At 55.3% G+C, this 57,671-nt stretch carries 45 protein-coding genes and 1 tRNA gene (1 of these 46 running past the window's edge); 22 read left to right on the top strand and 24 right to left on the bottom strand.

The annotated features are described in order from the left end of the window. A protein-coding gene (locus H6F46_RS17340; RefSeq protein ID WP_242028020.1) for a pitrilysin family protein crosses the window boundary here: on the top strand, nt 1-1,180 show its 3' portion. 140 nt of this gene lie to the left of the window's left edge; the window shows 1,180 of its 1,320 coding nt (coding positions 141-1,320); the start codon falls outside the window, past its left edge; its stop codon occupies nt 1,178-1,180. Nucleotides 1,181-1,264: 84 nt separating this feature from the next. On the opposite strand, the gene hisA is transcribed toward H6F46_RS17340, so the two are convergent. Together hisA and H6F46_RS17330 are read right to left on the bottom strand one after the other, a co-directional pair. Beyond that, nucleotides 1,265-2,047: a 1-(5-phosphoribosyl)-5-[(5-phosphoribosylamino)methylideneamino]imidazole-4-carboxamide isomerase gene (hisA, locus tag H6F46_RS17335; RefSeq protein WP_099532160.1), complete on the bottom strand. Its 783-nt coding sequence runs from the start codon at nt 2,045-2,047 to the stop codon at nt 1,265-1,267. A gap of 443 nt (nt 2,048-2,490) precedes the next feature. Next, the gene (locus H6F46_RS17330; protein WP_190356020.1) at nt 2,491-3,513 is read right to left on the bottom strand and encodes a ribose-phosphate pyrophosphokinase; all 1,023 of its coding nucleotides are present in this window, start codon (nt 3,511-3,513) and stop codon (nt 2,491-2,493) included. Between the two features lie 912 nt (nt 3,514-4,425). On the opposite strand from H6F46_RS17330, the gene H6F46_RS17325 reads away from it, so the two are divergent. Together H6F46_RS17325 and bioD are read left to right on the top strand one after the other, a co-directional pair. Further along, a complete protein-coding gene (locus H6F46_RS17325; protein WP_190356019.1) occupies nt 4,426-6,357 on the top strand; it encodes a serine/threonine-protein kinase in 1,932 nt (643 codons plus the stop codon). 98 nt (nt 6,358-6,455) lie between these two features. Then, nucleotides 6,456-7,163, top strand: coding sequence for a dethiobiotin synthase (gene bioD / locus H6F46_RS17320; protein WP_190356018.1), 708 nt, complete (start codon nt 6,456-6,458; stop codon nt 7,161-7,163). A gap of 13 nt (nt 7,164-7,176) precedes the next feature. Here the strand turns inward: bioD and H6F46_RS17315 are convergent, their stop codons facing one another. Continuing rightward, nucleotides 7,177-9,399, bottom strand: a complete 2,223-nt coding sequence (locus H6F46_RS17315) for a sensor histidine kinase (RefSeq protein ID WP_190356017.1) — start codon at nt 9,397-9,399, stop codon at nt 7,177-7,179. A 464-nt stretch (nt 9,400-9,863) separates the two neighbouring features. On the opposite strand from H6F46_RS17315, the gene H6F46_RS17310 reads away from it, so the two are divergent. Further along, nucleotides 9,864-10,553: a metal-binding protein gene (locus H6F46_RS17310; protein ID WP_190356016.1), complete on the top strand. Its 690-nt coding sequence runs from the start codon at nt 9,864-9,866 to the stop codon at nt 10,551-10,553. On the opposite strand, the gene H6F46_RS17305 is transcribed toward H6F46_RS17310, so the two are convergent. After that, complete coding sequence (locus tag H6F46_RS17305; RefSeq protein WP_190356015.1) at nt 10,548-11,795, bottom strand: competence/damage-inducible protein A; 1,248 nt, start codon at nt 11,793-11,795, stop codon at nt 10,548-10,550. The genes H6F46_RS17310 and H6F46_RS17305 overlap by 6 nt on opposite strands. Before the next feature lie 647 nt (nt 11,796-12,442). Between H6F46_RS17305 and trxA the strand changes: the two genes are divergently transcribed. From trxA to H6F46_RS17260, 9 genes are all read left to right on the top strand, one after another. Then, the gene (gene trxA / locus H6F46_RS17300) at nt 12,443-12,760 is read left to right on the top strand and encodes a thioredoxin (RefSeq protein ID WP_099532169.1); all 318 of its coding nucleotides are present in this window, start codon (nt 12,443-12,445) and stop codon (nt 12,758-12,760) included. Nucleotides 12,761-12,855: 95 nt separating this feature from the next. Next, nucleotides 12,856-15,666 carry a CBS domain-containing protein gene (locus tag H6F46_RS17295; protein WP_190356014.1) on the top strand — a complete coding sequence of 937 codons (2,811 nt, stop codon included), beginning with the start codon at nt 12,856-12,858 and terminating at the stop codon, nt 15,664-15,666. Between the two features lie 129 nt (nt 15,667-15,795). After that, complete coding sequence (locus tag H6F46_RS17290; RefSeq protein WP_190356013.1) at nt 15,796-16,641, top strand: hypothetical protein; 846 nt, start codon at nt 15,796-15,798, stop codon at nt 16,639-16,641. Nucleotides 16,642-16,925: 284 nt separating this feature from the next. Further along, the gene (locus H6F46_RS17285) at nt 16,926-17,249 is read left to right on the top strand and encodes a DUF6825 family protein (protein ID WP_099532172.1); all 324 of its coding nucleotides are present in this window, start codon (nt 16,926-16,928) and stop codon (nt 17,247-17,249) included. A gap of 28 nt (nt 17,250-17,277) precedes the next feature. Then, on the top strand, nt 17,278-18,960 hold the full coding sequence (locus H6F46_RS17280; RefSeq protein WP_347278355.1) for an AarF/ABC1/UbiB kinase family protein: 1,683 nt from the start codon (nt 17,278-17,280) through the stop codon (nt 18,958-18,960). A gap of 152 nt (nt 18,961-19,112) precedes the next feature. Beyond that, a complete protein-coding gene (locus H6F46_RS17275; protein ID WP_099532174.1) occupies nt 19,113-19,979 on the top strand; it encodes a PP2C family serine/threonine-protein phosphatase in 867 nt (288 codons plus the stop codon). 505 nt (nt 19,980-20,484) lie between these two features. Continuing rightward, on the top strand, nt 20,485-21,087 hold the full coding sequence (locus tag H6F46_RS17270; RefSeq protein WP_242028019.1) for a pentapeptide repeat-containing protein: 603 nt from the start codon (nt 20,485-20,487) through the stop codon (nt 21,085-21,087). Nucleotides 21,088-21,196: 109 nt separating this feature from the next. Then, nucleotides 21,197-21,436 (top strand): Nif11-like leader peptide family natural product precursor, encoded by a 240-nt coding sequence (locus H6F46_RS17265; protein ID WP_099532175.1) that lies wholly within the window; start codon nt 21,197-21,199, stop codon nt 21,434-21,436. 123 nt (nt 21,437-21,559) lie between these two features. Beyond that, complete coding sequence (locus H6F46_RS17260; protein WP_190356011.1) at nt 21,560-22,654, top strand: DUF1611 domain-containing protein; 1,095 nt, start codon at nt 21,560-21,562, stop codon at nt 22,652-22,654. Between the two features lie 54 nt (nt 22,655-22,708). Here the strand turns inward: H6F46_RS17260 and hpsU are convergent, their stop codons facing one another. The 13 genes from hpsU to H6F46_RS17205 all read right to left on the bottom strand — a co-directional run bounded on the left by hpsU (nt 22,709) and on the right by H6F46_RS17205 (nt 37,795). Further along, nucleotides 22,709-23,374: a hormogonium polysaccharide biosynthesis acetyltransferase HpsU gene (gene hpsU / locus H6F46_RS17255; RefSeq protein WP_099532177.1), complete on the bottom strand. Its 666-nt coding sequence runs from the start codon at nt 23,372-23,374 to the stop codon at nt 22,709-22,711. Nucleotides 23,375-23,384: 10 nt separating this feature from the next. Next, nucleotides 23,385-24,350, bottom strand: a complete 966-nt coding sequence (locus H6F46_RS17250) for a glycosyltransferase family 2 protein (protein ID WP_190356010.1) — start codon at nt 24,348-24,350, stop codon at nt 23,385-23,387. Nucleotides 24,351-24,477: 127 nt separating this feature from the next. Next, complete coding sequence (locus H6F46_RS17245) at nt 24,478-25,575, bottom strand: glycosyltransferase family 2 protein (RefSeq protein ID WP_190356009.1); 1,098 nt, start codon at nt 25,573-25,575, stop codon at nt 24,478-24,480. Nucleotides 25,576-25,782: 207 nt separating this feature from the next. Next, complete coding sequence (locus H6F46_RS17240) at nt 25,783-26,988, bottom strand: glycosyltransferase (protein WP_099532180.1); 1,206 nt, start codon at nt 26,986-26,988, stop codon at nt 25,783-25,785. A 22-nt stretch (nt 26,989-27,010) separates the two neighbouring features. Then, nucleotides 27,011-27,145 (bottom strand): hypothetical protein, encoded by a 135-nt coding sequence (locus tag H6F46_RS19635; RefSeq protein ID WP_255509021.1) that lies wholly within the window; start codon nt 27,143-27,145, stop codon nt 27,011-27,013. A gap of 420 nt (nt 27,146-27,565) precedes the next feature. Further along, nucleotides 27,566-29,254 carry an iron uptake porin gene (locus H6F46_RS17235; RefSeq protein ID WP_190356008.1) on the bottom strand — a complete coding sequence of 563 codons (1,689 nt, stop codon included), beginning with the start codon at nt 29,252-29,254 and terminating at the stop codon, nt 27,566-27,568. A gap of 317 nt (nt 29,255-29,571) precedes the next feature. Next, nucleotides 29,572-30,660: a serine protease gene (locus H6F46_RS17230; RefSeq protein WP_199291642.1), complete on the bottom strand. Its 1,089-nt coding sequence runs from the start codon at nt 30,658-30,660 to the stop codon at nt 29,572-29,574. Between the two features lie 208 nt (nt 30,661-30,868). Beyond that, nucleotides 30,869-32,383 (bottom strand): circadian clock protein KaiC, encoded by a 1,515-nt coding sequence (gene kaiC / locus H6F46_RS17225; protein WP_099532182.1) that lies wholly within the window; start codon nt 32,381-32,383, stop codon nt 30,869-30,871. Nucleotides 32,384-32,823: 440 nt separating this feature from the next. Then, the gene (gene kaiB / locus H6F46_RS17220; RefSeq protein WP_099532183.1) at nt 32,824-33,138 is read right to left on the bottom strand and encodes a circadian clock protein KaiB; all 315 of its coding nucleotides are present in this window, start codon (nt 33,136-33,138) and stop codon (nt 32,824-32,826) included. An 819-nt stretch (nt 33,139-33,957) separates the two neighbouring features. After that, nucleotides 33,958-34,809 carry a circadian clock protein KaiA gene (locus H6F46_RS17215; protein WP_190356007.1) on the bottom strand — a complete coding sequence of 284 codons (852 nt, stop codon included), beginning with the start codon at nt 34,807-34,809 and terminating at the stop codon, nt 33,958-33,960. Between the two features lie 345 nt (nt 34,810-35,154). After that, the gene (locus H6F46_RS19160) at nt 35,155-35,298 is read right to left on the bottom strand and encodes a hypothetical protein (RefSeq protein ID WP_190356006.1); all 144 of its coding nucleotides are present in this window, start codon (nt 35,296-35,298) and stop codon (nt 35,155-35,157) included. Between the two features lie 174 nt (nt 35,299-35,472). Continuing rightward, nucleotides 35,473-35,546, bottom strand: a tRNA-Pro gene (locus H6F46_RS17210). Nucleotides 35,547-35,764: 218 nt separating this feature from the next. Then, nucleotides 35,765-37,795 (bottom strand): ribonuclease catalytic domain-containing protein, encoded by a 2,031-nt coding sequence (locus tag H6F46_RS17205; protein WP_099532185.1) that lies wholly within the window; start codon nt 37,793-37,795, stop codon nt 35,765-35,767. 254 nt (nt 37,796-38,049) lie between these two features. Here H6F46_RS17205 and H6F46_RS17200 point away from each other — a divergent pair, with 254 nt between their 5' ends. The 5 genes from H6F46_RS17200 to H6F46_RS17180 all read left to right on the top strand — a co-directional run bounded on the left by H6F46_RS17200 (nt 38,050) and on the right by H6F46_RS17180 (nt 46,727). Further along, on the top strand, nt 38,050-38,883 hold the full coding sequence (locus H6F46_RS17200; RefSeq protein WP_190356005.1) for a class I SAM-dependent methyltransferase: 834 nt from the start codon (nt 38,050-38,052) through the stop codon (nt 38,881-38,883). A 233-nt stretch (nt 38,884-39,116) separates the two neighbouring features. Beyond that, nucleotides 39,117-39,998 carry a shikimate dehydrogenase gene (locus H6F46_RS17195; RefSeq protein ID WP_190356026.1) on the top strand — a complete coding sequence of 294 codons (882 nt, stop codon included), beginning with the start codon at nt 39,117-39,119 and terminating at the stop codon, nt 39,996-39,998. Between the two features lie 271 nt (nt 39,999-40,269). Further along, nucleotides 40,270-42,177, top strand: coding sequence for an ATP-binding protein (locus H6F46_RS17190; RefSeq protein ID WP_190356004.1), 1,908 nt, complete (start codon nt 40,270-40,272; stop codon nt 42,175-42,177). Between the two features lie 490 nt (nt 42,178-42,667). Beyond that, nucleotides 42,668-44,920: a GAF domain-containing protein gene (locus H6F46_RS17185; RefSeq protein ID WP_190356003.1), complete on the top strand. Its 2,253-nt coding sequence runs from the start codon at nt 42,668-42,670 to the stop codon at nt 44,918-44,920. Between the two features lie 286 nt (nt 44,921-45,206). Then, complete coding sequence (locus tag H6F46_RS17180) at nt 45,207-46,727, top strand: methyltransferase regulatory domain-containing protein (protein WP_190356002.1); 1,521 nt, start codon at nt 45,207-45,209, stop codon at nt 46,725-46,727. Nucleotides 46,728-46,895: 168 nt separating this feature from the next. Here H6F46_RS17180 and H6F46_RS17175 read toward each other — a convergent pair whose 3' ends face one another. After that, nucleotides 46,896-47,771: a DUF4230 domain-containing protein gene (locus tag H6F46_RS17175; protein WP_190356001.1), complete on the bottom strand. Its 876-nt coding sequence runs from the start codon at nt 47,769-47,771 to the stop codon at nt 46,896-46,898. A gap of 132 nt (nt 47,772-47,903) precedes the next feature. Beyond that, entirely contained in the window at nt 47,904-49,994 is a 2,091-nt protein-coding gene (gene ligA, locus H6F46_RS17170) for an NAD-dependent DNA ligase LigA (RefSeq protein WP_190356000.1), read from the bottom strand. Nucleotides 49,995-50,303: 309 nt separating this feature from the next. Between ligA and H6F46_RS17165 the strand changes: the two genes are divergently transcribed. Continuing rightward, entirely contained in the window at nt 50,304-50,525 is a 222-nt protein-coding gene (locus H6F46_RS17165) for a hypothetical protein (RefSeq protein ID WP_242028018.1), read from the top strand. 194 nt (nt 50,526-50,719) lie between these two features. Here the strand turns inward: H6F46_RS17165 and H6F46_RS17160 are convergent, their stop codons facing one another. Together H6F46_RS17160 and H6F46_RS17155 are read right to left on the bottom strand one after the other, a co-directional pair. After that, the gene (locus tag H6F46_RS17160) at nt 50,720-51,841 is read right to left on the bottom strand and encodes a restriction endonuclease, SacI family (protein WP_190355998.1); all 1,122 of its coding nucleotides are present in this window, start codon (nt 51,839-51,841) and stop codon (nt 50,720-50,722) included. After that, nucleotides 51,841-52,746, bottom strand: a complete 906-nt coding sequence (locus H6F46_RS17155) for a DNA adenine methylase (protein ID WP_347278354.1) — start codon at nt 52,744-52,746, stop codon at nt 51,841-51,843. Before H6F46_RS17155 ends, H6F46_RS17160 begins: the two co-directional genes overlap by 1 nt. A gap of 10 nt (nt 52,747-52,756) precedes the next feature. Here H6F46_RS17155 and H6F46_RS17150 point away from each other — a divergent pair, with 10 nt between their 5' ends. Together H6F46_RS17150 and H6F46_RS17145 are read left to right on the top strand one after the other, a co-directional pair. Further along, nucleotides 52,757-53,038 carry a DUF29 family protein gene (locus H6F46_RS17150; RefSeq protein WP_190355997.1) on the top strand — a complete coding sequence of 94 codons (282 nt, stop codon included), beginning with the start codon at nt 52,757-52,759 and terminating at the stop codon, nt 53,036-53,038. Between the two features lie 27 nt (nt 53,039-53,065). After that, nucleotides 53,066-53,827 (top strand): hypothetical protein, encoded by a 762-nt coding sequence (locus H6F46_RS17145; RefSeq protein WP_190355996.1) that lies wholly within the window; start codon nt 53,066-53,068, stop codon nt 53,825-53,827. Between the two features lie 59 nt (nt 53,828-53,886). On the opposite strand, the gene H6F46_RS19630 is transcribed toward H6F46_RS17145, so the two are convergent. Both H6F46_RS19630 and rsmG read right to left on the bottom strand, forming a co-directional pair. Next, nucleotides 53,887-54,012: a hypothetical protein gene (locus H6F46_RS19630; protein ID WP_255509019.1), complete on the bottom strand. Its 126-nt coding sequence runs from the start codon at nt 54,010-54,012 to the stop codon at nt 53,887-53,889. Continuing rightward, the gene (gene rsmG, locus H6F46_RS17140) at nt 54,005-54,709 is read right to left on the bottom strand and encodes a 16S rRNA (guanine(527)-N(7))-methyltransferase RsmG (protein ID WP_190355995.1); all 705 of its coding nucleotides are present in this window, start codon (nt 54,707-54,709) and stop codon (nt 54,005-54,007) included. Before rsmG ends, H6F46_RS19630 begins: the two co-directional genes overlap by 8 nt. A gap of 77 nt (nt 54,710-54,786) precedes the next feature. Between rsmG and H6F46_RS17135 the strand changes: the two genes are divergently transcribed. After that, a complete protein-coding gene (locus H6F46_RS17135) occupies nt 54,787-56,169 on the top strand; it encodes a cobyrinate a,c-diamide synthase (protein WP_190355994.1) in 1,383 nt (460 codons plus the stop codon). 67 nt (nt 56,170-56,236) lie between these two features. Here the strand turns inward: H6F46_RS17135 and H6F46_RS17130 are convergent, their stop codons facing one another. Beyond that, a complete protein-coding gene (locus H6F46_RS17130) occupies nt 56,237-57,373 on the bottom strand; it encodes a hypothetical protein (RefSeq protein WP_190355993.1) in 1,137 nt (378 codons plus the stop codon). Nucleotides 57,374-57,671: the final 298 nt, after the last annotated feature.

The raw sequence follows: 57,671 nt of genomic DNA, 5'->3' as shown, positions 1-57,671 counted from the left end.
GGTCAATGCTGGTTCAGCGATCGAACCTGAACCCATTAATGGCATGGCCCACTTTTTGGAGCACATGGTGTTTAAAGGGAGCGATCGGCTCGCCCTCGGGGAATTTGAGCAGCGGATTGAAGCTTGCGGAGCGGTCACCAACGCCGCCACCAGCCAAGACTACACCCAGTTTTATTTGACCGCCGCTCCCCAGGATTTTGCGGCCCTGGCTCCTTTGCAATTTGACGTGGCATTGCGGCCCCAGTTGCCGGCCGCGGAATTTGACCGGGAGCGCCATGTGGTGCTCGAAGAAATTCGCCGCAGCCAAGATAATCCTCGCCGTCGCACCTTCCAAGCGGTGATGAACCTGGCCTTTGAGACCTTGCCCTATAACCGGCCGGTGTTGGGCCCCACGGAAGTGATTGCCCACTTGGATGTGCAGCAGATGCGGGACTTCCATGATCGCCATTATCGCCCGCAGTCGGTGACGGCCGTGGCGGTGGGTAATTTGCCGCCGGAGCAGTTATTCGAGATTTTGGAAACCGGCTTCAACGAGGCCTGGCGCGATCGGGATTGGTCGGGCTTGCCGGTGGCCACGCCATCGTTAATTCCAGAGTTGCCGTTCGATCGCGTTGAACGCCGGGAAATCATTGACCCATCGTTGCAACAGGCCCGCCTGATCATGCTCTGGCGCGTTCCGGGGCTACAGGACTTGCGGGAAACCTATCCGCTGGATGTGTTGGCGGCGGTGTTGGGCCATGGCCGCACCTCGCGCCTGGTGCGGGACTTGCGGGAAGAGCGGCGATTGGTGTCCAAGGTTTCGGCCACCAATTTGACCTACCGCGCCCAAGGAACGTTTTATTTGGCCGCCCATTGTGAGCCGGAGCATTTGCCAGAGCTGGAAGCCCGCTTGCAGGATCATATGGCGCGTATTGGCTCGGAACCGGTGAGCATGGCGGAGGTCGATCGGGTGCGGGCGCGGGTGGCTAATGGGTTTGTGTTTGGCAATGAAACCCCCGCGAATCGATCGAACCTCTATGGCTACTACCAAACCTTGGTGGGCAATGTGGATGCGGCTCTGCGATATCCCGATGCTGTCCGTTGCCTGACCCCAGAAGATTTGCAGCGGGCCGCCCAGCAATATTTGAATCCCCAGGCCTATGGGTTAGTGATTCTGCGCCCCGCTGCTGCTCAGGGTTAGGGCTAAGGATCAACAATGGTTGGGCGATCGCTGCGGATGGGCCCCTCAATCGCCTTGGATTCCGGGGCTGCCTCAGCGGCTGAGTTACCCGATCGCCTCCTGACCAAAATTCAGGGGGAGATCTTGAATTCGACCCGGGCCCACCGCCTGGATGGCCTCCTTGAGATCCACGTTGCCGGTGTAGAGGGCGCGACCGACAATCGCCCCCGTGACTCCCACCGGCTCCAGGGCCAGCAGCCCCAATAAATCGGTGACGGAACTGATGCCCCCGGAGGCAATCACGGGAATGGAAATCCCTTCCGCCAGCTCGCGCAGGGCTTCCTTGTTGGGGCCTGCCAAAGTGCCATCCCGGTGAATATCCGTGTAAACAATGGCCGCCGCGCCCCAGTCCTGAACGCGCTGGGCCAATTCCACCGCCCGCACTTCGGAGGTTTCCAGCCAACCCCGGGTTGCAACCCAGCCATTGCGGGCATCAATGCCAATTACGATCCGCCCGGGAAATTCCGCGCACCAGGCGGCCACTTCGTCCGGCTGCTCCACGGCTACGGTTCCCACAATTGCTCTGGTGATCCCTAGCTCAAATAGGCGGGCCGCGCGATCGCGGGTTCGGATGCCGCCTCCCACTTGAATCTGGATTGGGCGATCGCCCAGTTGTTGGGTAATGGCCGCGATCGCCTGGAGATTCACGGGTTCTCCCGTTTTGGCCCCATCCAAGTCAACCAGGTGCAACCAACTGGCCCCCGCCGTCATCCACCGCTGGGCAACCATCACCGGATCATCACCAAAGGTTTCTGCGCGATCGTAGTCACCTTGAAAGAGCCGGACACAACGTCCACCCAACAGATCGATCGCCGGAAAAATATCCATGGCTAATCCTCATCCTTCAGAAAATACAAAATCGAAAATCCCAATCAATCTACCTGAAGGCTGTAATTCGCAACATAGGGCATTAGCCAGGTTTTGGATGGCCCCCTGCATTGAGATGGGTTAATCAACAGGTTCAGGTCGTCTTCAGGTCGTCGAAATCCCACCCAATTACGCTTAATCGCGCTCGATCACCCCCAATGGCAATTCCGAATGGTAATTCCGAAAAGCCAGCGAAGACAAACGATCGACCGTGAACGCCCCCGTTGGGTTTCTCGGTCGATCGTCCGTCACCCTTGAGTTTTAGGACAATGTTGAGGAATTTTGTCCTTGTAGGAGCAATGGCCAGAAGCCACCTTCCGAACGAACTCGCTCCCTCCACCATCCATCAGTGAATCTCAGCCCCAGTCAGCTAGCTCCGCAAGCGCATCCTTGAATCATGGATATTAGTCATTGATAAACATGCTGCTAACTGACGTGTCTTCGTGGATGCGCCAAATGGTTTCGCCCAGCACATTCGCCACCGACAAAACCGTGAGCTGGTCAAAATGGTGGTGATCCATCATGGGAATCGTGTTGGTGACAATCACCTCTTCAAATAACCCACTGGACAAGCGCTCGATCGCCGGAGGAGACAACACCGCATGGGTGGCACAGGCATAAACCTGGCGTGCCCCTTCCCGACGCAGCATTCGGGCCCCTTCCGTGAGCGTGCCGCCTGTGTCGATGATGTCATCCACCAAAACGGCCGTTTTGCCCTTCACATCACCAATGACGTTCAGCACTTCCGCCACATTGTGCATTTGGCGGCGCTTGTCAATGATCGCCAGGGGCGCATCGTTCAGGCGCTTAGCAAAGGCCCGGGCCCGCGCCACCCCGCCCACATCGGGCGACACCACGACAATATCCGACAGGTTCTTGCTTTCGAGGTAGTCGATCAGGACTGGCGCACCAAAAACATGATCGAGCGGAATATCGAAATAGCCTTGGATTTGCGCTGAATGCAAGTCCATGGCCAACACCCGATCGGCTCCGGATTTCACAACCAGGTTCGCCACCAGTTTGGCCGTAATCGATTCCCGGCCGGCCGTCTTGCGATCGGCCCTGGCATAGCCGTAGTAGGGAATCACAGCGGTGACTTGGCGCGCCGAAGCCCGGCGGCAAGCATCCACCATGATCAACAATTCCATTAGATGGTCATTCACAGGGCGACAAACCGGTTGGATCAGATAAACATCACAACCCCGGATTGACTCCTGAATTTGAACATAAAGCTCACCGTCGGCGAACCGTTTGCGAACCATTGGTCCCAACGGTAACCCCAGGTATGCAGCAACTTCTTCGGCCAAGGCGACATTTGCCGATCCTGAGAAGATGCGAAGTCGGCTCTTTTCCGTCACTTCGCGATGCGAAGTCGGCAGCGGAGAAGTCGCAGAGCAAATCACGGCAGACCCTCGAAGCGCATTCATGGCAATCTTAGCATTTCCTTCCAATTTTCTTTGGGTTTGCGTTCCCGCATTCAATGACATGGGTGGTTGTGAGCCGATCGCCAAGGGTAGTCGTCAAGGCTTGACCAGACGGCTGATTGACCAGACGGCTGATCAGGCTCCGTGACGACGGGAATCAGATAACATCCGTGAGCAATTGCTGCTGCAGGAATCTGGTCAGGAACAGTCAGAAACCTTTGCACGATCGGGCGGCAATTGTGACAGAAAACGGGGGCAGTTTAACGAGTTCAATGGGGCGATCGACCATCCCCTAGCCCGATCGGCTAGGATGAGTCCCGAGGGTTGCCCAAACGGGCAATTCAACACCCAGCCCAACCCCAGACAGGGGCAAAACCCTAACTGGTGGTGCGGGCCACCGCGAGTTCTGGCCAGTTCCCGAGTCGATCGCAACGGGACAAGCCCAGGCTGCATCTGGCGGCAGATGCGCCTCAACTTGCTACCCCCAAGGAAGCGGCTAGGGACTCAACGGCATCGCTAGCCAATGGAGATCCAACCCAATGGATCTTCAACCAACAACCGCCGCCCAGTTTCTTGGGCGGTTGTGCCGGGCGATTGATTGATCGCAGACCTGGGATAATCAGGGGAAATGGGGGTTGGGTGACAACAATGCCGCTAATCGCCCCAAGTCTGATCGGTTCATTCAGCCCTATAAATTGGTTTTAGCGCCGGTTGCGTCTGAACAATCAAAATCACCCGACTCCTTTAATGGTTCGATCAAACAATTGATCAGTCCAACGGGGCGATGCAAGTCACGGAATAAATTGTTTTTTTCTGAATTTCGTCTGAGTTTCGCCTGAGTTTTTGCTCGATCATCGCCTGACTATTGCCTGACTGAATTGCCATTTCAACTGTTCTTCGATCGCCCCGAGTCCCATGCAACCGTCCCTGCCCCCCGGAACTGTTCTCCAAAATCGCTATCGCCTTGTGGAAGTGTTGGGACAGGGTGGCTTTGGGCGCACCTACCTGGCGGAGGATTTGGGGCGATTTGGCGAGCGCTGTGCCCTCAAGGAATTCACGCCGCCCGTGGGCGATGCCTACGCCCTCGAAAAATCCAATGAACTGTTCCGGCGCGAGGCAGCGGTTCTTTACCAAATCAATCACCCACAAATTCCCAAGTTTCAAGCCACCTTTGAGGCGGAGGGTCGCCTATTTTTGGTGCAAGACTACGTGCAGGGCAATACCTATCGATCGCTCCTCGATAGCCGCCTGCACCATGGTCAGCTCTTTGCGGAAGGGGAAGTGTTCTACCTCTTGCAACAGTTGCTCCCCGTGTTGAGCTACCTGCACAATTTGGGGATCATTCACCGGGATATCTCGCCGGAAAACATTATTCTGCGGGAGCATGATCGACTGCCCGTGTTGATTGACTTTGGGGCCATCAAAGAAATGGCCACCCGCTTCCAACAACCGGGAGCCACGGCCGTGCAGGCCACCACCGTTGGTAAAAGCGGCTATGCCCCCAGCGAACAAATTCAAACCGGCCGCGCTTACCCTAGCAGCGATCTCTATGCCTTGGCCGCCACGGTGTTGGTGTTGCTGACGGGGCGAGAACCCCAGGATTTGCTAGACGATCGCACCCTTACCTGGCATTGGGATCAGTATGTGCCCCTCACGCCGGCCTTGGGAGATCTGCTGCGACGGATGTTGGCCTATCAACCGACGGAGCGCTATCCCTCTGCCTCCTTGGTGCTTCAGGCGTTGCAGGAGGTGACGTTGGATGCGACGGCCCGCCCCGTGGCCCAGCCGCCCTCCACTTCACCCCCAACTCCGGCAGTGCCGGCCCCAGCCGCTAATCCCACGGGAACTGTCCCTTCAACCATGGCGACGGTGGTGGTGGGTCGGGCTGCGCCGCCTCCGATCGCCCCTCGATCGCCTGCACCGGCCCCGGCTCCCGGCCCCGATTGGAGCGTGGAACCCCGAGGATCATTGATGGATAACCCTTGGGCGGTGACGGTGTTAGGCGTGTTGTTGGTGGTGGGGACGGGAGTAGGTTCCTGGTCGCTGGTGAATCAATTCCTGAGTCGATCGCCCAACAACAGCAACCCCACACCAACCGCGACGGTTTCCGAAAGTCCGCCGCTGCCTAGCCCTTCCCCCACGCCCTCTCCCACCCCGTCCCCTAGCCCGATCGCCTCGCCTGTGGTCTCTACCCAGCGGTTGAACCTTCAGCCCGCCGGGGATTTTGAAGATTCCCGCACCCTGGGCGAAAACGAAACCCTGATCTATCGTTTCCAGGCCGGTGCTGAGCAACCCCTCAGCATTTCCGTGGCAGGCAATAACGTGATTGCTAGTCTCCTGGCTCCCGATGGTGACCCGGCGGATCGATCGAGCCGGGATCTGCGCCAATGGGATGGCGTGATTGCCGTGGCTGGTGAATATGCCCTGCAAGTGCGCGTGGCCCCCGGTGCGCCCAGGGGAGACTACCGCCTGCGCTTACGGCTAGCGGCGGCTCCCGCTTCCCCCAGTCCGGAGCCAAGCCCCACGCCAACGCCCACCCCGACTCCGGAGCCAGCTCCCAGCCCCAGCCCAGAACCAACCCGCCAACCCACTTCGCGCAACTTCCGAGGTGTGACTCAGCCCCAGGTTCCCCAAACCTTTGGTTTTGAAGCCCAGGCGGGTCAGCAAATTTCAATTAGTATTCCTTCCGGTTTGCGAGCCACGGTGTTTGGCCCCAATGGCCCGATTCCGGACATGGAAGGACTGGAAGGATCCGTCAGCTTGGAAGCGCCCGTGGGCGGCAACTACGGCATTGAAGTGTCCTCGGATTTGGAAATGCCCTTTGAGATTGCCGTGCGGGTTCGGTAGCAACCGTGATCAAACCCTTGGAGCAAGAAGCGGCAGGGCGATCGGCCTGAGTAGTGCTGAAGCCGATGGAAGCACGCTAAACCAACAGGAGAATGGGGATGAGTGAAAGACGACCGCAGCAACTGGCGATCGCGGGGAGCGATACGGAAGTGGGCAAAACGGTCTTTGTGCTGGCATTGGCGGCCTATTGGCAGCAGCATTGTCAGAAACAAGGGGCCTTGGGCCTGCTGAAACCGGTACAGTCCGGGGAGGGCGATCGGGAAATTTATGGGGAATTGTTTGCGGATTTGAATCAAAGCCCCGAATCCTTTAATCCCATTCGGCTGCAGGCTCCCTTGGCTCCCCCGATCGCGGCGGAACGGGAAGGCAAAACGATCGACCTGGCCTTGGCCTGGCAAGCTCTGCAAACCCTCCAGAGCGATCGCTCCTTCATTTTGATTGAAGGGGCCGGAGGCTTGGGGTCGCCGGTCACTTGGGAGTTGACCTTTGCGGATGTGGTGGCCGCTTGGCGGTTGCCGTTGGTGTTGGTGGTGCCGGTCAAGTTGGGGGCGATCGCCCAAACGGTGGCGAATGTGGCCCTGGCTCGTCAATTCCAAATTCCGCTGCGGGGCATTGTCCTGAATGAAGTGACGGCCGTGAGCGCGGCCGATCGAGAAGCTTTGGCCCCCATCGGCCTGATTGAAAGCCTGACCCATGTGCCGGTGCTGGGCTATTTGCCCCACGTGGACAATTGGCGCGATCGCGCGGCCCTGGCCGCAGCGGCGGCACACCTGAACCTGGAGCCATTGGGCATCAGCCCCTATTGAAGTGGCTGATCAATCAGGCAGAAGTGGCGGCGCTAGCGATGTCTCTGGTGATCGGCAGTTTAATTTCAAAGGTTGTGCCGTGGTGGGGAATCGATCGACAGTCGATCGAGCCGTAGTGACGCTCCACAATAATTTGATAGGCGATCGCCATGCCCAATCCTGTGCCTTTGCCAACGGGCTTGGTGGTATAGAACGGGTCAAATAATTTGGCGCGGGTCACCTCATTCATACCAATACCGTTGTCGGTAATTTCAATTTTGATCCAAGACAAATTGAGGGTTTGGGTCGTGATCGTCAGGGTGGGTAATTCTTGGGCCGGGGGAGCCGTTTGCCAGCGTTCTTCGATCGCATCAATGGCATTGACCAACAGATTAATTAGAACCTGATCAATTTGCCCGATCGTGCAGTCAATGGCAGGTAAGGAGCCATTTTGACGAATGATATTGAGATCGGGTTTTAGCTCCTGAATCCGATGGCTCAAGATCATCAAAACCCGATCGATGGACTCGTGGAGGCTGGCCGGTTCCTTGGCTTCGGTGGTGACGTGAGAATAGATTCTGAGGGATTTCACAATTTCCCGAATTCGATTGGTTCCCACGCGCATGGAGGTAAGCAGCTTGGGAAAATCATCGGCAATGTAATCTAAATCAAGGGTCTCGGGATGGGCGATCGGGACGAAATGAGGGGTTTTGGAATATTGCTGGTTGTGGCGATCGATCCTCTCTTGGTAAGCAATCACGGCTTCTAAAAGTTCCGTGGCATATTCCGAAGCGTGATGCAAATTGCCATGGACAAAGCTCACGGGATTATTAATTTCGTGGGCGATTCCGGCCACCAATTGCCCTAAGCTGGATAGTTTTTCGCTTTGGATGAGGTGGGCTTGGGCTTCTTGCAGTTCTTGAAGGGCCGTTTCTAAATCTTCAGTGCGATCTTGCAGGGCCAAGCGAGATTCCTGAAGCTGTTGGTTGCTGTAAATCACTTGGTTAAGGAGCGATTCTTGCACCACCACTCGCCGAATATTGTTGAAAAGATAGGCGGCAATGCTGGCGGTGAGGCTTAAGCCCACGAGAAAGGCCGCGATGCTGTTAGGAAACAGGAAGGGCGAAAAAATTTGATGGGGCAAAACGAGCAGGGACATTTCCCGATCGCCCACGTTAATGGATTGGGTGCAAATGTCCCAAGGGCCTTTCCAAGGACACCGCAAGGCCTGCTGGGCCCCAACAGTCCAAGGGGCTGTGCTAGCGATCGGGAGGATGCGATCGAAGCTACTGGGATTGGCTAACTGGGATTGCAAATAATCCACCGGACGATCAAACAGGAAAATATCCAAATCCAACACGCCCGTTTGTCCACGGGTGAGGTGGAGCGATCGGGTAATTTCCGTTTGGGTCACAAACCAACCCTGGTCGGTTCCCTGCACCGTCAGCAGCCGAGGATCCGGATTGGACACAATCATCGTCAAGGGCCGCTGAAAGGACTGGGCCCGCTTCAGCCAACTGTTGAGGGCTGGGGGGATGGTTGCTCGCTGACCGGATTGCCGACCGCTAAGGGACTGAATGCCTTGCCCCAGTTGAAATTGAACATAGGGCCCCGTTTGAGGATCGGCCTGAATCCAGGCCGTATCAGCCGTGTTGGCCACGTCGGACAAAAGGTTTTGGCTGATGGATTGAAATTCGGCGGCCGAGGCGGGGCGACGGCGATCGAACATCAAAGCCCCGGCGCGGGTGGTGCGGGTAATTTGTTCTAAATCATCACGGAGATTGTTGCCCAATTGTTGGGTTTGCTGTTGCAGTTGGGCGCGGGCTTGGGCCAAGTCCCGATCGGCCGCCCAGTTGGCCGCCCAGGCCGACAGACCCACTCCCACCAACAAGGCAATGGCAACGGGCCCGTAACGACGATAGGGAACAGGTGTTAGCGATGGGGCAGGGGGTGGGGGTGGCGCAGATCCCGGCCGATCGGTTCGACGAGCAGCGACAGGCATGATTAAGCAAGAGGGTGTCAAGGGAGTGGTGTTGAGGTGGGTGTTGAGGTGGGTGTTTTGAAACGGGAGATGAGCTGGGGTGACGGTCAACCATTCGGTGGCTTGTGTGGGCCCATGGCTCCAGCGATCGATTGGCTCCGAGGTGGAAGGGGCGGGGGCTTGACGGAGGTGAAACAGCCTCCAGAAACGCTCTGGCCAGCGCGTGGCACTTGACGGTAACTTCTTCACAATCAAAAACTTGCTGATTGGATCCATCCCGATAGGGAACGATCGCGGGTGAGGGTTAGTGGGGCCAACGGTCAAAAATTGGTGATGGGGCCATGGTTTGGGGGCAACGAATCAAGTCACCGCCCTGAGAGCCAGTGAGTGACCCGCTGGCGGCTGTAGCGATTGACACCCTGATCTTCATCCTAATTGAGAATAAGTTTTAATAAATAATTGACTTGATTACAATTTTCAAATTTCAGATGCTGAATTCATAAGCACAGCGTAATTCTGTGCTGAGTCTTAATCGCGTTTAATGGAAAGAAGCGCGATCCGCTGCCCGATCGCTTGCCAGGGCTGGCTCCTGTGGCTCAAGATGGGCCTAGTTTCGGTTCAATAACTGGCTTTATGGCTGGTTTTATGGCTGGTTCGATGGCTGGTGTGGATCAGCCTGATTTTGGTTGATCAGCTTTTTTAGATATTGCTCTCGTTATCAGCATTTGCGCCCTGTCCCTATGGCTGCCGGATTGGTTCACGATCGAATCACGATCAACACGGCCGGGATTTGGTTCTTGGTGGGATTGGGGGTGACGACGGATTTCGGGTTGGCGGCTGCGAGCGCGATCGGCTGTGTGGTGGGGGGCTATTGGCTCAGCCCAGACCTGGATATTCGATCGCACCCATTCCAACGTTGGGGCCCGCTGCGTATCATTTGGATTCCTTACCAAAAACTGATTCGCCACCGCTCCACCTGGTCTCACGGGCCGCTGATTGGCACGACCTTACGGGTGCTGTATTTGGTGATCGCCCTGGGGCTGGGATGGTTGCTGCTGTTAGGATTGGCGGCGATCGGGTTTTCCCTGTTGGGTGGGGCCGATCGCTATGCCAGCTTTGAGGCGGTCACCTTGGCCCAAACCCGGGCGATCGGTCAATGGCTGTGGGTTGATCAATTCCCGTTTTTGGTGGCGGGTTTTGTGGGGCTGGAGGTGGGGGCCCTGTCTCATATTGCAACGGATCATCTCAGCTCTTGGCAAAAGCGACGCGCCCGCCGGGCCAAGCGATCGACCAGCCAAGCCCGAGGTCGATCGCCCGGTGCTCGCACCCCATCTCGCCAACCAACTCGCAACCGTCGATCGCGCAGCGGCCCAACTCGCAACCCCCAACCTAAACGAACCAAACGGACAACAAATCGGCCAATCTCATAGCCAGCGGCGACGCAAGAAATCCAAAGCGGTGCAGGCGCTCACGTGGCGGATCCATTCCCGATCGCGCTGGATCCCGAGGCGCATTTCATGGGTGGTGACCCCACCGGGCCCGGCAATGCCCGCATAGACCAGGCCCACGGGCTTTGCCTCGCTGCCACCGCCGGGCCCCGCCACCCCGGTGATACTGATGGCCCAGGTGCTGCCGAGGCGCTCTCGTGCCCCGATCGCCATTTCCTTTGCTGTTTCGTGGCTGACGGCTCCGAAGCGATCCAGCGTTTCCGCCGAAACCCCCAACAGGGCTGTTTTGATCCGGTTGTCGTAGGCAATGATGCCACCGAGGAAGTAGGCGGAGCTGCCGGCCACCGCCGTCAACAACTGCCCCAAGCCGCCACCGGTGCAGGACTCCGCCACTGCCAGGGTTTCGCCTCGGTCTTGGAGCGATCGACCCACCACGATCGGCAACGTATCCTGATCCAAGCCATAGCAATCGGGCCCCACCCGATCGCGAATTTGCGCCACCATCGGCTCAATTTTGGCCAGGGCTTCGGCCGCCGTGGCTCCACAGGCCGACACCCGCAACTTCACCGATCCTCGGTTGGCATAGGGAGCCACCGTTGGATCCGAACTGGCTAAATAGTCTGCCACCCGTTCCGCCAAGGCCGATTCGGAAATGCCCCAAAACTTCAGGGTTTGGGAGACGATCGTTTGGTGCGACCACCCATGATCTCGCAGGTAAGGCACGGCCACTTCCGCCCACATGGTGCGCATTTCGCTGGGCACACCGGGAAAGGTCATCAACAATAACTCCGGAACCGGTTGCCAAATCATGCCCGGAGCCGTGCCCACTCGGTTGGTCAAAATGGCCGCACCGGCCGGCAGCAAGGCCTGCTTGCGATTGCTGGGAACCATGGTGCGGCCGCGCTGGGCAAATTTTTGTTCAATGTCGGCAATGACGGCCGGATGTTCCACCAGGGGCACATCGAAAAACTGGGCGATCGTTTCGGTGGTTAGGTCATCGGGCGTGGGGCCCAGGCCACCCGTAAACAGCAAAATGCGCGATCGTTGGCAAGCGGTAGCGATCGCCCGTTGCAGGCGTTGGGGATTGTCGCCAACCACCGTTTGGTAATAGTGGGGAATGCCCAATGCCGCCAGTTGTTGGGCCAAAAACTGAGCATTACCATTGAGAATGTCGCCAAGCAACAGCTCAGTGCCGACACAAATAATTTCAGCGCTGGGGGTCATTGTGCCAAGCTCCGCACAGGATCAAACCAGGATCAAACGAGGATCACCGAACCATTCAACCATCAAGGCGACACTGAGTCAGTCCCAACTGATCAGACCTAATTGATTAGGCCCATCCGTCAATCATCATCTCGAACTTTGCCCTTAACAGATCGTGGGACAAGGGGCAAAACAAGTGCTGGAACAAGTGCTGGGACAAGGGGTTTAAACCTTTTGCCTGATCATGGGTCTGATCATGATTGGAGCAAGACGGTCAAATGCTCTGGCCCTCGGCTTTGCTCTCAAACTTTCGCCTTAATTTTCGCCTTAATTGATTGCGAATGAATCGCGTGAATGATTAATTCTCAGTCTAAGCTTGATTAGCCCTCGATCAACAGGGGCAAATCGGTTCCATTGTAGCGCTGAAATTTTCAGGTTCCAAGCCATTTCAAGCCGATGTTCTCTCGGTTTTTTCGCGATTTCATCTTAAATGAGAAATTGAAATGAGAAATTGAAATGAGAAATTGAGAACCACTCGATCAATCTTGGCCAATTTGACCCAAAAATGGAGTGGCGATCGACTGGGTTTGCTTGGGACTTGCGATCACCAATCATTGCGATCATTGGGATTTTCTCTAAATAATTACCCCTGCCTAAGGAGGAGAGCCATGGCGACATCGAAAGAATTCACGAGTTTTGATGCCATGATTCAGGAAGCTGAAAAACCCGTTCTTGTGGACTTTTATGCCACTTGGTGCGGCCCTTGCCAACTGTTATCGCCTGTGTTGGAGGAGGTGAGTGTGCGGCTGCATGATCACCTGCAAGTGGTGAAGATTGATGCCGATCGCTACCCGGATTTGGCAACTCAACACCAGGTGACAGCCTTGCCGACGCTGATTTTGTTCAAGGATGGCCAGGCGATCGATCGAATCGAAGGGTTTATGAAGGCGGATCAGCTCATTGCCCACTTAGAGCGCAAACTTTAGGGCGAAAACTTTAGGACGCAAACTGAGCTAGAGGGGCCCATAACCAAAGGGGCAATCATCAGGGCCAATAACGATTTCGAGATGGGCTGCAATCAATGGATCTCGTGTTGTGCCACATGACGGTGGATTTTGATGCCCTGGGGGCGGCGGTGGGCTGGGCCTGCCTGCACCCGGGGGCCAAAATTGTGCTGGCGGGTGGCGTGCATCCGGGAGTGCAGGCGTTTTTGGCGCTCCATCGTGATGAGTATCCTTTGATTGAGCGGCGATCGGTGGATCCGAAGCGAATTCGATCGCTCGTGGTGGTGGATACCCAACAGCGCGATCGACTGGGGAAGTTGGCGGAATGGCTGGACTTGCCCCAGCTAAACTCGATCGCCCTCTATGACCATCATTTGGGTGCGGTGGGAGATATTCCCGCCACCCAACAACAAATCGAAGCGGTGGGGGCCACCACCACCCTGATGGTGGAGCAATTGCAACGGGCTGGCGACTTGCAGCGGCCCCTCACACCGGCTGAGGCAACGGTGATGGCCTTGGGGATCCATGTGGATTCCGGATCTTTGACCTATGAAACTGCAACGGCGCGGGATGCGGCTGCTCTGGCTTGGTTAATGGCCCAAGGAGCGAGCGTCAGCGCCATTGCCACCTATTTGGATCCGAGTTTGTCGCCCCTGTTGCAACGGCTGTTGGCCGAGGCGATCGACCAGGTACATGGCCACCCGGAACAAACCCAAGTGGTGGCCGGGGCCCGCCTAACCTGGGTGTTGCTGACGGCAGATCAATACGTGCCCGGTCTGTCAACGGTGGCTGCGCGGTTGGTGGACACGATCGGGGCCGATAGTTTGCTGTTGGGCACGCTCTACAGCACCCGAGAGGGGTCTCGTGGCCAGCGGCTGTCTCTGGTGGGCCGATCACGGTTGGTGGGCCCGGACTGGGGAGCATTGTTGGCTCCTTGGGGGGGTGGCCATGCCCAAGCGGCGGCGGGTACGGTGCATTGGGATTCAGAGCCAGCGGAGCCGATCGAACCGGCGACGACCTTGTTGAAATCACTGATGGCGGCCTTTGCGGCTCAGTTGCCCCATCCTCCGATCGCGCGGGATTTGATGTCGTCACCCGTGCGGACGATTTTGCCGGAAACCTCGATCGACGAAGCCCAGCGGATTTTGTTGCGCTATGGCCATTCCGGCCTGTCCGTGGTCGATCGGGGTGGGCAGTTGGTGGGGATTGTGTCCCGGCGAGATTTGGACATTGCGCTGCACCACGGGTTTCACCATGCCCCCGTCAAGGGCTACATGACCACCCAGCTCAAAACCATCGCCCCGGAAACGACCCTAGCGGCCATCGAAGCCCTGATGGTGACCTATGACATTGGCCGGCTCCCGGTGCTCGATCAGGGGCAACTGGTGGGGATTGTGACCCGTACCGATGTGTTGCGCCGGTTCCATCGCGATCGACAGCAACAGCCCACCCATGCCTTGTCAGACCCGATCGAGGTGGTCGGGAATTTTTGCCCCTTGCTGTCTCGGCTCACTCCGCCCTTGCGACAACTGCTCGATCGGGCAGCGGATTTGGCCCAGGCCAAGGGCTGGCAACTTTACCTGGTGGGAGGCGGGGTGCGCGATTTGCTCCTGAGTGACGCGGCCCAGGCGCTTCACCTGTCAGATTTGGACTTGGTGGTGGATGGTTGCCATCAACCCCGGGCGCATCCTCCAGAGGACTCAGCAGCCATCGCGCCAGACACCGGAGCCGCTGTGGGCTTGGCCCAAGCTCTGGCCCAGGACTATCCCGGGGTGCGCTTACAAGTCCATGGGCAATTTCAAACGGCCGCCCTGTTGTGGCATCGAGATCCGCTGTTCGATTCCCTGTGGGTGGACATTGCCACGGCGCGCACGGAGTTTTATCCCTATCCAGCGGCGAATCCGGAAGTGGAAGCCAGTTCTATTCAACAGGATTTGTATCGGCGCGATTTTACGGTGAATGCGTTGGCGGTGCGGCTGACGGAACCCAATCCCGGTGAGGTGCTGGACTTTTTTGGGGGCATGGTGGATTTGGGCGATCGGCTGGTGCGGGTGCTCCATGCCAACAGCTTCATTGAGGATCCCACACGGATCTATCGAGCGGTGCGGTTTGCGGTCAAGTTGGGATTCACGATCGAAGCCCAAACAGAGCGCTACATCCGCTATGCCATGGCTCAACTGTCGCCGCTGGAGGGGCAGCGCCGTCAACCTGCCCTGGAAACTCGTTTGAAAGCCGAGCTGAAATATATTTTGCAGACGGATTTTTGGTTGCCGGCCCTGGATTTGCTCGATCGCCTGGAGGCCTTACGTTGCATTCACCCTACGCTGAAACTGACCCGATCGCTTCGGCAGGCGGTGCGGTGGGTGGCCTGGGTTTGGGCGGCCGGGGTGTTGGCTTGGGGGGATGATCGGGCGGTGGCCGGTCTCCATCGTTGGGAACTGTTGCTGGAAACCTTGTTGGCCAGCTTGGCCCCGGGCGATCGAGCTGAGGTGGCACGCCGCCTACAACTCACCGAAGCCAGCATTCAACGACTCGATCAACTGGCGATCGCGGAAACCACCTTGCCCGCAAAATTGGCCCAATGCGATCGCCCCAGCGACCAAGTGCGGGTCTTGGAATCCTGGAGCCGACCGCTGCTGTTGTTGGTCAGTCTCCACAGCGATCGGGTGACCCGGCGGCAAATTTGGCAATACCTCACCCGCCTGAGCCAAGTGACCAGCCCTTTGAATGGCAAAGATCTGCAACAGTTGGGCTATGCACCGGGTAAGCAATTTCGAGAAATTTTGGGCCAGTTGCGGGGAGCCTGTTTGGATCGGCTGGTGGGCGATCGCACCGAAGCGATCACTTGGGTGAAAACCCACTATCCGCCACAAAGTCCGGTGGGCTGAGGCTTCGGGGGCGATCGCAACCCAGGGCTAGGGCCGCAATTGTTGTGAATCTTTACGAAAGAAAAACTCTTGACTTATTCTTAAGAGTTGAAGCGGCATCCACCCCTCTCCGATGCCCCGAGGTTTGCTTTGAACCCTTCTTCTCCCCAACCGCAACGAAGCCGCTGGATTGCTCCCTTGTTTTTGGTTACCGCTGCCTGTGCTTCCATGCTTGGCGCGGGAGCGGTGGCCGTTGTGCGATCCGGCGAAATGAACCTCTTCGGCATTCGGTTCGAGTCCCCCCCAATCCTGAACTGGTTGGCGGGAGAAGAGCAGTCCTTCCCGCCGCGTGAAGGTTGGCCGGTCTCCAAAACCGCTGAACAGGAGTTGGATCCAGCCGATCCCAGCATTCCTGACCTAGTGCTGCAGCAAATTCGCAGCCATCCTCACCGGGATAGTTCAGCGGCGATTCGCAGCCAACGCATTGCCCCGATCGAGCGGCCCGTGCGCAACAACCCTCGACCAGCGGAGTCCACCGCCGATCGCGCGCCCCTGGCCAGCCCCAGCCCCTTGGATAATCCTGATGGCAACGCGCCACCGACCGACAGCACACCGCTGGTAGATCCCTCCGGTGGCAATTCGGGCACGGCCAACCCAGCAACCGATCGTCCTGATCGCCCTGATCGCTCCAGTTCGGGCGATCGCGGTTCAACGGTCGATCGCTCACCGTCGGGAACCAGCACCCCCGAACCGGCCACTAACTCAGCCCCCTCAGAAACCCGCCCCGCGCCCGATCGCCCCGCCAACCCCGAGCCGCGACCCGTCACAGAACGCCGACCGACCACAGAGCGCCGCCCCGCGCCAGAGCCGGCCGCCGTTGAGCGTCGCCCCAGCGGTGGCAGCTCCAGCGCCCCAGCCAGCGGCGGGGCATCCGGTGCTAGCAACGGGGGCAGCGCTGGCAGTGGTTCCGCCCCAGACAGCAGCAGCACACCCTAGAGGCATGGCATACCCTGGCTGCGAGTTCTGCGCCCTTGATCTTGATCCCTGATCTTGATCTCTAATTTTGATCCCTGACTAAGCCGCAGGCGCGAATCCCCAGCCAGCCCTAAACTGCTCATGCCAAACCTGCCAGCCCAAAACCACCACGCTATAATTCAGAGCGGTCGCGGTAGCCCGCTCCGGCATTGCCTAAAAGCGATTATGCGCGCACCCTAGCTCTCAACTAACGCTTGACCTCCTGATCCCCGATCGCCTTCCCAGTACTTTCACCCGCGAGTTTCATGAGTAACCCGCTTGTCCATGCCTTCTTTGTTGGTCGCGCGATCGCTGAAGTGGTAAACGAACAAATCGAGCGAACTGCCACCGATTGGTTGAGCGAGCTTGGGAAGTTCGATGCCGAACAGCGGGAAAACCTGCGCCAACTGGTTGAAGAGGCCCTGGCCAGGGCCCAACAGGCCGAAGCCGCCGCCACCAACGGACGCACCAGCAGCAGCAGCGCTTCCGGCGGCGACGACGTGCAAGCTGAACTCGATGATCTGCGAGCCGAAATTGCCCGCCTCAGGTCAGAGATTAAGCAATACCGCAGCGAAGCCAACCCAAGCTAGAGTCGAGACGCACCGCACGGAGTCGAGGGTGAAAACGTACGACAGCAAAGCTTACCGATGGAACCGCGAGCGGTACTCCCGCCCCCGCCGCTTTATTGATATCTGGACTTTTGTCACCCTTTGGCTGTTGTGGCTTTGGATTGATACCAAGCCCTGGAGCTATCGCGGAGGCATGACGGAGGCCAAACAAAAGGCCCGCCGCCGCCAACAGGCCATTTGGGTGCGCGATACGCTGCTCCAGTTGGGGCCCACGTTCATCAAAGTGGGTCAACTGTTTTCGACGCGCGCTGACCTGTTCCCTGCGGAATATGTGGAGGAACTGTCGAAGCTGCAAGACCGCGTACCAGCCTTCGGCTATGACCAAGTGGAATCGATCGTTCGCCAAGACTTGGGCAAGCCGGTGCAGGAACTTTTCCAGAGCTTTGACCCCATTCCTCTGGCGGCCGCCAGTTTGGGCCAAGTTCATAAGGCTCAACTGCGATCGGGCGAAGAAGTGGTGGTGAAGGTGCAGCGCCCGGGCCTGAAAAAGCTGTTCCAAATCGATTTGGCCATTCTGAAGGGCATTGCTCGCTATTTCCAAAACCATCCCCGTTGGGGCCCCGGTCGGGATTGGTTGGGCATCTATGAAGAATGCTGCCGGATTTTGTACGAGGAAATTGATTATCTAAACGAAGGACGCAATGCCGATCGCTTCCGGCGGAACTTTCGCCATGCGGATTGGGTGCGTGTACCCAAGGTTTTTTGGCGCTATTGCTCACCTCGGACGATTGTTTTGGAATATGTCCCCGGCATCAAAATCAGCCACTACGAGGCCCTGGAAGCGGCAGGCCTTGATCGATCGACCCTGGCCGAATTGGGAGCCAGGGCCTACCTGGAGCAAATCCTTGAAGGGGGCTTTTTCCACGCGGATCCTCACCCGGGCAACTTGGCGGTGAGTCCAGATGGATCGCTGATTTTCTATGACTTCGGGATGATGGGGCAGATTAATGCCAATGTGCGCACGGGGTTAATGGAAACCTTCTTTGGCATTGCCCAAAAGAATGGTGAACGGGTGATGAACTCCCTGATTGCGCTGGGGGCGCTGCAACCGACCGGAGACACGGGGCCCGTCCGCCGATCGATCCAGTACATGCTGGACAACTTCATGGACAAACCCTTTGAAACCCAGTCCGTGACCGCCATCAGCGATGATCTGTATGAAATCGCCTATGGCCAGCCTTTTCGGTTCCCGGCGACATTTACCTTCGTGATGCGGGCATTTTCAACCTTGGAAGGGGTAGGCAAGGGCCTAGATCCTGAGTTTAATTTTATGGAGGTCGCTAAACCCTACGCGATGCAACTGATGAATGGAAATCAACCGGAGGCTGCCGGAGACTTGCTGGGCGAGTTAGGTCGCCAGGCAGCGCAAATGAGTTCAACGGCCTTGGGTTTGCCGCGTCGCATTGATGACACGATCGAAAAGCTCGATCGGGGTGACCTGCGCTTGCGAGTGCGGGCCACGGAAACCGATCGCGTATTGCGTCGCCTGAGCAACGCCCAAGTAGCCACCAATTACTCAATCCTGACTGGTAGCTTTGCCCTCTGTAGTGCCATCTTGGTGGGCACAGGATACGGATGGTTTGCAGTGATTCCCGGTGGCATCGGCCTCCTCCCCGCGATCGCCCTCTTGCGCTTGCTGCGGCGGATGGATCGCTATGAGAAGATGTTCTAAAGCTCTAGGGGTTTGAGGGGTGACACCCCTTATTCTCTGACGCGCTCCATGGCAAACCAAGCTCGATAGACCGCGATCGCTGCCACCCGCGCTCAGCGTTCGGTTGGCTGCCAATCCTGATTGCCCCTGTTCTACCCCCGTCCCGTTCGCCCATGAAGTTTCGAGCCTCGGGATTGACCGATCGCGGAATGCTGCGAAGTGTCAATCAAGATAATTTGTTTGTCGATCCTGAAGGTCGGTTATTCATCGTTGCGGATGGAATGGGCGGCCATGCGGGCGGACAGGAAGCTAGCCGCATTGCAATTGAAGTGGTTAGCCAAGTGATCCTGCAAGCTTGGGAATCAGAGGCTTCCTCGCCGGCCCTGTTGGAAGTGGCGATCGAGAAAGCCAACGATGCCATTTTGGATGACCAAGTGCGCCATCCGGAACGGGCCGAAATGGGCACGACGATCGTGGCGATTATGCATCGCGATGATCAGTGGTGGCAGGTGCATGTGGGTGACTCGCGCCTCTATCGATCGCGGGAGCAACACCTATTGCAACTGACCAAAGATCACACCTGGGTGGCCCGGGCCGTTGAAAGCGGCGACCTGAGCCAAGAACAGGCCCGATCGCACCCCTGGCGACATGTGTTGATGCAATGCCTGGGACGGCGAGAGCTGGAGCTAGTGGAAATTTATCCCCTTGAGTTCCGATTGGGGGATCAACTGCTGCTCTGTAGTGACGGTCTCACGGAGGAATTATCCGACTCCGAAATCTTGCATCATCTTTGCCAAATGCCTTCGGCCCACCAGCTCGATCAGTTGGTGGAACGTCTGGTGCAGTCGGCCAAAGATCGCGGCGGTCGTGACAACATCACCGTTGTGCTTGTGGCTAGCGAAAGCACTGAAGAAGATGAAGAAGAGGAGTTTATTCCCCTTGGCCCCGTGGACGATGAACCGTCCGAGGGCATGATTGATGAAACCCTGCCTTTCCCAACGGATGATGATTTTCCACCGGAGCTTGCACCCCTGAGTTAATTGCTCTGAGTTGCTGACCCTCGGCGAATGAACCTGAGTGAATTGTTTTCAAGTCAATTGCTCTAGCGAGATGATCATCAAATTGATTCGCCTGGGTGAATGATCCTGCATTAATCCTGAGTTGATCGCTACTGATCGCTACTGATCGTTATTGATCGCTGTTACGTGAATCACCCTCCGTTTGCAGTCTAGCGATCGGGTGTCTTCAAGCAAAGATTGGTGGCGATGAGTCGCTGATCTGAGATTGAGACCGTTTAGTTTCCCTTGGCATGTTGAGGGCGATCGAGTCACAATTCTTTGATTAATTTAAGCTTGGTTTCTGATCCCTAGGTTTGGTAATCTCCTAGAAACTGCCTGCACAGTGTAAACCAAGTCTAAGTTGGTATTTCATGGCTCAAATCTCTGATTCGAGATTAATGCTTGAAACCTTTGATTTTGGTCGTTGTGAATAATTCATGAAAGGCAGGATCTTGTACATAGAGATTGAACTTGGGAGTTTTCAGTGATGTTAAAAATTCCTGTGCAAATGACGCAAGCCGACAAAACTCAGCCTAGAAACCTTGATGCTCATCCCGATCGAGTCAGGGCGATCGCCCCTGCAATTCGTCGGGCTTGGCGGCGATGGGTTGTGCTACCACTGCTGGCATTGAGTTTGGGGCTAACCTTGCTGGCTAGTTGGTGTGGATTGGCGGAACCCGCTTGGGCAGAAAATTACAACCGATTCTCGTTGGTGGGCGCAGACTTTTCCAATCAGGATCTCCGCGATGATGACTTCACCAAAGCCAATCTGCGAGAAGCAAACTTTCATAACGCTAATCTTGAAGGGGTTCGCTTCTTTGCCGCAAACTTAGAATCAGCAGATTTGAGCGGTGCAAACTTACGAAATTCCACCCTTGATTCAGCCCGGTTAGTCAATGCAAATTTGACCAACGCGGTGTTAGAAGGAGCCTTCGCCGCCAGCATTAATATTCCCGGTGTCAAAATCACGGGAGCGGACTTTACCGATGTGTTGTTGCGATCGGACACCTTAGACAAGCTTTGCGCGGTGGCGGATGGGGTGAACCCAGTGACGGGCCGGGCCACGCGCGACACGTTGTTTTGTCCCTAAGGTTTTTCTCTCGGGTCTTTCTCTTGGGTCTTTCCCTCGGGCGATTTCCAAAGGTGTGTTCCAGAGGCCTCAAGGGTCATCCATTTTGGTGTCTTTTCGGTGCTGAGTTATGTCTATCGATAATGCCGATCGCTTCTTAATTGCCGCTGCCCAAAGCGAACAGATTCGACAATATTTCAAGTCTGTGAAAACGCCCCAAGAATTTGCCGATGTGGCCTGTCGGCTGGGTTATGAATTTAGCCCTGAGGATTTGAAAATGGCCGTTGCAGAACATAGCCAAAATGTGACCCAGCGAAGACATACGGGCGTGTGGGAATGGTTGCGCACCGTGCCCTGGATTGAACGCTAGCGATCGACTTTTGCTGTAGCTCAAACCCAGCAAATGACTCAATTCAACATGCTGGTTTAGAAAAACAAAGCCAGTAGACCAGTTCAGTAAACCAGTCCAAGCATCCGTAGTTGAGAAATATCAATGGACTTTCTGAATCCGCGCTTGGCGGGGCGACGGGTAGGGGTTTTGTTGCATGAGGGACTGCGGGGCCCACGGGGCAAAACGGGTCTCGCCTTCTTGCGCTACAGCGCGGCGGAGGTGGTGGCGGTGATCGATCGCGATGCGGCCGGTGCCAGCCTGGTTGCTTTAACGGGGATCGATCGCCCGGTTCCCGTGGTGGCCAGTGCGCAGGAGGCGATCGCCCTAGGGGTCGATACGTTGCTGATTGGGATTGCGCCTTCGGGGGGAATTTTGCCGACGGAATGGGAAACGGAACTGAAGAATGCGCTGCGGGCTGGGGTTTCCCTGGTGAATGGCCTGCATCGTCCCCTCAGTCAAGCGCCCGATTGGGTGGCTTGCCAACAGCCGGGGCAATGGATTTGGGATGTGCGGGTGGAACCAACGGGCCTGACGATCGGGTCGGGGTTGGCGCGGTTGCTGCCGGGGGCGCGGGTTTTAACCGTGGGTACAGATATGGCGATCGGGAAGATGTCCACCACCTTGGAACTGTGCCGAGCAGCCCGCCGCCAGGGCCGACAAGCGCATTTTGTGGGTACGGGTCAAGCGGGGTTGATGATTGCCGGGCAGGGGGTGGCCCTGGATGCGGTGCGGGTGGATTTTGCGGCGGGGGCGGTGGAGCGGGCCCTGTTGCAGGCGGCCCAAGACGCGGGGGGCTTAGGCGAGGGGGATCTGTTGGCGATCGAGGGCCAGGGATCGTTGCTGCACCCGGGATCAACGGCCACCTTGCCGTTGTTGCGGGGATCGCAGCCCACCCATTTGATTTTGGTGCATCGGGCTGGTCAAGTTCATTTGCGAGATTTGCCCCATTGCCCGATTCCGCCACTACCGGACGTGGTGGCCCTTTACGAAGCGGTGGCACGAGCGGCTGGAACCTATGCAGCAGCGCCCGTAGCAGCGATCGCCCTGAACACGGCTCACCTGTCGGATGCGGAAGCAAGGGCCGAGTGCGATCGGGTGGCGGCCTTGACCGATCGCCCCTGTACGGATCCGGTGCGTTACGGGGCAGAATTACTGCTGGCTTCGATGGGTGTTGATTCGTTCAATCAGCAAACTTGATCTGCTGGGTGATTGGGTATCGATTGATATTGATTAATCTCAATTAATCAGTGCCTATTGGGATGGAATTGTGGAGGATGACTGGTCCCGATCGAGCGATCGCGATCGTTGAGGTTTGCAAGGATTTCCCCAAGCGATTGATCGAGCGGGAATATTCATCAGTACTGTGCTTCTTGCGCCGATGATGCTGTTTGCGCCAATGCTCACGCCGGGAGCCACAAAACAGTCCGTTGCGACCCAAGTGCCATTGCCAATCACCACCGGTTCCACCAACAACCCAAAGGCGCGATCGCGAATATCATGACTGCCGGTGCAAAGATAACTGCCTTGGGAAATGATGCAGTGGGAACCCACTTCAATGCGATCGAGACTGTAGAACGTGACCTGATCGCCAACCCAAGACCAATCACCAATTTTTACTTTCCAAGGATAGGTAAATCGAGCGCTCGATCGAATCACCACGCGCTTACCAATCTTTGCCCCAAAACAGCGCAATAACCAACAGCGAAACCCATTGGCCGGGTGGGGAGAGAGGGGAAACAAAGTACCTTGAATGAACCACCACAACAAAATAAACCAGCCGGGCCGCCCCCGATCGAACCAAGATTGATCATAGCGACTGAGATCAAACCAAGCTGGCTCATCGGTCACCACAGGATTCACCCGATCGTGGTGGGCATAGGATTGGGTTGCCCGCTCAAAATTATGGGGCACAGTCATAGGCGATGCCTCAGGAATGGATTGACGACGAAGCCGATCGGGGACTGGATTTGGGTTGCTGCTGTTGGTTTAACTGCCCGCCCGACTTGCGCAATTCATAGAGCTTAACCCCAATTTGAAACTCATACTGACTCAGCAATCGGCCATACACATAACCGGGATAACCATCCAAAAATCCCAACCGAATAATATAAAACAGCACAAATCGAATGAAGGGTTTCATGGGCAACCGCACCCACAGCCGCTTCAGGGCCCGCTTCCGTTCCACGGCATTTCCAAACAGATTGCCCTTCAAGGTTCCGTCTTTGCCGCGCCCTTCTAATAGGTTTAAATAGACCTGGGCTTCCCAATTGGAATAGCGATTGTGGCGAGCTAGCCATTGGTAAATATCCCGGAAGTCAATATGCAGCATGTCTTCCTTGAGATAGCCCACTTGGCCATGGCTAGGATCGATCAAAACATGCTCATGAACCTCGTTGTCTCCCGTGTTGCGAATTTCTTCGGTTCCCAGGTTTTCGTAGCGGCCTGATTGATGCTTAAACAATCGCAGATTCCAATCGGGATATTTGCCCCCATAGCGAATCCATTTCCCTAGGAAAAAGACGCGGCGGTTGAGATAGTAGCCTGCGAAACCGGGACGGGCGATCGCCTCAGCAATTTCGTCCCATAGCTCCGGGGTAATTCGCTCATCACAATCCACAATCAAAACCCATTCATTCCGAAAGGGCAGATTCTCCAGCGACCAATTTTTCTTTTTGGGCCAACGACCATTGAACTGAAATTGCACGATGGTTGCGCCGTAGCTTTCGCAAATTTCAACGCTGCGATCGTCGCTTTGGGAATCCACCACAAAAATTTCGTCGGCCCGAGCCACGCTTTCGAGACAGGCGGGCAGATTGGCCTCTTCGTTTTTGGCCGGAATGAGCACGGAAACGGGAACCGTGTTGCTGGTGATTTGTTGCGGATGAATGGTCATTCTGAAGGGGGGTGAGACAGCAGCGGATGGCGAAAACAAGGGGGATTTAGCGAAAAACGAAGCCGAATCGAACGAATTTTAGGGGTAACTGGGAACGGGGACATCGACGATGATCACGGGGCCAAGCCTATAATGCCCGACGACCCATGAGGGTGCGAAGGATGGCCCACAGGTAGCCCAACTGACCATAGGCATAGACCAGGTTGTCAAAACGAATGGCAGGATCCCGCCAGTGGCGGAGGGCTTTCCAGAGGCCCCGCAGGAACCGATCGCCCGCCAAGCCAAACTGACGCAAACCCGCCCGCCCGGCCAGTTGTTCGCGATAGCACTCGCTGATGCCTTGCCACCAGGCGCGATTTAAAAACCACCGGGGACTCAATCGCTCTGGGGCAACGTTGTGGGCGGCGTGGGCGGCGGGAATGTAGCCCACTTGCCAGTTCAGCTCGATCGCCCGTTCGGTCATCATTAGTTCTTCGTTCGACAGCAGTTTTTTCCCCACGCGCCCTAGGCTGGGGTCAAAACCGCCCACCCGATCGAGAAAAGACCGACGAATTGCATAATTCAAGCCGCGCGGCGTTTGTCCCGGATTGTGAATGATGATCGGTTGATCGCCCAAATCATAGGCCCCCAAGGGTTCGGTCATGCCATCGGAAAGCCAGCGCGGGCGCGATCGCCCCGGGGGCCACAGCAGGGTAACGCGCCCCCCGGCAATGGCCAGGCGATCGTTTTGGGCAAATGCTTCGTAGAGCATCCGTAACCATTGGGGGCTGGCTTCTGCGTCGTCGTCCAAATAGGCGAGCAAATGACTGCGGGCGGCTTTGGCTCCGGCATTGCGGGCCACAGACAAGCCTGTGATCGATTCGTAAACGTAGCGCAAGCGGGGGTGAATCAGGCGTGCTTCCACCACTTCCCGCGTGCGATCGGTGGAAGCATTGTCCACCACCACAATTTCGTAGGGGAGTGCTGCACCGCAATCTTGGCTCAGCAGACTATCGATCGCCCCGCCCAGATACTCCGCTCGATTGTGGGTGCAAATGATCGCAGAAATTAAGGGTTCCCGCGCGTTGGTTTCTGGGCCTGGGAACTCGGAAGTTTGGGCGTTTGGAGGGGGTGAGTCTGGTGTTGCTGAGTTTGGGGTTTGGCTGGCTGGAGTTTGGCTAGCTGGAGTTGGAGTTTCTGAAACTGGCGACTCAGTGGGGAGAGGTTCCGGGGATAAAGCGCCCATAGCACAACATTGGGGAATCGAAAGATTGGGGAAGTCGAGGGCTTGAAGATCGAAAAATGGGGCGAATCCAGGGTTCAGAGATTTCGGAGATTTAGGAATTGGGCGATCGAAATGGGGCGATCGGGCGATCAAGAGATTGCGAGATTGCGAGATTGAGAATGGGGCGATCGAAAATTGCGAGATTGAGGATTCGAGGTTTCCCTGAACCTAGGGTTTGCGAGGGCCGCGTTGCGGACTGCGGTTCAAGAGCTGGTGCAGGCGATCGCGAAAGGCATCCACCCCAAACAGGCCAAGGGCCTCTTGCCGCAGCCATGCCCCATCACAACGGCGATCGCCCCTGGTCGTCAAGGCAGCAATGGCGGCGCGGGCCACGGCCTCCGAATCCCGGTGGGGAACCCGCCACCCCAATCGACCATCCTGCAAGGGGTCGGCGGAACCGTCGTCATCACCGGAAATGACCGGTACGCCCGTGGCCATGGCTTCCAGATAAGCAATACCAAATCCCTCTTGGGAGGGCATGACGTAGAGGTCGGCGGCTCGGTAAAAGTCCGGCAGGGCCTCCGTGGGCACAAAACCCGCAAACACGACCCGATCGCCCACGCCCATCTCACAGGCCAGGGCTTCTAATCGCGGGCGATCTTCGCCGCGACCAATCACCAGATATTTCACGTTGGGCACGGCTCGGGCAATCAGTGGCAGGGCCCGAATGGTCACATCCACCCCTTTGTAGCGATCGCCCGGCCAGAGCCGCGCCACGGTCATCAGCACTTTGCAATCGGCTAGGCCATACTGCGTCAACAGTTCCGGCGGTTTGGGCCCCGGTCGAAACACCGTGCCATCCACCGGACAGGGCATCAGATCCACCCGATCGGGATTGAGCTGGTTGGCCTGACTGGCGCGATCGCGGGAATAGCGACTAACAATCCAAAGGGCATCGGCCCGCTGCAAAGCCCGGCGAGCCGGAGGCGAGAGGGGATCCCAAACTTCCTTGCCGTGGGTCAGCACCGTGTAGGGGATGCGCCGAATCTGGCAAATCCAGGCGATCGCCTGAACGAGGTTGATGTGGCCACAAAACACTTGGCGCGGTGGCGCAATCCACAGATTCCAGGCCAGGCTGGCCAGCATTTGTAACCGCCCGATCGCCCGGGACTTGGCCCCACCAAAACAGTTAAATTCCAAGCGCCCTTCCCCGATCGGGGGTTTAGCCATGGGGCGATCGCGCAAAATCCAGGCCCGGCCGCGGCGGTTCGGTTCCGCCACACAGGCGTAGGCCGTCAACAAATTTTGGTTATAGGTTTGGATGCCGCCCTCGTTGTCGAACACCTCAAGGAAAACGAATGCATCCCACTGACTGCCCCGCGCCGATCGAGACCGTGGCTTAGCCGAAATGGGTTTTGATGGAACGTGCTGCATGACGAATCAACCACCCAGAATCCTACTCACGACTCGATCGCTCAATGGCATAGCTAATGCAGAACTCAATGAATGCATGGCCCCACAGTGCATGGCTTGAAAAGGCATGACCCCACAATAGTTGGTCATATTGAGTGACCACATAATGTGTGGCCATGACCCCAGTAATGTGCGACCCAAATTATGCGCGACCCAAATCATGCGTGACACAACCTAGGGCTTGGTCTAAACAGCGCACGACTGATCATGCATGACTAAGCGACGGAACTGGATGATTAGCCCCGGTCACTGAACCTGTTAACGGTAGTCTGCATTTCCAATGTCTCCGATTCCGCTCGGGACTGCCACTGCTGGTGGTGCTGTTTGTGGTTCTGTGGGCCTGTGCTAGGGAAATTGAATCGGGATTGCACCTGAATGAATCTGCCGATCTCAACTGTCCCCTATCAATTTACCCAGGGTTTTTCCGTGGGAATCCGGTTAATTTGCATACCTATACGCAGGCCCGTAACCCAAGGCTGGGCGGTTGCCCGATTCTGAGGTGATGCTTGAACGGGCCTGGCCAAGACGACTTAAATGATCAGAATCGAAATGTGGTGCGGATAGTTCCCACCACGATCGCCCCGCGATCGGCCTCATGTTCCGCTTGGGTGACCACGAAAACGCCGGGGGTGATGGAAATTCGATCGCCCACCTTAAACCGATAGAAGGTTTCCAGGTGCATTCCCTGGCCCGAATCGTCTTCCACATCGCCCGTGCCTTTCACCAAGCGCAGGGGCTGACCCACCAAAAAGGCCCAAAGATCGCCCTCGCGGCCAAAGGGATCTGACCAGGCTAAGGACACCGCATAGGTGTTGGACAAGGCCGTGGCTTCCCGATCGATGTAATTTGTCCAAACCCAGCCTCCCCAGGCCGCCAGGGTGAGAGCTTCCGATAGCCGCCATTGCAATGTGCCGCTGAGGCCGTGGATTTGGGCCGGGGAATCGAGCTTGCCGGACAGGTCGGCGTTGAGGCTGCCGGTGAAGGTGTTGAGATAGCCCCGATCGTCGTAGGCGTTGATGTAGGCGATGCCCGTGAGCAAGGTGGCCGCCGGTTTGGTCAGCAGTTGCACCCCCCAAGCGCTGCGATCGCTCCCAAAGATGCCCTGATCCGGTCGAGCGCTGTTGCCTGCGCCGTAGGCAAATTGCAGCCGCCCCCGCTCCCACAGCAGCCAATCTGCCCCCACACCCCCATCCAGGGCCGCCAGCTTAAACAGGGGGCTGCCTTCCGCGAACCGAGAAATGGCCCCGCGGCCGGTGTCAAAAAAGGGCGAGTTGGCCGTGAGGACGCTGCTGAGGTCAAAGCCGACGGGCCGCAGGGTCAAAACCACCCGATCGCCCCAGGCCGCAAATCGATAATCCAACAGGTCTAACTGGATGTTGTTGTCCAAATCCGTTTGGAACGAAAGGCGGGCCATATCCGTGCCCAAGGATTGGCGACTGGCATAGCCGTTGTTGCCCAGGTTGCCCGTGGCCAGTTGCAGCCGCAGCCGATCCTTCCCCGTGAAGGAGGTGACAAATTGCAAGCGGGTCAAGTGGGCAAAGGTGGCGGGATTTTCGTTATCACCGGGCGGATTGTCGCCCGCGGCCGCCGACAGACCAAAAATCGTTTCGCCCCCCATCAGCAGGGTGGGGCTAAAGCGCTGACTTTCCAGGCGGGTGGTGGTGGCTTCCAGGCGGTTGACTCGTCCCGTGAGCTGCTCCAGTTCCGATCGAAATTCCGTTTGCAGGCGGCTCAGGGCGGCCAGGTCGTCCCGTTGCACTGCGGCATCGGTGGCTCGATCGAGCTGGGTTTGAATCGCCTCTAAGCAAGCGGCTAAACCGGCGGCAAACTCAAACCGGCCCAAAGGCCGATCGCCCCGAAACAGTCCATCGGGATAGCCCGCCAAACAGCCGTAGCGCTCCACCAGGGATTGCAGGGCCTGGAATGCCCAATCGGTGGGTTGCACATCGCTGAGGGCAGAAACGGAGGTGACCTGGGCTTGAGCGGGGATCTCGGCTTCGGGGGCGCTCAGCTCAGTTCCCACAGGTTCGATCGGCTCCAGGGTTTGGGCCGCAACTCCGCTGGTTCCCGCCACCAGTCCCACCAGCACTCCCAAAGCCCCCAATAGGGATGATCCCAAGGCCGATCCCACCATGGCCCTGAACAGGAATCCAGTAACCCACCGGTTCCCGTCCGCCCGTTGCGATCGCCCTGAAAAGTTGATGGCCCCGATCAAGTGTTCATGCACTGGGTGTTCATGCACTGGGTGTTCATGCCTTGATGGATGCCCTGATTGATGCCTTGATGGATGCCCTAATGGGTGCATGTGGGGCTGCGGAATGGCCGTCGCCGCCTTGGTTTCCGCTTCTGAATCTGTTTCTGCTGCTAACGCTGCTGCTGCCGTCATCCTGCCCAGACTCCCTTTACACACCACAGGCAGATCGCCCCTGCTGCAATCCCTAACCAACCGTTGATTAACCCCAGGGGCTTTCACTCGGGTATGGATTTCGGATCGAAACTATCACAGGCCCATTCCTTCAGGACGATTTCGCGCGGAAGTTGAGCCTAGAAAGGTCGATCGCAAGGATCACCTAACAGCACGCTGCCGCACCCCCCCGAAGGTTGATCGCGCAGGAGTGATCGCACATCAAAGGTAAACGCCGCGTAGATGTCCTCCACCGTGTCTGCCTTGGGCTTTTGAGCCAAGCCGCGTGCAATCAACTGCTCATCCACGGGCGGATCCTCATAGGCCAACACGATGCGGGCCGCCTCCGCCGCACTCAGAAAATGTACCGTTTGCATCCCACAGCTCGCATCGGTGTTTCCCTCTAAGGCTTGACCGAGCGATCGCCCCAAATCATTCCCCGAAGCATCAACCCCCAGCAACCCTTGGTTGCAACCATTGGAGTCACCCCGACCGCGGCCGTGAATCCCCACCAACTCCCCATCCCCATTCAGCACCGGGCCGCCGCTCATTCCCCGCCGAGTCAGGTTGTCGTAGAGCACGCTATAGCCCCCATCGCTTAAGGGACTGGGGGAAATGGCCACCAAGGCCCCAGAGCTGGAAATCCGTTCACGGCGGGCGCTGTCGTCCTCGGGATTGGGCCAGCCAGACACCACCACCCGATCGCCCCGCCCCATCCGCCGGGAATTGCCCATCACCGCCACGGGATAATCCAGATTGCTGGTGAAACGCACCAGGGCCAAATCCATCCCCGCGATCGCGGAACCCATTTCATCCTGTTCATTGCCCAGGGGAATGATATTGCTCGGATCACTTTCGTCATCAATGAAATGCACCTCACCATCGCTGGTGCGCACTCCATAGACCGTGCCCCGCGTCCGCACCACATGCAGCGCCGTTAGGGCGTAGTAGGTTTGCCCTTCCCGGGCCACCAGCACCCCCGACCCCGGATTCCATTCCTGGCGCTGTTCAATGTCTCCCTTTTGCAGCCCCTGGGCAATCACCACCGTGACTTGCGAGGCGATCGCATCCACCTGATCCAACGTCAACGCCTGCACAGCCCAAGCGGGAATCGTGGCCACAATCATCGCCGCCCCCACCCACAGCCACCAACGAACACAGCGATGGTGCAACCACCGCCGCCCTTGCTGGGTCAGCGTGACAAACAGTGATGCGATAAAGCAGCCCATAATTCGGCTCAATCATCTAGAGCCTCTTTCCCCCCTAGGCTACAGGAGTCAGGAGTCTGGCAAAAAGTTTCAGGTTGCCAGATCTTGTCCTACATTCGTCTGCTTAATTCCGTTTAATTCCGTGAATCCTGATGCTTAATCCTGTTGACTCTGAGTTGAACTCTGTTAATTCTGAGTGGGTCTCGTCCTGAATTGATTAGTCTATTGGTTAGTCCGTGGACTTTTCCTGAACCCCGCGCATAATCCGCGACAGTTCCGTTTTTTCGTCCACGCTGACCCGCGAAGGGGAACCGCTGATGATTTTTTCGTAGTTGCGGAACGAGTCGCGAATTTCTGGGCCGTTGCGACTGATGGTGTATTCGCGAATACCCTTATCGTGTTCCGAGCCTCGCATTTTGAACACGTTAATGGCCCGGCACATTTCCCCACGAATTTCCACATACTGCAACATCAAAATGGTGTCGGTGATGGTGGAAATATGGGAATCGGTGATGGCGTGGGATCCCATAAACTGGTCGGTGGTGTTCGTGAAGAAACCGGTGATTTCTTCTTGCTTGGCGAAGCCCGTCACCCCAATCACGAATTGGCGGAAAGCGTTGTTGCTGACCCCCCGCGCCAGGGCTGAAAGGGAGTCGATCGCGATGCGGGAGGGTTTAAACTCAGCAATTTCAGACTTGATGATCTGCAAGTGATCTTCCAAGCCCGCTGACTCCGGATAGGCGCAGAGAATTTTGAGCAACCCACGGCTTTCCAAATCCTCAAAATCAATGCCCCAGGAATAGGCGTTTCGAGAGAGTTGGGCCCGCGATTCTTCGTAGGCAAAGAGGATGGCGCGTTCGCCATTTTGGCAAGCGTCTTCAATGAATTTACTAACCAGCAGGGTTTTGCCCGTACCGGTTGCGCCTGTGGCCAAAATAATCGAATCTTTGAAGAAGCCGCCGCCACACATGGAGTCGAGGGTGAGCACCCCGGACGATACCCGCGCGTTGGACGATCGCTGAGTGAGGCGCATGGCCCCCAGCGGGAAAATGCTAATTCCTTGGTTGGTGATGGTGAAGGGATATTCTCCCTTCATGTGGGTTGTGCCCCGCAGCTTCAGAATTTCGATCGTGCGGCGACGGCGTTCCCCCTCCAGCACGTTGCGGACGATCGCCACGTTATCCGACACAAATTCCTCAACCCCAAACCGCGCCACGGGGCCATATTCCCGCTCCCGCTCCGTGGTCATGATGGTGGTCACGCCCACTTGCTTCAGGCGGGCCACCAATCGAAAGATTTCCCGACGCACCACTGAAGCCGCGTCATACTGTTGAAAAACGGCGGTGATTGAGTCGATCGAAACCCGCTTAGCCTTGTATTTCCGGATGGCGTATTGAATGCGCTCAATCAGGGCTGACAGGTCAAAATTGCCAACAATATCTTGCCCTTCTGGATCCGGGGAAGCATCCAAAATAAACAGCTTTCCCGAATCTACCAACTGTTGCAAATTCCAACCAAAACTGCCCGCGTTCTTAATAATGTCGGCGGGCGATTCCTCAAAGGTGACAAAGATGCCCGGCTCGTCAAAATAAACAATTCCGTTATAAAGAAACTGGATCGCAATTAGCGTTTTCCCAGTACCAGATGTTCCGCTTACGAGTGTTGCTCGACCGACAGGTAGCCCGCCATGGCTAATGTCGTCAAAGCCCTCAATCATCGTCCGAATTTTTTGAACACCGGTCATAGTGATATCTGTTTATATCTGTTTCCTAAGGAATCAACGCTATCGGAGTAGCCAGTCATTCAGCCATCAGTGCCAAGGAAATGCCAGGGAATGGAAAGCCAGGGAATGGGAATGGTGTCTGAGGGTTGGGGCCCCTAACCCGATCGGGCATGGCCCCTGGGGGTTAACCATCACCAAGGGGCAGATCCAGATTGCCAAATGGAGAGGCTCAATTGCCGAGCATGATACCGAGCACAATGCTAAACGCAACAGGGATCGAACCTGATTGGGGCTAGATGGGGCAGTCGATCGGGGTGTGGGGCCCGCGATCACAGCACACCGATGCAACCGATGCACCGGAGCGAACCCACCCGCCGGGCATTTGGGGGTTGGTTTTGCCGTTCCCGATCGCCTCGGAGTCTAAACAGCATCCCACGATCCATCGCAAAACCCTACTGATTCTAGTATTCAGCCTCATCATCCGCCAATTCTTCATAGAGCAGGTCGAGGCCAATCAACACCCGCTCGCGATCGGACAAATCGCCAATAATTTTCCGCACTGGCGGGGGCAGAATTTTTGCAAGGGTTGGGGTGGCTAAAATCTTATCCTCCTCAGCAAGTTGGGGATTTTTTAGCACATCGATGACCTTCAGCGCATAAACCCCTTGAAACTCATCTTCCAAAATATTCTTCAGGGTTTTCAGGGCACGGACTGAATGGGGAGTATTTCCTGCTACGTATAACTTGAGAACGTAGGTTTTTTTGAGGGGACTCATAAGCAATACAACGAGTTGAGTTTAGGAAGTTCTGTCCACGGGAATTTGGGTAAATACAAGACCCGTTGAGAATGCAAGGTCACCGGAGTCCCTAAAACCGGAATCAGATCCATGCCAATCACAGGACTCTCCCCAAGGGCTGGGGAAAACTTACTCCCAATCTGTTATCGAGCAGACCACGCTCCAGTCATCATCCTCAAAATTCAGTTCATCAATGGCAGTCTGATGGCAGCTTGATGGTAGTTTGGTCGAAATATGCCGAAATCTTCTGTTGACAGCTTGTACTTACTGGTCAAATTGACTCTTGAACCGGATAGGGTCACCTGCACTCAGAACGTGAGAAGGAACGCGAAAATGGCTTGATGCCGACTGCGACGACAACGATTGACAGGGAGAAACCAGAAAAATCAAAGCATTAATCTTAGAGCTTCTGGAGCAGCTCTTGGCTAACTTGTAAACGAACAATAGCCCAAAGATCATGGAACTTGATTTTATTTAATATAATAACCCGATTGTCAAATGGTAATCAGAAAATATTCTTAAGTTTCCTGATTTGAATCAATTAATCTATGAAGCCTTCATTCTTGACGAAGATCAATGATAATTTGATTAAAAAATGACGTAAAAATTATTTCTGAGCGTGATCTAAAAGCAGCAATTTAAAAATGAATTACAAGAGTGATTGCAAGTGGCTAGCCGTGTTTTCGCCCTTTGCCCAAAATTGTTTGATGATTGTTCGATGCACAGATCTATTAATTTGCATAATTTGATTCGCATAATTCGCAAGCGCTGTATTGTTAGATGATCAATTAGGGCCCATCACTCGCGAGGGATGGAGCGTCGATACATCTCGCACAGGTGGGCAATGATATCAATGAGCGTGAGCCGATAGTCTAGAAGAATTTCTTCACTGCGTCCTTCCAGCTTGAGTTGAGTGGCAAGGGCATCCATCAACTCCATGTGAATTTCTACAATTTGAGAAACAGACATATCCGCAAAGAAAGCCTGCTCTACAAAGCGATCGACCCGCATATTGACGGTTCCATCCTCTGCAAAATAGGCCAAGACAATTTCGCGATATTCGCTTCTCAATTCCTGTAGGAGGGTGTGCCTGTCTTCGGCGGGCAGGTTTCTGAGAAAAAGTTTGGGTTCGCGCTTGTAATACACACCTAAATATCCTAAGCGCTCTTTGAGTTTGTCTGTCAGTCGTTTCTGTTGCTCAAGCAGGTTCACTGCATTACTAGGGACGGCAGATGCGGGGGCAACGTTTGTCTGACCAAGGTTGGAGCTGATTGGCGTTAGGTATAGGAAATTGTTGATGGCGCGATCGATGGATCGGCGGAAGATTTCGAGGTCTTGCTCTGAGGCAATCACTTCAGCCGCATGATAAATCCAGGGTTTTTTGGGTAAATTCTGCGATCGGGAACACCAAATAACTGCCGGAAGAATGATGTTAGCGGTAGAGAGCTGCTCAATGGTTTGCTCAAGCAGTGGATCCTCTTGAATAATGAGACAATCAATTTCCTGCTGGTTTTGCTGAATGGCAGCCAAAAATGATTCTAAAGTTTCGTGGTATTGCGTTTGATAACGAGCAGTATCAAGGATTTTGCATAGGACTTCAGTGCTCTCTGATGAGTTTGTGAGCGCAGTAATTTCTAAGTAATATCGCACGATTTTCGCAGAATGGGGTTAAACAAAAAGGGGCTTTGCTATCTTGAGCTTGAAGTGGCTCTATCCTAGTGGGTTTTGCCGAGCAATGGCGATCTTGAGGGTTGCTGGGGGCGCGATCGGGAATGATTTTTAATAATTTTTTACTGTCACCAATATAAGAAATCAAAATAGGGAGATCGAATGATTGGGATCAGTAGGACAACGGGCTGATCATGCAGGCCATGGCCAGTTCTGGTGCAGAACGGGACGAGTGGTTGATGATGAAAGATGGCTAGGAGCCGTCCGGGAGCATTTCCTCTGGTTTGTTGCCAGGGTGATCCTCGGGGTCAGTAATACAGGGATAATTTAACTCAATTGCTGGGTGCTGGTGGGTGGCTCCACGGGCCAGGGGGCTGCCCGTTTGGGGAGTTCACTGGGGCGATCGCCAGGCAGAACCCACCTTGCCAACTCGGGGGATTGGGCGATCGGGCAGGGGCAACCCAAGGCCAAGGAGAGTCAACGCTAGAGGCCCCCTCACCAAAATTTAAACCATCAGTTCGAGCCATGGAAAAACTAGGGCGATCGGCAGTTGGGCCGCCGAAAGCACCAGTAGTTTCTATGGAGGCAGAATGAAGGAGAATCCAGCGTTGCGAACCCTGGATAGTAGTGAATTGGGAAATACAATCGGGATGACTGGATTCGAACCAGCGGCCCCCTCGACCCGAACGAGGTGCGCTACCAAGCTGCGCTACATCCCGAGGCAGATTCCGCGATCGAGCCAGTGATTTGACCGGCGCGAAATTTGACCTTCAGAATTATAGGGGATGGTGAGCCATTTGCACGCAACTGGATGAGGAATTTTTTTATTTTTCTCGCGCCATTTTCTTGTGCGCCATTTTCTTGCGCGCCTGGTTTGACCAGTTTCCTCTTGCCAGACCTGTTTTGATCACTCGTCTTGCTCAGCTCAGCCCCCGAGCTACAAAACCGATTCGGCCAGCGCTCCATCCACCGCCGTTTCCCGAAACTGAATGGAATCTTGGCGCGGATCCGCATGGCTCACCTCCAACCAGAGGCGATCGCCCGGTGACAGATCGCGATGGAACCGCGTTGCCAGCTCCACCCCCAAATCCTCCAGCAGCACTGCCGCCAGCCCATCATCCTCGCGCAACCACCGCAACATCAGTGTTTGCCAAGGGCCGCGGTTGCGTCGTAAATATTCCAAAATCCAGTAGCGTGTGGTTTGGCGCTCCACCAAAGTCGCTTCATAGGCTGTGGAACTCACCCCTTGCACCAACTCCTGCATTTCGTTAATCGAAAAGGGCAGGGTTTCGCCTCGCAGGTGCGCCTTAATTTGAAAGTGACCCAAGAGATCGGTGTAGCGGCGAATGGGTGATGTGATTTGGGTGTAGGTATCCAGGGCGAGGCTGGAGTGGCGGGCGGGCGTGGTGCTCATTTCGCTGCGGGGCATACAGCGGCGGATGGCACAGGCGCGCACAGGGCCCGCTGGCAACAGCATCAATTCCTCTGCGGGGGGAAGTTCCGGTTGGGGTTGGCTGCGGAAGGGCATCGGCAGGCTATGTTCTTGGCCGTAGCGGGCGGCCACTTCCCCCGCCAGAATCATCATTTCTGCCACCAGCCCCCGTGCGGTGGAATCGCCCAGGACACGGATTTCAATTTCGTCATCCTTGACGGCGATCGAGGTTTCGGGCATTTCAATGCGGATTGCCCCTTGGCTGGCCCGCCAGCTTTCGCGGCGCTTGGCCCACTTGGCCAGGGCTGTGAGTTGTGGCTCGTCGGTGATGCCCAAATCGAGCATTTCGTCCACGTCGTCGTAGGTGAGGCGGTAGGTGGGTTTGACGTGACTGGCGCGAATTTGGTAGTCCGCGACGGAGCCATTTTCGTTAAGGACGATGCCGAAGCTGAGGGCACAGCATTGCCGGCCTTGCACGAGGCTCATGGGGCCGGTGGCCAGCTCGTGCGGAAACATGGGCACGGGGCCCGTGGGCAAATAGACGGTGGTGGCGCGGCGGCGGGCTTCGAGGTCTAGCTCGTTTCCGGGTTCTAGCCAGCGGGTGGGATCGGCAATGTGTACCCAAATGCGCTCGGTGCCATCGCTGAGGAATTCCAGGCTGAGGCCGTCGTCAATTTCTCGGGTGCTTTCGTCGTCGATCGTGTAGGTTTTGAGGTGAACGAGGTCGAGCCGATCGCGATCCAGATCGGGGGGTGGGGATTCGAGGTACGCACGGGCCACATCAAGCACCTTGGCAGAAAAACGGGTGGGCAGTTGCGATCGCCGCAAGTGCAAATTTTCGTGGGGACTCCACAGGCCCAGGGCCACAAGCAGATCAAATGCACCGCGTTCGGTGGTCGGGCGATCGAGCTTTGCGAGTAAGTCTAACGCAGCCGATCGATTGGTCATTTCATCGCCTTGGACGGCATACCGTTCCAGTAATTCAAGGCGCTGACGAAATGGGGAATCGTCGGGAATTTCGGGGCGATCGCCCGGGTTGCTGATGGCCGATTGAACCCACTCGCAAAAGGCCTGCTGTTCCTGTTCTCGCTGCCGGGTCAGCTCCTGTTGGCGGCGCATTTCTGAGACTTGGCTAGCGGGTCGAGGTTCGTAGCGATCGCCCTTCTGCTTAAAAAATAGCTTATCCTCGCTCAGCATCCGGTGAGCAGCGTAACAAGTGACCGGCGAAGCTTCCGAAAAAAGAATGAGGCTCAGTTCCTTGGCATCCACGGCGCGGTTGTCTTCCTCGCACAGCAGTTCCCAAGCCACTTCCAAACTGTCGGGGTCAAAGTAAGGCGCTGTGGCGGCTCGAAAGGCAGCAATGTCGGCGGGCTGAAACCCACCCCCAACGGTGTAGGTCACATCCTGGGGACGGATCTTGTGGTTTTTGCCCTGCTCGCCGATCGCGATGAAGAGTTTTTTGCCTTCTGGGCGATCGATTGTGGCCAACACCCGCTCGTCATCGAGTCGCAATTCAACCAGCGTTCCTTTGTCCATAGACTCGACACCAAGCCTGCACAGTTCGGCTCTTAGTGTAGGGGATTGACTGGGCCCGCGAACCGATCGCCCGGGAGAGGTTGTCGGCCGGAATTCAGAGCGTTAATCAACCGGTGGGTTAGGTTGAATGGACACATACAATTGCTTTCAATTGCCTTCAATCGCTTGTGGCTCCAACGTTGAGTTTCAATGTTGAGTTTTGCCATTGCTGTCACCCTCGCTGTAATCACCTCGCGGTCAGTCGCTGAAAATCTATGGCTACCTCAACGGTTAATCTGCCCTACTTCGATGCTTTGTTGGGCTTGCTGGATCGATCGCCCGCTGTGCAAACGGCCTTCCGCCGCCACGTCCATTGGGGCTATTGGGCCGATCCCGATCGGGCCCAAATCAGTCCCGCCGCCTTTGATGAAGCGGCCGAGCAGCTCACCCGTGAGGTGTATGGCACAACGCGGATTCAAAATGGGGCCAAGGTGCTGGATGTGGGCTGCGGGTTTGGCGGCACGATCGCCAGCCTGAATCAACAATTTTCAAACCTGCAACTGACGGGGGTGAACATTGACCCGCGCCAGCTCGATCGGGCGAAACAGTGGGTGACTCCGCAAAATAACAACACCATTGAATGGGTGGAGGCTAACGCGATCGAGCTGCCTTTTCCGGATGCGTCTTTTGATGTGGTGTTGGCGGTGGAATGTATTTTTCACTTTCCCGATCGACAGCGATTTTTCCAAGAGGTGCGCCGTGTTCTGAAGCCGGGTGGTCAATTGGCTATTTCAGACTTTTTGCCCAGTGATTTGTTAGCGCTGTTGCCTAATCTCAAATCTCCTTTGGATAGTACCGGGTTTTATGGTGGGTTTGACTTGAGCTACACCCTCAATTCCTATCGAAACCTGGCCCAAGAAACGGGATTTCGGCTCACCCAGGCTCGGGATATCACGGTGGAAACTTTGCCAACCTATAGTTGCTTTCGATCGATGGCGGTTGATAATCAATGGTTCGATCCGTCGGCGATGGTGCAAACCTTGGCGGTCGAGGTGGTCAGCCGTCTGCGGGCGCTCAACTATTGGATTTTGCAGTTCGATCGTTGGTAAATCTTGGGGGCGCAGCTTTGAAGTCTTGAAGCTTGCAAGTGTTTAAGCCCGCAAGGATTTAAGCCGGCAAGCAAACTTCTCAGTTCATCAATGGTTCAGTTCATCAATCCATAATCCATTAGTTCGTCGATCTATTAGTTCATCTAGTTCGTCGATCTAGTAGTCCATCTAGTTCATCAATCATTAGTCCATTAGTCCTTGAGACAGGAGATTTTGAAAACGTGTCTTCAAATATGAATCGATCGCCCATTACCGGTAAAACGCGATTGCTCGGCGTAATTGGGGATCCCATTGGTCATTCCCTCTCGCCAGTGATGCATAACCAGGCGATCGCCAGTTTGGGGGCCGATGCGGTTTATGTGGCTTTTCCGGTCAAGCCCGCAGACTTGACTAAGGCGATGGATGGCTTTGCGGCCGTGGAGGTGTTGGGTCTGAGCGTCACCATTCCCCATAAGCAGGCGGTGATGCCCCTGTTGGCAGAGATTTCCGATGTGGCTCGATCGGTCGGGGCCGTCAACACCCTGTGGCGAACCGATCGGGGCTGGGCCGGAACCAACACCGACGTGGACGGCTTTGTGGCCCCGCTCAAGGCGTTGCGTGCCCATTGGCAGGGGGCCACGGCCCTGGTGTTTGGCACGGGGGGCGCGGCTCGGGCCGTGATTGCCGGAGCCAAGCTGTTGGGGTGCGATCGGGTGGTGGTGGCTGGGCGCGACCCCCAAAAACTGGCGGCCCTGCAACAGCACTTTGGGCCCCCAAACCCCCTGGCGATCGCCCTAGAAACGCTGGTGTGGTCAGACCTCGATCGGGTGCTGCCGGCCGCCGATTTGCTGGTGAACTCGACTCCCGTGGGAATGCATCCCTTGGCGGCCGACTCGCCCCTTTCGATCGCCCAATTGGCCCTGTTGCCCCCCAGCAGCATTGCCTACGATTTGATTTACACACCTCGTCCCACGCGCTTTTTGCAAATGGCGGGCGATCGGGGCTTGCAGACGATTGATGGGTTGGAAATGTTGGTGCAACAAGGGGCGGTGGCCCTGTCCCGCTGGTTGGGTCAGCCGGCCCCGGTGGCCGTGATGCGATCGGCAGTGGAGGCGTTTTTGGCCCCCGGATCTTGACCAGTTGTTGAGTAGCTGTTGAGTAGCCCTTTTGAGACCTCCCCCAAGAGTCTGCAATTCTGATTGACATACTCCCCGCCCTAAAGGAACGGGGATTCTCTAAGCCTCGCGACTTAGATTCCTGCTTCTTAGCAACTGCCTCCACCCCAAAGGTTTCTCGGTCTTATGTTTGCTCCACAGGCTTAAATTCCCGGATGTCCCTCGGTATGTGTTCAGTTGTAGTACAAAGCCGCCCTCAAAGGGCGGGGTTTCAGACCCAGAAGTTTTGTTGATGAATCGATCGACGATCGTGCCCGCATTGGCCGCTGCTGCCTTCACCCTGTTGTCCTCCGTTGCAGCTTGGGTGGTGGATGATATCGCCCGCGATCGATTTGTTGGAGAAGCCCGCTCCAACCTCCTGTCTCGCTTGAGCGCCAAGCGGGCCCGGCTGGAATCGGCCCTGAACGCTCGCATTCAAACGGCCCAAGGCATTGTTCCCTACGAGCTGAACGCGGGGCCTCTGTCTCAAGGCCAATTCAGCGCCTTTGTTCGATCGCTCATGCAGCAGCAACAGGGCGTGATTGCGGTGTTGTTGGTGCGATCGGCCCAGCCCGGTCAGCCGCCGGCCCTGAATGATCCCCAAAAACTGCAAATTCTGACCTATCCGCCAAACACGGAAACCCAAGCCGTTTTGGATGACTACCGCCAACAACAACAGCGGTTTAAACGCCTGATTCCCAGTGGTCTCATTTCCCGATTACCTCAGCCCTACACCAACCGGGCACGCTACTTGGGCTACATCCCCGTTTGCGATGGGCGCTGCTCCAGTCGATCGCCCCTGTTGGGCATGGTGGTTGTGATCTTTGATGAGCTGGCCCTGCTGGCGGATGCGGACTTGCTCAACAACGACAACAGCACGGAATACGCCATCTATGAGCATGGGGCCAATGGGGTGGGGCGGTTGCTGTTTGGGTCGGCCACCGTGTTCGATCGCGACCCGGTGATTCTAGAAATTCCGTTGCTCACGGGGCGCTGGCAACTGGCCGCTGTGCCCGCCCAAGGTTGGACAGTGGTGTCCACTTCCATGCTCTGGTTACGGGTGGGCGAAGTGGTGGCGATCGCCCTGGGCACGGTGTTGACCTTCCTGCTGGTGCGCCAACCCATGCGGCTGCGGGTGGCGATCGCCCAAACTCGCGAAACCAACCGCCTGCTGCGAGAAGAAATTCTCGATCGACAACTGGCCGAAGCCAAACTGCAAAGCCTGGCGGAACAACTGGAGCAACGGGTGCTGGAGCGCACCGCCGAACTGTCCAAAGCTTTGGAACAGGTACAAAAGGCGCAGGTGCAGGTTGTCCAGTCCGAAAAAATGTCCAGCCTGGGGCAGTTGGTGGCCGGCGTGGCCCACGAAATCAACAACCCGATCAACTTCATTTACGGCAATTTGGGCCATGCAAAGGACTACATCCATGGCCTGTTGGGTTTTTTAGAGTTATTGCACCAGGAGCAACCGGAACTGTCCCCCACCTTGACGGCCTATGCCGAGGCGATCGACCTGGAATTTCTGGAGGACGACTTGCCGCAACTCCTGAAATCCATGGAAATTGGTTCCGAGCGCATTTGCGGCATCGTGCAATCGTTGCGGATTTTTTCCCGGTTGGATGAATCGGATCTGAAGCGGGTGGACATCCACGAAGGCATTGACAGCACCCTGACGATTTTGAACCATCGCTTGAAGGGCAGCGACACCCAGCCGGCCATCCTCATCCACCGCGAATACGATCCGGCCATGCCTGCGGTGGAATGCTATGCGGGTCAGCTCAATCAGGTGTTTATGAACCTGTTGGTGAATGCGATCGATGCGTTGGAAGAGTCTGGCACATTGGATCCACAAATTACGATCGCCACGGCTCTGCTTGACCCCAATCAGCTCCAAATCCGAATTATCGACAACGGCCCGGGAATTGCCACGGCGGCCCAATCCAAGATTTTTGATGCATTTTTCACAACAAAGCCCGTAGGCAAGGGAACGGGGATGGGGCTGTCCATTTCCTATCAGGTGGTGGCCGATCGCCACAAGGGATCGCTGGAATGTGTGACGGAGCCGGGCCAGGGAGCCACATTTGTGATCACCATCCCGATCGAGCAACGGCCGGCCCTGGCCGAGTCTTCGGCCGTTGATCCAGCACCCTTAACAACCTAGGGGCGATCGCAAAACTCATCAAAACTCAAGAAAAGACTCCCCAGTCCAGAACCCTGAAAGCTAGGATCAAATCGTCAGGAATCTTTTCTTGGGCCGAAGCAAGTCTGTTGGGCTGATTGCTGATGGATGATCAGCATCGGGCTTGCGCAATCAGGGTTGGTGCATCACATGGGTTAAATCACGGTTCATGGATGAGTTGACGATCGGCGATTGGTGATTGAGATGGGCGACTTGAGATGGGCGACTCACGATTAGCCACCCGCGATCGGCGATTCATTAACCGAGATCAGTCAATTCGGTGACTGAGGCAACGTTCTTGGCCAATGGGCGAACGCGGGCCGGGTTTCCACAGCAGCGCCCCTTGCCCCAGCATGTTGATCAGTCCCGTTGGTTCCATTATTCAGTTGATTCGGTCTTGGCCGTCCTTAACCCAGTCTTTCAAAACCGTTTATTCGTCGGGGATGTTTCGGAGAGTTAGGGTTAATCAACAATGTCAGAATCCAGTACCCCTTCAGCAACCACCCTCAGAATCCTTGAGGCGGGCCAATCCATTCTGCCGATCGAAGTGCAACCCCCTGCGGACTTAGGCAGCACCACGACCGATGCTGTCGCCATTGACTCCGCCACCGACTCCGCCATTGATCAGAATTCCCCCATTGAGCGCCTGTTATCGACTGCCAGCGAAACGATGGTGGATGTTGTGACCCATAGCCAAGTGTTGCTTGCGGTGGTGCAGCCGGACAGCTTTGAAGTGGACATGGCCAATGCGGCATTTTGTCAGGCGGTGAAGCTAGCCGGTCGTCAAGAGTCAGTGCGGGGTTTGGTGGCCGTTGGCCGATCGCTCGCGGATTTGTTGCCAGGATTAGAGGCCGAAGTTTTGCGCGATTGGCTGCGGCGACAGGTGGCCTACCGTCTGTTGCTCGATCGCCACCCCAAGGACAGCCGAATTCGGCGGTTGCTGAATGCGCCGAAGTTGGTGCAGGTGGCCGATCGCTGGTTGGAATTGTGGATGCGGCCGGGGGCCTTGGTGTTCGAGTCGATCGCCCCCGATGTGCAAACCCTCATGGAAGCCTCCACTTCCCTGCCCTCCTTTGAAAGCGCGTTTCAGTTGGAATGGTGCCAATTCAAGGGGCAACTGTTGTTGGAAGGGTGGGATGTGACCGCGCGGGAGCAATTACGCCGGTTGGGTCGCCTGTTGCTGAATGGCCATTCCATCTTGCAGCCGGAAAAATTCCGGGAAGTGGGGCAATCCATGCGATCGCTCTTTTCCGGTGATGCCACCTTTGTGTTGCGCACCGATGGCGATCGGCTGCAATTAACCCTGGGGAATGAGGCACGGCTGCGCACCGTCCGAGGCTATGACCTGGGGGACTTGCGCGAGTCGCCCTGCTTGGCAGCCATGCAGTTGGAGCGGGTGACGATCGTTCGAGATTTGGCCACCCAGGCCGTCACCCCCCTCGAACAGGATTTGCGTGATCGCGGGGCCCGATCGCTGCTGTTGATTCCCCTGTTGCTGCGGGATAAGGCGGGCGATCGTCCCCCCTTGTTGATGGGGTTAGTGGGGGTGGCCAGTCGTCTGCCCGATAACTTTGACCTGTTGGATATCAATCGAGCGGAACTGCTGCAACCTTCCTTGGCCGTGGCCTTGCGCCAGGCCGGCCAGTCCCACTTCAGCAACATCCACCCAGCCGTGGAATGGAAGTTTTTGCAGGAGGCAGAGCGGCGCAGTTGGGGCCTGCCACCCCAACCGATCGCCTTTGAAAATGTTTATCCGCTCTATGGCATCTCCGACATTCGCGGTTCATCCCTTGCGCGCGATCGAGCCATTCAAACGGATTTGCTGTCCCAGTTTCGGCAAGCCCTGGCCATTCTTGATTGTGCTTGTGCGGCCAAAGACCTGCCCCTGTTGCGGCAACTGCGCTTGGACTTGCAGGAATATATCCACAACCTTGAAGGCGGTGTGACCGTGGAAGCGGAAGTGCGCGGGGCCCAATACCTGCGGGAAAACATTGAAGACGACTTGGATTATCTGGCAGGGCTGGATCCAGCCACCGCCGCCGCCGTCACCGCCTATCGCCAAGCTTGCGACAATCCCCACGGGGCCGTCTATGAAGCCCGCGCTGAATATGACCACTTGGTGAGTGAAATTAATCGGCGGATGCGGGAAACCTGGGATCGCTGCCAAAGCAAAATGCAGTCGATCGCCCCCCACTACTGCGACATTGAATCCACCGACGGCATTGATCACATGATCTATGCCGGTAGCTCCATCTATCCCGACTTCACCAGCTTCCACCTCCGCAGCCTGCGATATGAGCAACTGCGGGCTGTCTGTGCCTGTGCGCGGATGGGTTTTGAAATTGAGCGCACCCTTAGTGACCAATTACGCTTGACGCATCTGGTGCTGGTGCAGGGTTCCACGGTGGATATTCTGCATGATGAAAACACTGAGAAGCTGTTTGATGTGCGAGGAACCCGCGACACGCGCTATGAAATTGTCAAAAAGCGGATCGACAAGGCCCGCGATGCGATCACAGGAGAACGAATTACCCAGCCCGGCTGCCTCACGGTGGTCTATGCCACGGAGGATGAGGGCCACGAATATCAGGAATATTTACGCTACTTGGAACGCGAGGGCATGATTGGCTCCAAGCGCGAGAGCGGCGAGGTGGAATCGCTCCAGGGGGCCAATGGGTTGCGGTTTATGCGGGTGGCCGTGTTGCCGCCAGAACCCGATCGCTAACTTCCGGTCGATCGCCCTGGTAATGACGTGGTGATTAGCGGTGATGAATTCAGGACGGTCGAAGATTTGCCCGGTGGATTATTAATTGAGATCACTGGTTGAGATCGCTGGTTGAGATCACTAGTTGAGATCACTGGGCGATCGAACCGTTCGTAACCGGTGTAATTGTCCGGAATCGCGGGCTGCTTTGAGGATGGCCAGGGATAGGAAGTGGGCCCCGCAACCCAACTGTTGGGAAGCAGCCCCCCGATCACTGTTGGTTACTGTGTAGATGAAGTAGGCGACTATGCAAAGTTGGACAGAGGGCTATGTGGCCGAAGTGGACTACACCCATGGGTTTTATCGGGAATTAGCCCCCACACACCTCAATTATGTGTTGTTGTGCAAGGGGCTTCAGGCTCCCCCGCTCGATCGCGCCTTCACCTACTGCGAATTGGGTTGTGGACAGGGCAACACCACCAATTTGTTGGCGGCTGCCAATCCGCAAGGGGATTTTTATGCCACAGATTTCAACCCCAGCCACATTGTTCATGCCCAAACCTTAGCCCGCGAAATTGGCCTCAAAAACATCCATTTTTTTGATGACTCCTTCCAGGACTTTGCCGATCGGGCAGAGTTGCCGGACTTTGATTTCATCACGCTCCATGGCGTTTTTTCTTGGATTTCGCCCGAAAACCGACAGCAAATCGTTAACTTTATCCGCAAAAAACTAAAAGTTGGTGGCGTAGTTTATCTCAGCTACAACGCCATGCCCGGTTGGTCTGCATTTTTGGGAATGCGAGAGCTAATTCAAGCGCAGGTGCTCTCCCAATCGGGGCAAATTACCAAACGATTTGATCTGGCTCTGAATTTTGCCAAAGCCATTGCTGAACAGGAGGCGATTTATTTCAAATCTCAGCCAGCCGCGCTCGATCGGCTCCAGCAAATTTCCACCATGTCTCGTAATTACTTGGTGCATGAATATTGCAATCGCCACTTCACCCCGCTGTTCCATCGAGAAGTGGTGGAACTGCTGGATGAAGCCAAGGCCAGCTTTTTGGTTTCGGCCCACTTGGGCGACCAAATGGAACACTTTCGATTGCAGCCTAACCAGTTGCAAACCCTGCAAACCATTGAGGATCCCGTGCTGCGGGAAACCTTGCGGGACGTTTATACCAACCAATCATTTCGACGGGATATTTTTGGGCGCGGAACCGTGCCCCTCGCCTCTTTGGCCCAGCGCGATCGCTTGGATCAGCAAACCTTCGCCCTCACGCTGCGATCGCCCCAAATCCCCAAGGAATATCCCTGCCCAGTGGCAACGGTGCACCTGGATGCGGAACCCTTCAAAACCATCATTGCTGGCTTGAGCGATCGCCCCCACACCATGGCTGAGCTGGCTCAACAATTACCCAAACTGGCTTGGCGCGACTTGCACCTTTCCTTGGCGATCGCGGTCGATGGGGGGTGGGCGATGCCCGTGGTTCCCCAAGCTGCCGTCAAAGCGACCCGCGAAACCTGTCATCGGTTCAACCGGGCCATTGCTCGGCGCGCCCTCACAGAAAACAAAATTCAACTATTGGCCGCGCCGCTGGTTGGCAGTGGTATTGCGGTTGATCAAACAATTCTGTTGTTTTTAGAGTCCATGTGGCGCAAAACACCGGGCCCCGAATTAGCCTTTGAAACCTACAAACGAATGGGGCTAAAGCTGCAAAAAAACGGTGAAACCGTTGAGAGTGATGCAGAAAATTTGCAGCTTCTGAAAACCTCTTGGGAGCAATTTCAATCCCAAACTGGCCCCTGGCTAAAATCCCTCCAAATTTTGTAGAGTTCTTGTTTTTCTAGTCAGACATTCTCTAGTAGTGCGACAGGCTTAATTCGGTGGGTCAAAGTTGCGGAATCAGTTACAGAAACAAGGAGCTTAAGCCCCTTGCTGCCTAACAATCAGGGAACAGGAACAGTCGAATTGATTGCCTAGAACAAGCTTGTCGCGCTACTAGGATTGGGCCGGAGCGGCGGGCTGGTCGGCGGCCCCGTTGGGGTCGGTGGCCGGGGGATTGGTCGCTGGTGGGTTGATCGCTGGTGGGTTAATGGGTTTGGCGATCGGGCAGGCGGCGGGATCCGGCTCCTGGGGAATGATCGTCACTGGCTTGGCTCCTTTGGGCAAGCCCGCTTGGGTCGGGGCCAACATTTGGCTGACCACCATCACAGCGCGTTTGTTGGCCTCATTGAGCAAGCCCCGTTGGCAGGCGGATTCCGTGACCCGATCGAGCGCTGCCTCTTGGGCCCGGGCCATCAGTTCGGGGCCCGAGTCGGGGCCGAGACCCAAAAAGCCCCGATCGTAGTCATAGACGCGCGATCGACCCACATCGATTTTGCGATCGAGAATTTCCGGGGCCGGCAACCGAATTTCTAGCTTGCCATCGGCTCCTTGGCGCACGTCTTCCGGTTTCAGTTTGCTGAAATCAATCCCGGCGCTGATTTCCCCGTAGGCGATGTAGAGCAGCTTGGTGGAACCGACGACGAATTGCCCCAACACCCGATCGCGCTGGGCCGGAACGATCGCCTCCATCGAAAACACCGTGGTCGTCAGTTCGCTGGCCCCGCGAATTTGGTCGATTGTCAGCGATCGCACATCGGCCTTGGCTGGCGGCTGCGGCGTGGTGAAGGGAGCCGCCACAAAGTCGCTAATCCCCTTGCCCCAGTTGCCAATCCCCGCCGCCGACGTGGCCACGATCGCCACCAGTCCCCCGGTCGCCATCAGGGCGAAATTATTGCTGAGTTGCCGCCATAACCCCGGTTGCCGCGACGGGGCGATCGGCTGGGGAGCTTGGGTGGGCTGAGCGCTGGGGGGACGTTGATCGACCTTCATAAACAAAGCCTGGGGAGAGAATCGGACGAAGACGTTTGGGGAGTCAGGGGCCACAGCAATCGCCGGGGGCAAGGGGCTTAAGCCCCTGGTCTGGTGCGGTGGTCTGGTGCAGTTAAAGCTTGAAATGTTGGACTAAGCCATTGCCAGCAATTCTAGCAACTCAGCTTCTGAAATACAGACCAATCCCAGGGATTGCGCTTTGTCCAGTTTGGAGCCAGCCTCCTCGCCCACCACCACATAATCGGTTTTTTTGCTGACGGAGCCGGTGACCTTGCCACCCGATCGCTCGATTAGCTCCTTTGCTTCTGGACGAGTCAGGGTGGGTAGAGTTCCGGTTAGCACAAAGGTCTTACCGCTGATGGCCGCGTTGGTTGGCTGGGCGATCGCCTGATCCGGATCCGGGTCGGAATCCGCCAAGGACAACCCCGCCGATCGCAGCCGATCGACTAGCGATCGATTGGCTGCCGACCCGAACCACTCCCGAATCGACTTGGCAATTTCCAAGCCAATCCCGTTCACCGCCGTTAGCTCTTCTTCGGTAGCCCCCGCCAGGGCTTCCACCGATCGAAACTGGGCCGCCAGCAGCTTGGCATTGCTCGATCCAATGTGTCGAATCCCCAGGCCATACAGCACCCGCGCCCAGGGCTGATCGGTCGATCGGGCGATCGCGCTCACCAGTTTCTCCGCCGACTTTTGCCCCATCCGCTCCAGGGTCAGCAACGGTTCGATCGTCAGCCCGTACAAATCTGCCACGGACTTGACCAACCCCGCCTCGCTCAACTGCTCCACCAACTTTTCCCCCAGCCCATCAATATCCAACGCATCGCGGCTAGCCCAATGGCGCAGGCTGCCCCGGACGATCGCCGGACAAGAGGTATTGATGCAGCGCGTCACGGCCTCATCGGCCGGCTGCACCACCGCCTCGCCACAGGCCGGGCAATGGCTGGGCATTTGCACCCGCGCCGCGCCATCGGGCCGCAGTTCCGGCAACACCCGCAACACCTCGGGAATAATTTCCCCCGCCTTGCGAATCACCACCGTGTCACCCAGGTGCAAATCCAACTCCAGCAGTCGATCGCGGTTGTGCAGCGTCGCCCGGGCCACGGTGGTTCCCGCCAACTGCACCGGCTCCAGTTCCGCCACCGGGGTAATCGCCCCCGTGCGCCCCACCTGGAACGTCACCGACAGCAACCGCGAGGGCGCTTCCTCCGCCGGGTATTTGTAGGCGATCGCCCAGCGCGGAAATTTGTTGGTGAAGCCCACCGCCGTTTGCAGAGCCAAATCATCGAGCTTAATCACCGCCCCATCGGTCATGTAGGGCAAGTCGTGGCGGGCTTGATCCCACCGTTGGCAATAGTCCCAAACGGCCGCCAGGTCAGCACAGCGATCGCGGTTCGGATTCACCCGAAAGCCCCAAGCCGCCAACTGTTCCAGCGACTCCCAATGGCTGCGGGGGCGATCGGGCCAGTCCAGCTCCTCCGGCCATTGGAGCGTGTAGGCAAAAAAGTCCAGCTTCCGTTCCGCCACAATCCGCGAATCCAGTTGGCGCAGGGTTCCCGCCGCCGCATTCCGGGGATTCGCAAACAGGGCCTCGCCCGCCGCCGCCCGATCGCGATTGATCTGCTCAAAGCTGCTGAGGGGCAAAAATGCCTCCCCGCGAATCTCCAACCGGGCCGGCGGATTGGCCGTATTCAACCGCAACGGAATCGATCGAATCGTCTTGATATTTTGGGTAATCTCCTCGCCCGCGATCCCATCGCCCCGCGTGGCCCCGCGCACCAGCAGCCCCTCTTCATAGGTGAGGGCGATCGCCGAGCCATCGATCTTCAGTTCACACACATAGCGAGCCGGGTTCGCCGCCTGAAACAGAGGCAATTCCTCCAAAACGGGCGATCGCTCCCCGGTTCCGGCCACCTTTTGCCAGCGATCTTCCCAAGCTCGCAACTCCGCCAAATCAAAGGCATTTTCCAAGCTGTAGAGGGCGATCGCGTGCTGCACCGTCTGGAACCGCTCCGCCGGGCGATCGCCCACGCGCTGGGTGGGGCTGTCGGGTGAAACCAGCTCGGGATATTGAGTTTCCAGTTGCTCCAGTTCCCGGTAGAGGCGATCGTACACCGCGTCTTCCATCACGGGATTGTCCAGCACGTAGTAGGCGTAGCTGGCTTCCTGGAGTTTTTGGCGCAGTTGGTCGGCGCGGCGGGCCAAGTCAGCGGGGGCGGGCATGGGGCAGCAATGGGGCGATCGATTTCGATGCCATTGTCCCTATTCCGGCCGGGAATGCAAGAACCTTCCGGATGGCGCACGGGGCGATCGCTAGTAATGGTCAGGTAGATGCACCCTGACGATGTTCCCCTGGCTCCGGCTAGGGGATTTTTGTTTGCTTTACTAGCCAATAAAGAGGCTAAGGTTTTTAGACTGTAAAGCACTATACGCTGGAGCAATACCTTGGATTTTATGAACTTCCGACGATCTTTTAAGCGATTACTGCTCCTGTTTCTGGTTGCAACAGGTGGTCTGTGCTTTGTGATTTGTATGTATTATGCGCTGGTAGATTGGGATCTGTTGCAAAAAGCCTACGCCAACTTTGCCAAATTAGCGGAAACCTCCAGAGACTTGCCTCAATTATTCATCGCAGAAGCCCGACAAAATATTCATCGAATTAATCTTTTTGCGGATGGTGTTTGGGCCTTGTTAGGGGCGATCGTAGCAGCGATCGGAATTCATGGTCTCTGCACCACCAAACACCCGCTGTGAAATCTAATTAAACTCTCATTTAGCGGACGGACAACGGAAATATTAATTGCCCCAAGACTGAATCTAAAAATCAGGGCAATGTTTCCAGATCATACTCTGGGCGATCGCTAGTAATGGTCAGGTAGATGCACCCTGACGATGTTCCCCTGGCTCCGGCTGGGGGATTTTTGTTGGTCTAGAGTCATTCGTAGAAACTAGTCGTCACTTTCTGCTGCTTGGCGAAGTGCCAAGAATGCTTCCTTAAGAGCTTGGCTAACGGATGAATTTGGTTCATTCAAAACCAGATCTTGATAGGCATTGAGATAATTTTGACGAATTCGATGGAACAAGTGTAGAAAATGTCGTAGAAAGCTCAAACAGTCCAAAATAGAAACTTCTACGCCGTCTGTTTTCTCATACCAAGTTGCCGCATAATCCATAGTCTGTTGGTCAATCGGCTCAGTTGTAATAAAAATATAGTTCTGCACGGTTTGACCTTCCTTTAAGATTTTGGAAATTGCAGAGTCAATATCAGTCTTGGTAACTGCACGCATTTTCATTTCATAAGCTGTGATAACGGCAGAATCATCCTGTAGGGTGATCTCGATATCGCCCAGTGATCCGGTCTGCAAGTCGGCAGCATTATGAGCTTGTAGCGACAGGATTTTTTCTCCCAGATGGTATCTTGCTGCTTGATAAGCAGCCGCCACAATGAGCACTGGTAAGCGACTAGAGTTTTTGCAAGCTAAATGCTGCGTGATGAGTTTAATAATAGCTTCTGTCGATAAGGGTAAAGATCCCTGCGATCGCTCTAGGCTAGACAATAATGAGTTAATTCGGTGTAATTGTTCATCACGAATCTCTAGAAGAACTCTCACAATTTCAGCCAATAAGTCTTCAGCAGAAATACGACTTTCTGCCACATCTTCCAAAAGAATAAGGACTGAGCGATATAGCTCAACCGGCCTGCCTACTAATTCGCGATCCGTAGTCAAGGGCTGATCATGGTTTCGGAAAGTAGGAGTAAGAAATGCAGTTGTTGAATTGACAGGTAATTGATGTTGATTGATAAATGGTGTCAAATAGTCTTCGTCGTACCTGCGACCAGAAAAGCTATCAGAGCCGCCAATTTTAGTGTATGGCTTTCGGGGATCGACCTCGGGACGATCAAGTTTACCCAACAGACAAGCCATCAAGAACCTTACGCCTGAACGGTTGCTCGTACATTGACAAACTCGGTTGATATGCTCTACCAGCCTAGAGTCCTGAATTAAGGAACGATTACCTGCGATGAGTGCTGATTGGTAAATTTGTCCAAGAATTTGATCCGGTGTCATCAGAATAGCTCTCGCTGAACAGAATCAGAATCTGATTGAGATTGAGGTAATGAATAATTAATCCACAAAATTTCTTGGCGTGTATCTTTAGTGGAATGAATTGTTTTTTGCGGGCCAAGAATCTTTTGCCATTTTGATTGGGGAAATAGATCTTCCATAACTGGATGATCGTATCCCGAAACAGCAACCATTCCCTGACATTGATTTAGAGTGAGGGCCAACTCTTGGTGTTCTTGCTCAGTCATTTCAAAACCATAGGATTTGGTGTCACCTCGGGTTTCGTGCAAATAGGGCGGATCGCAGTAAAAGAATGTGTTGGGGCCATCGTAGAGACGAATGACATCTAGAGCGGGCCGGTTTTCAATCTGTACTCGCAAGAGACGGAGGGCGATCGCATCCAATGCTTCGACACCGCCCAGCCATCGAGACACAACCCCGGACATCCCCGATCGGCTAGTGTCTTTACAATTTGCCCATCGTCCTAAGGAGGCTGTTTGTGCTAAACCGGTTCTAGTTTGCCGAGCGCGAATATAAAACCGGCGGGCACGCTCAATATCATCTAGACTATCTAAATCGTCATAGATTGCCTGATAATATTCTTCCCGGGAAAAGGGCGTAAGGGCGATCAATCGGATTAATTTCTCTGAATGATCTCGTAAGACTCGAAAGAAATTGACAACTTCACCATCAATATCGTTATACGTTTCAACGGGAGATGGTTCCCGATTCAGCAAAACAGCCCCCGATCCGGAAAAAGGTTCGCAGTAATGATGACATGGGGGTAAAAGAGGTAAGAGCCAATCTAAGTGGGAAAACTTACCGCCATACCAGCCAAAGGCAATTTTACGACGGCTGCGAGGATGCACAGAAGCATGATTTTGCTCAAGGGAGCTGTTAGATTCCACATTCAAAAAAATGGGAGAAGTTCGCTTAGATTTTAGACCCATAGTAATAACTAACTGTGAATTCTTTGATGATGTTGCTATCAATATATCAAATTCGTACTGTAGTTGCTTCTTCGTTGCTCTTGAGCAATCAGCTCTCAAATCTCAGCTCCCGGACGCAATCCAAGCAGCCTATGCCGATGCGCGTGATGAGGCCTATGGTGAGACCGGGTTAGCGCTGGAGATCTTCTCGATCGCCCCACCGTTGACCTGGGAAGAGGCAATGGAACAACCCATCTACCTTGATCCCTAGCCAATAAAGAGGCTAAAGTTTTTGGACATGGAAGAGCCTGTTTCCCCCCAAATTCCCAGTTGGCTTGCTTGGGCGATCATGAATGGCCAAAAGCGCCAGCCCACATTCCTGGGCCATATTGTTTTGGTTCTGGTGCTTTTGAGCTTGGTTGGGATTGCTTATTATGTTTTGTTGCTCGTGAGTAGCCAATGGGAGCAAAAATGGATTACTGCACCCCAACGGCTCACTAAGGAACAAATTGCTTTACAAACAGCATGGCTAAAGCCGAAGCCCTCTGTGAAATCAAGATTAATTTTTCAGCTTCAGGATGTTGAGGTCTTGATTGATCGCAATGCTTCAATTATGGGCTTTTTCTATAAGCAGTATTATATTTCGCTGGCGATGATGTGTACGTTGGGGGCGATCGCTGTTATTTGTCTATTTTTTATTAGTAAGGAAGGTTGGGGCGAAGTCAATAACGCTGTCATCAATATTTTTGTGGTTTCTTCGGGGGTGGTTCTTTTTTACGGTAATTTGTCTTTGACTTTTAAGCAAGAAGAAAACATCAAAAATAGCCACGCCATTTATTTATCTTGCTTGAGCCTCAGAAATGAGCTGCTGAGTTATTTGGCAACCCGGCAAAACACGCGCGGTGTTGAAGAAAAACCAGAATCATTCATTCATTATGTTGACAAAAAGTTGATGTCAATTAGTTTGATTCAACTGGGCTTTAATCCTGGTCAACTGTCGGACGTTCCTAAGCCTATTAACACCTTGTCAACTCCGGCCATTACGCCAAAGAGTCCCTAGGTATTGATGCTGAAGTTCTGAAAAATGAGTGCTTGGTTTTTGTGACTTTGCGGTGGTTTTTAAATGATGATCATGTCTGTTTCTAGTGGTGATCGGTGTTTCATGTTTTTGGGGCAAGTTACCCGATCGCCCGTTGGCTGCTTTTCCACAAACTGACGGGCGATCGGGTGCAGGAAACTAGTCAATTTTTTGCAAATAGATGCAGTGGCGATCGCCCTCAGTAATTGGGGTTTTAAAGGCATCTACACCCAAAATTTCTGCGCCCCAATGGCTGAGGGGATCTTGCAGGCTGGCTTCCTCCTCTGCGCTCCAGCGACCTCGATACAAAATCGCAACACCTCGCGGGGCCAACATCGGCAAGGCGTAGCTGGCGCAAAGATCTGCTGCACCCACGGCCCGCAAGGTCACCAGGTGAAAATTCGGTTTGGGGCCCGGTCGCCGCACGAACTGCTCTGCTCGATCGCACGCGGTTTGTACATTGCCCAACCCCAATTCCGCGATCGCCTCCGCCACAAACTGAATCTTTTTGCGCGTGCTATCCATCAGCAACCATTGCCATTCTGGAAAGGCGATCGCACCCGGTAGTCCTGGAAAGCCGCCCCCGGTTCCCAAATCGGCCACGGTGATAGCTTGCGAGGCCCGCTGGGCCAGTACCGGTTGCAAAATCGGTGAAAATAGACCCCGCAGCGAATCCCAAAGATGCTTTTCCCAAAAGTCCAATGGCTCCGTAATGCGGGTTAAGTTCATCCGTTGGTTACCCGCCAAGATCGCCTCATAGAGCCGCTGAAATTGGGCTTGGGTGGCTGTGTCGGGCTGCCATTGCAGGGTTGACTGCCAAAGGTCGATCGGGTTCGGTAAGGCGGGCGCTGTGGGAAGGGTCATGGCCATGGGGAGCAAGCTGCTAGGCAATTTAAGCGCAATCTGGCCCCGTTAACGTATTCCTTGAGTGCAATCGCAGCATGATTCCAACGGTAGTGGTGGCGGGAACCCACAGCGGAGTGGGCAAAACTTCAGTGGCGATCGCCCTGATGCGAGCCTGGACACGGCGCGGGTGGGTGGTGCAGCCGTTCAAAGTGGGGCCCGATTTCATTGACCCGGGCCATCACCGCCGGGCTACAGGTCGCCCGTCCCATAATTTGGATGGTTGGATGCTGCCTAAGGCAACAAACCAAGCGCTGTTCGATCGCGCCGTGGCCGGAGCCGATGTGGCGGTGATTGAAGGAGCCATGGGGTTGTTTGATGGTTATGGCGACCAAGAGGCGGGCAGCACGGCCGAGCTGGCCAAGTGGTTGAACGCGCCTGTGGTGTTGGTGTTGGATGGTCGGGGCCTGTCGCGTAGCGGGGCGGCCCTGATCTGGGGCTATGAAACCTTTGACCCGGATTTGCGGTTTTTGGGTGCAATTTGCAACCGGGTGGGCAGCGGAGCACATTTGGATCGGATTGCGGGGGCTGCTCGCGATCGCGTGCGGATGCCCATTTTGGGCGGTGTGCCCCGGGATGAGGCCGCATTGATCGATCGCCGCCACTTGGGACTCAAAATGGCCGATGAGGATCAGTTGGGGGAGGAATATATCGATCGGCTGGCGGATTTGCTGGAAACCCATCTGGACTTGGATCAGCTCTGGCAACGGTTGCAACGGGAGCAACCAACCCCGAAGCCTGAACCACGCGCGCCGATCGCCCCAATTGCCGTCAGTCGTCGATCACCCCGCAAAATCGGGATCGCACGCGATCGGGCCTTTTGTTTTTATTACGAAGCCAATTTAGATTTTCTGCGCGATCGAGGGGCGGAATTGGTGGAATTTTCGCCCTTGGTCGATCGGCCGCCCGCCGATTGTGACGCGCTCTATCTGGGGGGTGGCTACCCGGAGCTATACCTGGATCAGCTTGCCAACAACACCGATTGTTTAATCGCCATTCGCCAAATGGCCGCGGCCGGCAAACCAATCTATGGGGAATGTGGCGGTTTTATCTATCTGTGCGATCGCCTGACCCTGGCCGATGGCACGGGGCGATCGCTCTTGGGTTTATTACCGCTGCAAATCCAAATGACCCGCCGCCCCAAGCTGGGTTACGTGGAAGCAACGATCGCTCCTGGCGGCCCTTTGCCCTCAGGAGAAACCATTCGTGGCCATCGGTTTCACTACTCGGAAGTGGCAAACCCCGAAGCGGCCGGGGCGATCGCCCAATGCTATGACCTCTTGACCTCTCGGGGCGATCGGCTCACGGAAGGCTATTGCGTCGGTTCCGTCTTGGGCAGCTATGTACATTTGCATTTCGCCAGCAATCCCCAAGTGATGACCGCCTGGCTCGATCGCATCCCCAATGGATTCAAGCTATGAGATTTTACACTTCAAGGTATTTGAATGAATTCGCTCATGATCTTTGAGGTTTCTCATCATGGATTACTTATTTTTTCATTTTCTTATTGATCTGAACAGGTTCTAACACCAATTCTTCAATTATCTCATACTCTTTATCTCCCCAAAGAGGGTCTCCTGGGAGAGGAGGAAGTGCGCACCAGTAGATCTCATGATCTTTTCCCTTGGGTATAACTCTTTCTTGTTTTGGCACTAAAGGTTCTCTTAAATTTCCAGTAACACTATCACGAATATCATTGAGAGATTGACTATCTTGATACTGACTAATCACTAGAGAAACAAGATTAAACAGTACATTGATACAAGCAGTTGCACATTCTTGATTTGGAACTTTTCCAGAATGTACAAAATCATTTCGTGACTTTCTGGCAATATTCAACAAAGAGTATTCCATATGAGTCATCAGGTTTTTTTGATATAAAATTTCTACCTTAGTTGCAGTTGTCCATGTTCTGAAATCCTGAAGAAATCGCTTCCTTCCTTGAATTTCTTGATCCGGTGATTCTTCTACATTTATGATTTCCGACTTCCAAATATGTGAAATAACTTGCTCTACAACTGTCCACAGTATTACGAGAGCTTCAGCCCATTGATGTTTTACGAAATAGGTCACACCAATCAATAAAAGATTAACGGAAAGACTGTCAAGTTTAGAAAGTGTGTTCTTTCCTTTCTCAAAAGCCAGTTTTAAATCTTTGACAAAGATCTTGCGCGGATGTAGTAATTGAATTAAGTCTAGTCCACTTGCATATTTATCTCGAATTGATTGATGAAATCTGCCAGCAGCACCATAAGCGGGCTGAACGCTTCTAGAATATCCATCTAACGTTAATGTGCCAATTGTAATATCTTCCGGTGATACGGCTTCTGTATAAATACCACCGAAAAGCAAGTAAGCAAGAGCTTTATTAAATTCTTCTAAAGCCGCATCCTTAACCGCAAACTCTGGCAATGCAGGTAGAATTAAACTCCCATCGAATGTAATACCGAGAGAAAGCGGCGCTATTCCCACATCTAAATAAGTAGACATTCTGTGGAGTTTTACATAATCGTACTCTCGACTATTGATTTCTTCCAGTGTCGGGTTCCATTGGTCTTCTTCTCTGAGAATAAGTCTAAATGGATTTGCGTTTCCTATAATAACCGGAACCTTTTTAGGTGTCATGTAGTGTTGAATTAGATAAATAAATTGTATAAGATAGTTTAAGATATCTAGACTTCCGCCGTCAAGTGCGATGCTTACTGAATATTATATCTTGCAGCAAAACTGTAATGGACTATAAACCCTGGAGGATATGAATAGCCTTAGCTTTCAGGAGGTTTAATTGATCAATCTCAGAAGTGTTGAATGACAGATTCAGGTTATAAAAAAGGGGTAAGAAGATGTAATTCTTACCCCAAACAATCAAAAAGTAATACACCAATGTTACGCTCATTCTCTCAAATCGTCAAACCTATTCTCA

Source organism: Limnothrix sp. FACHB-1083, assembly GCF_014696485.1.
Taxonomy (GTDB): Bacteria; Cyanobacteriota; Cyanobacteriia; order CACIAM-69d; family CACIAM-69d; genus CACIAM-69d.
Note: the sequence above shows the minus strand (reverse complement) of the source record. Positions and strands in the feature narration are given on the sequence as shown.

Bases quoted from the DNA above. Each gene is read 5' to 3' on its own strand.
- H6F46_RS17150 (WP_190355997.1), top strand. From the start codon at position 52,757: ATGGGAGAAGTTCGCTTAGATTTTAGACCCATAGTAATAACTAACTGT.
- H6F46_RS17325 (WP_190356019.1), top strand. From the start codon at position 4,426: ATGCAACCGTCCCTGCCCCCCGGAACTGTTCTCCAAAATCGCTATCGC.
- H6F46_RS17185 (WP_190356003.1), top strand. From the start codon at position 42,668: ATGTCAGAATCCAGTACCCCTTCAGCAACCACCCTCAGAATCCTTGAG.
- H6F46_RS17160 (WP_190355998.1), bottom strand. From the start codon at position 51,841: ATGACACCGGATCAAATTCTTGGACAAATTTACCAATCAGCACTCATC.
- ligA (WP_190356000.1), bottom strand. From the start codon at position 49,994: ATGCCCGCCCCCGCTGACTTGGCCCGCCGCGCCGACCAACTGCGCCAA.
- hpsU (WP_099532177.1), bottom strand. From the start codon at position 23,374: ATGACTGTGCCCCATAATTTTGAGCGGGCAACCCAATCCTATGCCCAC.
- H6F46_RS17230 (WP_199291642.1), bottom strand. From the start codon at position 30,660: ATGGGCTGCTTTATCGCATCACTGTTTGTCACGCTGACCCAGCAAGGG.
- H6F46_RS17175 (WP_190356001.1), bottom strand. From the start codon at position 47,771: ATGAAGGTCGATCAACGTCCCCCCAGCGCTCAGCCCACCCAAGCTCCC.
- kaiB (WP_099532183.1), bottom strand. From the start codon at position 33,138: ATGAGTCCCCTCAAAAAAACCTACGTTCTCAAGTTATACGTAGCAGGA.
- kaiC (WP_099532182.1), bottom strand. From the start codon at position 32,383: ATGACCGGTGTTCAAAAAATTCGGACGATGATTGAGGGCTTTGACGAC.
- H6F46_RS17190 (WP_190356004.1), top strand. From the start codon at position 40,270: ATGAATCGATCGACGATCGTGCCCGCATTGGCCGCTGCTGCCTTCACC.
- H6F46_RS17315 (WP_190356017.1), bottom strand. From the start codon at position 9,399: ATGGATCCAATCAGCAAGTTTTTGATTGTGAAGAAGTTACCGTCAAGT.
- H6F46_RS17205 (WP_099532185.1), bottom strand. From the start codon at position 37,795: ATGGACAAAGGAACGCTGGTTGAATTGCGACTCGATGACGAGCGGGTG.
- H6F46_RS17310 (WP_190356016.1), top strand. From the start codon at position 9,864: ATGGCTGCCGGATTGGTTCACGATCGAATCACGATCAACACGGCCGGG.
- hisA (WP_099532160.1), bottom strand. From the start codon at position 2,047: ATGGATATTTTTCCGGCGATCGATCTGTTGGGTGGACGTTGTGTCCGG.
- H6F46_RS17305 (WP_190356015.1), bottom strand. From the start codon at position 11,795: ATGACCCCCAGCGCTGAAATTATTTGTGTCGGCACTGAGCTGTTGCTT.
- H6F46_RS17250 (WP_190356010.1), bottom strand. From the start codon at position 24,350: ATGACCATTCATCCGCAACAAATCACCAGCAACACGGTTCCCGTTTCC.
- H6F46_RS17295 (WP_190356014.1), top strand. From the start codon at position 12,856: ATGGATCTCGTGTTGTGCCACATGACGGTGGATTTTGATGCCCTGGGG.
- H6F46_RS17165 (WP_242028018.1), top strand. From the start codon at position 50,304: ATGTATTATGCGCTGGTAGATTGGGATCTGTTGCAAAAAGCCTACGCC.
- H6F46_RS17285 (WP_099532172.1), top strand. From the start codon at position 16,926: ATGAGTAACCCGCTTGTCCATGCCTTCTTTGTTGGTCGCGCGATCGCT.
- H6F46_RS19635 (WP_255509021.1), bottom strand. From the start codon at position 27,145: ATGGCCACACATTATGTGGTCACTCAATATGACCAACTATTGTGGGGT.
- H6F46_RS17330 (WP_190356020.1), bottom strand. From the start codon at position 3,513: ATGAATGCGCTTCGAGGGTCTGCCGTGATTTGCTCTGCGACTTCTCCG.
- H6F46_RS17260 (WP_190356011.1), top strand. From the start codon at position 21,560: ATGGACTTTCTGAATCCGCGCTTGGCGGGGCGACGGGTAGGGGTTTTG.
- H6F46_RS17240 (WP_099532180.1), bottom strand. From the start codon at position 26,988: ATGCAGCACGTTCCATCAAAACCCATTTCGGCTAAGCCACGGTCTCGA.
- H6F46_RS17180 (WP_190356002.1), top strand. From the start codon at position 45,207: ATGCAAAGTTGGACAGAGGGCTATGTGGCCGAAGTGGACTACACCCAT.
- H6F46_RS17245 (WP_190356009.1), bottom strand. From the start codon at position 25,575: ATGGGCGCTTTATCCCCGGAACCTCTCCCCACTGAGTCGCCAGTTTCA.
- H6F46_RS17135 (WP_190355994.1), top strand. From the start codon at position 54,787: ATGATTCCAACGGTAGTGGTGGCGGGAACCCACAGCGGAGTGGGCAAA.
- H6F46_RS17275 (WP_099532174.1), top strand. From the start codon at position 19,113: ATGAAGTTTCGAGCCTCGGGATTGACCGATCGCGGAATGCTGCGAAGT.
- H6F46_RS17145 (WP_190355996.1), top strand. From the start codon at position 53,066: ATGGAAGAGCCTGTTTCCCCCCAAATTCCCAGTTGGCTTGCTTGGGCG.
- H6F46_RS17195 (WP_190356026.1), top strand. From the start codon at position 39,117: ATGAATCGATCGCCCATTACCGGTAAAACGCGATTGCTCGGCGTAATT.
- H6F46_RS17265 (WP_099532175.1), top strand. From the start codon at position 21,197: ATGTCTATCGATAATGCCGATCGCTTCTTAATTGCCGCTGCCCAAAGC.
- H6F46_RS17130 (WP_190355993.1), bottom strand. From the start codon at position 57,373: ATGACACCTAAAAAGGTTCCGGTTATTATAGGAAACGCAAATCCATTT.
- rsmG (WP_190355995.1), bottom strand. From the start codon at position 54,709: ATGACCCTTCCCACAGCGCCCGCCTTACCGAACCCGATCGACCTTTGG.
- trxA (WP_099532169.1), top strand. From the start codon at position 12,443: ATGGCGACATCGAAAGAATTCACGAGTTTTGATGCCATGATTCAGGAA.
- bioD (WP_190356018.1), top strand. From the start codon at position 6,456: ATGAGTGAAAGACGACCGCAGCAACTGGCGATCGCGGGGAGCGATACG.
- H6F46_RS17200 (WP_190356005.1), top strand. From the start codon at position 38,050: ATGGCTACCTCAACGGTTAATCTGCCCTACTTCGATGCTTTGTTGGGC.
- H6F46_RS17270 (WP_242028019.1), top strand. From the start codon at position 20,485: ATGTTAAAAATTCCTGTGCAAATGACGCAAGCCGACAAAACTCAGCCT.